Source organism: Alkanindiges illinoisensis DSM 15370, assembly GCF_000619845.1.
Taxonomy (GTDB): Bacteria; Pseudomonadota; Gammaproteobacteria; order Pseudomonadales; family Moraxellaceae; genus Alkanindiges; species Alkanindiges illinoisensis.
Genome location: NZ_JHUX01000003.1, coordinates 280,064 through 335,302, shown reverse-complemented (window position 1 = coordinate 335,302; position 55,239 = coordinate 280,064). Strand labels below are relative to the sequence as shown.

Annotated in this window: 70 protein-coding genes; 19 read left to right on the top strand and 51 right to left on the bottom strand. The window is 46.2% G+C overall.

Features of this window, described 5'->3' with window-relative positions:
• Positions 1-24 precede the first annotated feature (24 nt).
• The 3 genes from Q337_RS0101820 to Q337_RS0101810 form a co-directional block, all read right to left on the bottom strand.
• The gene (locus tag Q337_RS0101820; protein ID WP_026470128.1) at positions 25-1,056 is read right to left on the bottom strand and encodes a methionine synthase; all 1,032 of its coding nucleotides are present in this window, start codon (positions 1,054-1,056) and stop codon (positions 25-27) included.
• Between the two features lie 42 nt (positions 1,057-1,098).
• Positions 1,099-2,076, bottom strand: a complete 978-nt coding sequence (locus Q337_RS0101815) for a DUF1852 domain-containing protein (RefSeq protein ID WP_026470127.1) — start codon at positions 2,074-2,076, stop codon at positions 1,099-1,101.
• A gap of 890 nt (positions 2,077-2,966) precedes the next feature.
• A complete protein-coding gene (locus Q337_RS0101810) occupies positions 2,967-3,605 on the bottom strand; it encodes a TetR/AcrR family transcriptional regulator (RefSeq protein WP_026470126.1) in 639 nt (212 codons plus the stop codon).
• Positions 3,606-3,724: 119 nt separating this feature from the next.
• On the opposite strand from Q337_RS0101810, the gene Q337_RS0101805 reads away from it, so the two are divergent.
• Both Q337_RS0101805 and Q337_RS0101800 read left to right on the top strand, forming a co-directional pair.
• Entirely contained in the window at positions 3,725-4,564 is an 840-nt protein-coding gene (locus tag Q337_RS0101805) for an SDR family oxidoreductase (protein WP_026470125.1), read from the top strand.
• A gap of 12 nt (positions 4,565-4,576) precedes the next feature.
• Positions 4,577-6,031 (top strand): flavin-containing monooxygenase, encoded by a 1,455-nt coding sequence (locus tag Q337_RS0101800; protein WP_026470124.1) that lies wholly within the window; start codon positions 4,577-4,579, stop codon positions 6,029-6,031.
• Positions 6,032-6,670: 639 nt separating this feature from the next.
• On the opposite strand, the gene glnA is transcribed toward Q337_RS0101800, so the two are convergent.
• Positions 6,671-8,086: a type I glutamate--ammonia ligase gene (glnA, locus tag Q337_RS0101790; protein WP_456059075.1), complete on the bottom strand. Its 1,416-nt coding sequence runs from the start codon at positions 8,084-8,086 to the stop codon at positions 6,671-6,673.
• A 602-nt stretch (positions 8,087-8,688) separates the two neighbouring features.
• Here glnA and Q337_RS0101780 point away from each other — a divergent pair.
• Both Q337_RS0101780 and Q337_RS0101775 read left to right on the top strand, forming a co-directional pair.
• Complete coding sequence (locus tag Q337_RS0101780) at positions 8,689-8,955, top strand: DksA/TraR family C4-type zinc finger protein (protein ID WP_026470121.1); 267 nt, start codon at positions 8,689-8,691, stop codon at positions 8,953-8,955.
• Between the two features lie 364 nt (positions 8,956-9,319).
• Positions 9,320-10,552 carry a tyrosine-type recombinase/integrase gene (locus Q337_RS0101775; RefSeq protein WP_026470120.1) on the top strand — a complete coding sequence of 411 codons (1,233 nt, stop codon included), beginning with the start codon at positions 9,320-9,322 and terminating at the stop codon, positions 10,550-10,552.
• A 579-nt stretch (positions 10,553-11,131) separates the two neighbouring features.
• Here the strand turns inward: Q337_RS0101775 and Q337_RS0101760 are convergent.
• The 47 genes from Q337_RS0101760 to Q337_RS0101525 all read right to left on the bottom strand — a co-directional run bounded on the left by Q337_RS0101760 (position 11,132) and on the right by Q337_RS0101525 (position 47,738).
• The gene (locus Q337_RS0101760; protein WP_026470118.1) at positions 11,132-11,716 is read right to left on the bottom strand and encodes a lysozyme; all 585 of its coding nucleotides are present in this window, start codon (positions 11,714-11,716) and stop codon (positions 11,132-11,134) included.
• Positions 11,713-11,991 (bottom strand): hypothetical protein, encoded by a 279-nt coding sequence (locus Q337_RS16410; protein ID WP_084494672.1) that lies wholly within the window; start codon positions 11,989-11,991, stop codon positions 11,713-11,715. Before Q337_RS16410 ends, Q337_RS0101760 begins: the two co-directional genes overlap by 4 nt.
• Positions 11,981-12,496: a coiled-coil domain-containing protein gene (locus Q337_RS0101750; RefSeq protein ID WP_026470117.1), complete on the bottom strand. Its 516-nt coding sequence runs from the start codon at positions 12,494-12,496 to the stop codon at positions 11,981-11,983. The genes Q337_RS16410 and Q337_RS0101750 overlap by 11 nt, the downstream gene beginning before the upstream one ends.
• 96 nt (positions 12,497-12,592) lie before the next feature.
• The gene (locus Q337_RS0101745; protein WP_026470116.1) at positions 12,593-13,204 is read right to left on the bottom strand and encodes a hypothetical protein; all 612 of its coding nucleotides are present in this window, start codon (positions 13,202-13,204) and stop codon (positions 12,593-12,595) included.
• A 3-nt stretch (positions 13,205-13,207) separates the two neighbouring features.
• Positions 13,208-14,605 (bottom strand): hypothetical protein, encoded by a 1,398-nt coding sequence (locus tag Q337_RS18220; protein WP_026470115.1) that lies wholly within the window; start codon positions 14,603-14,605, stop codon positions 13,208-13,210.
• Positions 14,605-14,916 (bottom strand): hypothetical protein, encoded by a 312-nt coding sequence (locus tag Q337_RS0101735; protein ID WP_026470114.1) that lies wholly within the window; start codon positions 14,914-14,916, stop codon positions 14,605-14,607. The genes Q337_RS18220 and Q337_RS0101735 overlap by 1 nt, the downstream gene beginning before the upstream one ends.
• Positions 14,917-14,968: 52 nt before the next feature.
• Complete coding sequence (locus tag Q337_RS0101730; RefSeq protein ID WP_051526481.1) at positions 14,969-15,205, bottom strand: hypothetical protein; 237 nt, start codon at positions 15,203-15,205, stop codon at positions 14,969-14,971.
• On the bottom strand, positions 15,205-17,280 hold the full coding sequence (locus Q337_RS18215; RefSeq protein ID WP_051526480.1) for a hypothetical protein: 2,076 nt from the start codon (positions 17,278-17,280) through the stop codon (positions 15,205-15,207). Before Q337_RS18215 ends, Q337_RS0101730 begins: the two co-directional genes overlap by 1 nt.
• Before the next feature lie 4 nt (positions 17,281-17,284).
• Entirely contained in the window at positions 17,285-17,689 is a 405-nt protein-coding gene (locus tag Q337_RS0101720) for a hypothetical protein (RefSeq protein ID WP_156935676.1), read from the bottom strand.
• A complete protein-coding gene (locus Q337_RS0101715; protein WP_026470111.1) occupies positions 17,686-17,997 on the bottom strand; it encodes a hypothetical protein in 312 nt (103 codons plus the stop codon). The genes Q337_RS0101720 and Q337_RS0101715 overlap by 4 nt, the downstream gene beginning before the upstream one ends.
• Complete coding sequence (locus Q337_RS0101710; RefSeq protein WP_026470110.1) at positions 17,994-19,292, bottom strand: hypothetical protein; 1,299 nt, start codon at positions 19,290-19,292, stop codon at positions 17,994-17,996. Before Q337_RS0101710 ends, Q337_RS0101715 begins: the two co-directional genes overlap by 4 nt.
• A 53-nt stretch (positions 19,293-19,345) precedes the next feature.
• Complete coding sequence (locus Q337_RS0101705) at positions 19,346-20,959, bottom strand: hypothetical protein (RefSeq protein WP_026470109.1); 1,614 nt, start codon at positions 20,957-20,959, stop codon at positions 19,346-19,348.
• Between the two features lie 2 nt (positions 20,960-20,961).
• Complete coding sequence (locus Q337_RS0101700) at positions 20,962-22,935, bottom strand: hypothetical protein (protein WP_026470108.1); 1,974 nt, start codon at positions 22,933-22,935, stop codon at positions 20,962-20,964.
• Entirely contained in the window at positions 22,936-23,343 is a 408-nt protein-coding gene (locus Q337_RS0101695) for a hypothetical protein (protein ID WP_026470107.1), read from the bottom strand.
• 62 nt (positions 23,344-23,405) lie between these two features.
• On the bottom strand, positions 23,406-23,627 hold the full coding sequence (locus tag Q337_RS0101690; protein WP_026470106.1) for a hypothetical protein: 222 nt from the start codon (positions 23,625-23,627) through the stop codon (positions 23,406-23,408).
• Positions 23,628-23,695: 68 nt separating this feature from the next.
• Positions 23,696-26,890: a tape measure protein gene (locus Q337_RS16395; RefSeq protein ID WP_051526479.1), complete on the bottom strand. Its 3,195-nt coding sequence runs from the start codon at positions 26,888-26,890 to the stop codon at positions 23,696-23,698.
• 423 nt (positions 26,891-27,313) lie between these two features.
• Positions 27,314-28,144, bottom strand: a complete 831-nt coding sequence (locus Q337_RS0101680; protein WP_026470105.1) for a hypothetical protein — start codon at positions 28,142-28,144, stop codon at positions 27,314-27,316.
• A gap of 71 nt (positions 28,145-28,215) precedes the next feature.
• Positions 28,216-28,800: a hypothetical protein gene (locus Q337_RS0101675; RefSeq protein ID WP_026470104.1), complete on the bottom strand. Its 585-nt coding sequence runs from the start codon at positions 28,798-28,800 to the stop codon at positions 28,216-28,218.
• Positions 28,801-28,884: 84 nt separating this feature from the next.
• Complete coding sequence (locus Q337_RS0101670; RefSeq protein WP_026470103.1) at positions 28,885-29,637, bottom strand: phage tail tube protein; 753 nt, start codon at positions 29,635-29,637, stop codon at positions 28,885-28,887.
• A complete protein-coding gene (locus Q337_RS0101665; RefSeq protein ID WP_026470102.1) occupies positions 29,634-29,816 on the bottom strand; it encodes a hypothetical protein in 183 nt (60 codons plus the stop codon). Before Q337_RS0101665 ends, Q337_RS0101670 begins: the two co-directional genes overlap by 4 nt.
• An 11-nt stretch (positions 29,817-29,827) precedes the next feature.
• Positions 29,828-30,274, bottom strand: a complete 447-nt coding sequence (locus tag Q337_RS0101660; RefSeq protein WP_026470101.1) for a phage tail terminator protein — start codon at positions 30,272-30,274, stop codon at positions 29,828-29,830.
• A complete protein-coding gene (locus Q337_RS0101655) occupies positions 30,261-30,755 on the bottom strand; it encodes a phage virion morphogenesis protein (protein ID WP_026470100.1) in 495 nt (164 codons plus the stop codon). Before Q337_RS0101655 ends, Q337_RS0101660 begins: the two co-directional genes overlap by 14 nt.
• The gene (locus tag Q337_RS0101650) at positions 30,748-31,227 is read right to left on the bottom strand and encodes a gp436 family protein (protein ID WP_026470099.1); all 480 of its coding nucleotides are present in this window, start codon (positions 31,225-31,227) and stop codon (positions 30,748-30,750) included. Before Q337_RS0101650 ends, Q337_RS0101655 begins: the two co-directional genes overlap by 8 nt.
• Positions 31,228-31,230: 3 nt before the next feature.
• Positions 31,231-31,413 carry a hypothetical protein gene (locus Q337_RS0101645; RefSeq protein ID WP_026470098.1) on the bottom strand — a complete coding sequence of 61 codons (183 nt, stop codon included), beginning with the start codon at positions 31,411-31,413 and terminating at the stop codon, positions 31,231-31,233.
• An 11-nt stretch (positions 31,414-31,424) separates the two neighbouring features.
• Positions 31,425-32,504: a major capsid protein gene (locus Q337_RS0101640; RefSeq protein WP_026470097.1), complete on the bottom strand. Its 1,080-nt coding sequence runs from the start codon at positions 32,502-32,504 to the stop codon at positions 31,425-31,427.
• A 1-nt stretch (position 32,505) separates the two neighbouring features.
• Complete coding sequence (locus Q337_RS0101635; RefSeq protein WP_026470096.1) at positions 32,506-32,892, bottom strand: hypothetical protein; 387 nt, start codon at positions 32,890-32,892, stop codon at positions 32,506-32,508.
• A 2-nt stretch (positions 32,893-32,894) separates the two neighbouring features.
• Positions 32,895-33,902 carry a phage scaffolding protein gene (locus tag Q337_RS16390; protein WP_228133063.1) on the bottom strand — a complete coding sequence of 336 codons (1,008 nt, stop codon included), beginning with the start codon at positions 33,900-33,902 and terminating at the stop codon, positions 32,895-32,897.
• Positions 33,903-33,904: 2 nt separating this feature from the next.
• Positions 33,905-34,189, bottom strand: coding sequence for a hypothetical protein (locus Q337_RS0101625; protein ID WP_026470095.1), 285 nt, complete (start codon positions 34,187-34,189; stop codon positions 33,905-33,907).
• Between the two features lie 9 nt (positions 34,190-34,198).
• The gene (locus Q337_RS0101620; RefSeq protein ID WP_026470094.1) at positions 34,199-34,432 is read right to left on the bottom strand and encodes a hypothetical protein; all 234 of its coding nucleotides are present in this window, start codon (positions 34,430-34,432) and stop codon (positions 34,199-34,201) included.
• A 143-nt stretch (positions 34,433-34,575) separates the two neighbouring features.
• Positions 34,576-35,817, bottom strand: a complete 1,242-nt coding sequence (locus Q337_RS0101615; RefSeq protein ID WP_026470093.1) for a phage head morphogenesis protein — start codon at positions 35,815-35,817, stop codon at positions 34,576-34,578.
• On the bottom strand, positions 35,817-37,283 hold the full coding sequence (locus tag Q337_RS0101610) for a phage portal protein family protein (protein ID WP_026470092.1): 1,467 nt from the start codon (positions 37,281-37,283) through the stop codon (positions 35,817-35,819). The genes Q337_RS0101615 and Q337_RS0101610 overlap by 1 nt, the downstream gene beginning before the upstream one ends.
• Positions 37,284-37,291: 8 nt before the next feature.
• The gene (locus tag Q337_RS0101605; RefSeq protein ID WP_026470091.1) at positions 37,292-38,539 is read right to left on the bottom strand and encodes a PBSX family phage terminase large subunit; all 1,248 of its coding nucleotides are present in this window, start codon (positions 38,537-38,539) and stop codon (positions 37,292-37,294) included.
• Positions 38,529-39,005 carry a DNA-packaging protein gene (locus tag Q337_RS0101600; RefSeq protein WP_026470090.1) on the bottom strand — a complete coding sequence of 159 codons (477 nt, stop codon included), beginning with the start codon at positions 39,003-39,005 and terminating at the stop codon, positions 38,529-38,531. The genes Q337_RS0101605 and Q337_RS0101600 overlap by 11 nt, the downstream gene beginning before the upstream one ends.
• A 259-nt stretch (positions 39,006-39,264) precedes the next feature.
• On the bottom strand, positions 39,265-39,501 hold the full coding sequence (locus Q337_RS0101595) for a hypothetical protein (protein WP_026470089.1): 237 nt from the start codon (positions 39,499-39,501) through the stop codon (positions 39,265-39,267).
• 195 nt (positions 39,502-39,696) lie between these two features.
• On the bottom strand, positions 39,697-40,353 hold the full coding sequence (locus Q337_RS0101590) for a hypothetical protein (RefSeq protein ID WP_026470088.1): 657 nt from the start codon (positions 40,351-40,353) through the stop codon (positions 39,697-39,699).
• Between the two features lie 11 nt (positions 40,354-40,364).
• The gene (locus Q337_RS0101585) at positions 40,365-41,033 is read right to left on the bottom strand and encodes a metallophosphoesterase (protein WP_026470087.1); all 669 of its coding nucleotides are present in this window, start codon (positions 41,031-41,033) and stop codon (positions 40,365-40,367) included.
• Positions 41,034-41,128: 95 nt separating this feature from the next.
• On the bottom strand, positions 41,129-41,977 hold the full coding sequence (locus Q337_RS18735) for a hypothetical protein (protein ID WP_034279153.1): 849 nt from the start codon (positions 41,975-41,977) through the stop codon (positions 41,129-41,131).
• Positions 41,970-42,758 (bottom strand): metallophosphoesterase, encoded by a 789-nt coding sequence (locus tag Q337_RS16380; protein WP_084494670.1) that lies wholly within the window; start codon positions 42,756-42,758, stop codon positions 41,970-41,972. Before Q337_RS16380 ends, Q337_RS18735 begins: the two co-directional genes overlap by 8 nt.
• A complete protein-coding gene (locus Q337_RS19140; RefSeq protein ID WP_228133062.1) occupies positions 42,755-43,774 on the bottom strand; it encodes a DUF3310 domain-containing protein in 1,020 nt (339 codons plus the stop codon). The genes Q337_RS16380 and Q337_RS19140 overlap by 4 nt, the downstream gene beginning before the upstream one ends.
• Positions 43,771-44,022, bottom strand: coding sequence for a hypothetical protein (locus Q337_RS0101560; protein ID WP_026470085.1), 252 nt, complete (start codon positions 44,020-44,022; stop codon positions 43,771-43,773). The genes Q337_RS19140 and Q337_RS0101560 overlap by 4 nt, the downstream gene beginning before the upstream one ends.
• A gap of 4 nt (positions 44,023-44,026) precedes the next feature.
• Positions 44,027-44,290, bottom strand: a complete 264-nt coding sequence (locus Q337_RS0101555) for a hypothetical protein (RefSeq protein WP_026470084.1) — start codon at positions 44,288-44,290, stop codon at positions 44,027-44,029.
• On the bottom strand, positions 44,280-45,641 hold the full coding sequence (locus Q337_RS0101550) for a replicative DNA helicase (RefSeq protein ID WP_026470083.1): 1,362 nt from the start codon (positions 45,639-45,641) through the stop codon (positions 44,280-44,282). Before Q337_RS0101550 ends, Q337_RS0101555 begins: the two co-directional genes overlap by 11 nt.
• Positions 45,641-46,477 carry a hypothetical protein gene (locus Q337_RS18210; RefSeq protein ID WP_051526478.1) on the bottom strand — a complete coding sequence of 279 codons (837 nt, stop codon included), beginning with the start codon at positions 46,475-46,477 and terminating at the stop codon, positions 45,641-45,643. The genes Q337_RS0101550 and Q337_RS18210 overlap by 1 nt, the downstream gene beginning before the upstream one ends.
• Complete coding sequence (locus Q337_RS16370; protein ID WP_034279152.1) at positions 46,470-46,706, bottom strand: helix-turn-helix domain-containing protein; 237 nt, start codon at positions 46,704-46,706, stop codon at positions 46,470-46,472. Before Q337_RS16370 ends, Q337_RS18210 begins: the two co-directional genes overlap by 8 nt.
• Entirely contained in the window at positions 46,703-47,110 is a 408-nt protein-coding gene (locus Q337_RS0101535; RefSeq protein ID WP_026470082.1) for a response regulator transcription factor, read from the bottom strand. Before Q337_RS0101535 ends, Q337_RS16370 begins: the two co-directional genes overlap by 4 nt.
• A gap of 85 nt (positions 47,111-47,195) precedes the next feature.
• Positions 47,196-47,516, bottom strand: coding sequence for a hypothetical protein (locus Q337_RS0101530; protein ID WP_026470081.1), 321 nt, complete (start codon positions 47,514-47,516; stop codon positions 47,196-47,198).
• Positions 47,517-47,546: 30 nt separating this feature from the next.
• The gene (locus Q337_RS0101525) at positions 47,547-47,738 is read right to left on the bottom strand and encodes a Cro/CI family transcriptional regulator (RefSeq protein ID WP_026470080.1); all 192 of its coding nucleotides are present in this window, start codon (positions 47,736-47,738) and stop codon (positions 47,547-47,549) included.
• A 118-nt stretch (positions 47,739-47,856) separates the two neighbouring features.
• Between Q337_RS0101525 and Q337_RS0101520 the strand changes: the two genes are divergently transcribed.
• The 15 genes from Q337_RS0101520 (at position 47,857) to Q337_RS0101440 (ending at position 54,985) form a co-directional block, all read left to right on the top strand.
• Positions 47,857-48,570: a LexA family protein gene (locus tag Q337_RS0101520; RefSeq protein ID WP_026470079.1), complete on the top strand. Its 714-nt coding sequence runs from the start codon at positions 47,857-47,859 to the stop codon at positions 48,568-48,570.
• 166 nt (positions 48,571-48,736) lie between these two features.
• Entirely contained in the window at positions 48,737-48,919 is a 183-nt protein-coding gene (locus Q337_RS0101515; RefSeq protein ID WP_026470078.1) for a hypothetical protein, read from the top strand.
• A 2-nt stretch (positions 48,920-48,921) separates the two neighbouring features.
• On the top strand, positions 48,922-49,320 hold the full coding sequence (locus tag Q337_RS0101510; RefSeq protein WP_026470077.1) for a hypothetical protein: 399 nt from the start codon (positions 48,922-48,924) through the stop codon (positions 49,318-49,320).
• A 113-nt stretch (positions 49,321-49,433) separates the two neighbouring features.
• Positions 49,434-49,838: a hypothetical protein gene (locus Q337_RS0101500; protein ID WP_026470076.1), complete on the top strand. Its 405-nt coding sequence runs from the start codon at positions 49,434-49,436 to the stop codon at positions 49,836-49,838.
• 3 nt (positions 49,839-49,841) lie between these two features.
• Positions 49,842-50,039: a hypothetical protein gene (locus Q337_RS0101495; RefSeq protein ID WP_026470075.1), complete on the top strand. Its 198-nt coding sequence runs from the start codon at positions 49,842-49,844 to the stop codon at positions 50,037-50,039.
• A 28-nt stretch (positions 50,040-50,067) separates the two neighbouring features.
• The gene (locus tag Q337_RS0101490; RefSeq protein WP_026470074.1) at positions 50,068-50,991 is read left to right on the top strand and encodes an ATP-binding protein; all 924 of its coding nucleotides are present in this window, start codon (positions 50,068-50,070) and stop codon (positions 50,989-50,991) included.
• Positions 50,992-51,129: 138 nt separating this feature from the next.
• Complete coding sequence (locus tag Q337_RS18730) at positions 51,130-51,324, top strand: hypothetical protein (protein ID WP_156935675.1); 195 nt, start codon at positions 51,130-51,132, stop codon at positions 51,322-51,324.
• The gene (locus Q337_RS0101475; protein WP_026470072.1) at positions 51,321-51,944 is read left to right on the top strand and encodes a hypothetical protein; all 624 of its coding nucleotides are present in this window, start codon (positions 51,321-51,323) and stop codon (positions 51,942-51,944) included. The genes Q337_RS18730 and Q337_RS0101475 overlap by 4 nt, the downstream gene beginning before the upstream one ends.
• A gap of 9 nt (positions 51,945-51,953) precedes the next feature.
• Positions 51,954-52,196 carry a hypothetical protein gene (locus Q337_RS0101470; RefSeq protein ID WP_026470071.1) on the top strand — a complete coding sequence of 81 codons (243 nt, stop codon included), beginning with the start codon at positions 51,954-51,956 and terminating at the stop codon, positions 52,194-52,196.
• Positions 52,189-52,791 carry an HNH endonuclease signature motif containing protein gene (locus Q337_RS0101465; RefSeq protein ID WP_026470070.1) on the top strand — a complete coding sequence of 201 codons (603 nt, stop codon included), beginning with the start codon at positions 52,189-52,191 and terminating at the stop codon, positions 52,789-52,791. The genes Q337_RS0101470 and Q337_RS0101465 overlap by 8 nt, the downstream gene beginning before the upstream one ends.
• Positions 52,779-53,399 (top strand): DUF1367 family protein, encoded by a 621-nt coding sequence (locus Q337_RS0101460; protein ID WP_026470069.1) that lies wholly within the window; start codon positions 52,779-52,781, stop codon positions 53,397-53,399. The genes Q337_RS0101465 and Q337_RS0101460 overlap by 13 nt, the downstream gene beginning before the upstream one ends.
• Before the next feature lie 10 nt (positions 53,400-53,409).
• Positions 53,410-53,991, top strand: coding sequence for a DNA polymerase III subunit beta family protein (locus Q337_RS0101455; protein WP_026470068.1), 582 nt, complete (start codon positions 53,410-53,412; stop codon positions 53,989-53,991).
• 188 nt (positions 53,992-54,179) lie between these two features.
• Positions 54,180-54,437 carry a hypothetical protein gene (locus Q337_RS0101450; RefSeq protein WP_026470067.1) on the top strand — a complete coding sequence of 86 codons (258 nt, stop codon included), beginning with the start codon at positions 54,180-54,182 and terminating at the stop codon, positions 54,435-54,437.
• 76 nt (positions 54,438-54,513) lie between these two features.
• Positions 54,514-54,768 (top strand): hypothetical protein, encoded by a 255-nt coding sequence (locus Q337_RS0101445; protein WP_026470066.1) that lies wholly within the window; start codon positions 54,514-54,516, stop codon positions 54,766-54,768.
• A 7-nt stretch (positions 54,769-54,775) separates the two neighbouring features.
• Positions 54,776-54,985, top strand: coding sequence for a helix-turn-helix transcriptional regulator (locus Q337_RS0101440; RefSeq protein ID WP_228133061.1), 210 nt, complete (start codon positions 54,776-54,778; stop codon positions 54,983-54,985).
• The last annotated feature ends 254 nt before the right edge of the window (positions 54,986-55,239 follow it).

The following is a 55,239-nucleotide window of genomic DNA, read 5'->3' as shown; positions in this document are numbered from 1 at the left end:
TCTTTTGCCCTACTCTCTCAGTAATCACTTGCCCAAGAGTTCTTTGCGGACGATTTCTGCACCGGCACTTAATGCATTAAGCTTGCCTCTTGCAACTTGACGGGATAAAGGCGTCATACCACAGTTGGTCGACGGATAGAGCTTGTCGGCATCGACAAATTGAAGGGCTTTACGCAGGGTATCGGCAACTTCCTCTGGGGTTTCAATGCTGTTGGTAGCCACGTCAATAGCACCGACCATCACTTTTTTACCGCGGATGAGTTCAAGCAGGTCGATTGGAACACGTGAGTTATGACACTCCAGTGAAATGATATCGATTTTTGACTGTTGCAATTTCGGAAATGCTTCTTCATATTGCCGCCATTCTGAACCCAGCGTTTTTTTCCACTCTGTATTGGCCTTGATGCCATAGCCATAGCAAATATGCACGGCAGTTTCACATTTTAGTCCTTCAAGTGCCCGCTCTAAAGTAGCAACACCCCAGTCATTTACCTCATCAAAAAACACATTAAATGCAGGTTCATCAAACTGGATAATGTCCACACCAGCAGCCTCTAACTCTTTGGCTTCTTCATTGAGGATTTTGGCAAATTCCCAGGCGAGTTTTTCACGGCTTTTATAATGCGCATCATACAGCGTATCAATCATGGTCATCGGGCCAGGTAGTGCCCATTTAATCGGTTGATCGGTAAGCGAGCGTAAAAACCGCGCATCATCCACAAACACGGGCTGTTGACGCGATACCGCACCCACCACAGTGGGTACACTCGCATCATAGCGATTACGGATTCTCACGGTCTCACGTTTTTCAAAATCAACGCCGTTAAGGTGTTCAATAAATGTGGTGACAAAATGCTGGCGCGTCTGTTCGCCATCACTGACAATATCGATGCCAGCCTGTTGCTGTTCCTGCAATGCCAAACGTAACGCATCCTGTTTGCCATCAATCAATTCGCTATCCTGTAGTTTCCAGAGCGACCAAAGTTTCTCAGGCTCTGCAAGCCAGGAAGGTTTGGGTAAACTGCCAGCTGTTGACGTCGGTAATAATCGTTTCATAACTAATTATCTTATCTATTTGAAATTAAAATGTATCAGAGCTTAAACAGCATAATTGGCAGCCCATTGCTCAAGAATTTTCTGGTAAGGCTTGATGAAGTGCTGTTCAGTAAATTTGCCCTGCTTAACCGCCAACTGGCTACGTTCTTCCCGGTCATAAACAATCTGGGTTAATGAATAATCCTGATATTTCAAGCTGGGTTGATAATATTTCCCTGCTGCAGAATTGGCATTGTAAATCTCAGGCCGGTAAATCTTTTGAAAGGTTTCCATGGTGCTGATGGTGCCGATCAGCTCAAGATCCGTATAATCAATGAGCAAATCACCACGATGATAAAATGCCAAAGGAGCAACACTGTTTGGCGGCATAAAATAGCGAACCTGCAAGCCCATTTTTGCGAAATATTCATCGGTTAAAGAATAGGAATCTTGCTGATATTCCACACCGAGGACAGGATGCTGGTTTTCAGTACGATGATAAGTCTTGCTACTTGAAACACTCAGACAAATCACAGGTGATTTAGCAAAGTTATCTTGATAAACATTTGAGTTCACAAATGCTTTAAAGATTTTGCCATGCAGTTCGCCGTAGTTTTCTGGGGTGCTAAATTGAGCTTGATGCTTATTATGTTCTGGCAGTAATACACTGAAATCATAATCGCGCACATATGAGGAGAAATTGTTGCCAACAATACCTTCAATGCGCTGGTTGTTCTTGTGATCAATGATATTGGTTTTTAATATTTCAATGGTAGGGAAAGTCTTGCCATTACCTTCAATATCAATATCAACCGAAATAATTTCAAGTTCGACCGAATAACGATCTGCGTGAGGATTATCCCAGTGCGCCAAGGCATTGAAACGATTGTCAATCATCTTTAAAGCTTTGCGCAAGTTCTCCTGGCGATGTTCTCCTCTGGCCAAATTCGCAAAGTTAGTAGTGAGACGTGTATTGTCTGCCGGATGATAGTTTTCATCAAAATGAATGCGCTTAATCGCAAATGTAAACTCTTGACTCATGATGATCTGGTCCCCTCATTTCTATAAGAGGATTTATACCTGAATCACAACATGAATAAAAATGATCTTTTTTAGAAAAATCATGAGAAAAATTCACTTTCATAGGTTCTGTGGGGTTCAAACATAAAAAGTGAAATGACTTCATTGTATCCTTAGAAAATATCATTATAGGCACCCGCTTTGGTGTAGCCAGATCGCTAGACTATAGCGTTTGGATTTAAATCCTATTGGAGCTATAGGCTGAGCCAATCTTAAGTGGTTAAGCTGAAGGACAAATTGAGCTAATCGTTTATTGCCTAACTTTCGCCACTTAAAAATCTAGATCCAACCTGAAACGGCTTATCGTTGCCCATAACTGCAGAATATATACCTAAAGATAACTTTTTCTTTTTCCCATCTATTTTATATTTATATCGCCAGTGCATCATTCCTTTAGCCCGGACAATAATCACTAGATCGTGACATTAGCCACCTGATATTTATTGCCAGTTAGTTTTAATTTTCTAAACTGCACATCAGTTAAAGTCACTACTCTGCAATCCGATAACACAAGCGCTAAAGTATAATCTGTTCCCCTATTTCATAGCCTCCTGTCCTCTACTTATTGATAAATGAGTAAACCAGAGGACAAATAATGCTGGATTTGATTAAATTATATTGAAAAGCATAAGACAATAAAAAAGCCCGGAAGCAATAATACCAATGCTTCTGGGCTTAAATTAAGGCGCCCCTCCAGTTTAAAGGGGCGCCTTAATACTGCTATTTTAATTGCAGCTATAGTACACTATGTCTTAAAAAACAAACACTTAATTTAAAAAATATTCAAATAAGGGACAAAATAGGGGACTATTAATTTAGTCAATTTTTTTAAATTATAATCCTTGTCAAACTTATTGATCTATAGAAGCAATCCCAAACATCATCATTTGAATGGCAGCCTGACTATAACTTTTCATAGCTTCTGTATTGTCAGGTGCAGCCAGAAAGCGTAATGCGCCTGCGACAATAAAGCCGACAATCGCATGCCCAGTCATTTCAATATCCAGATCTGCCCTTAAAAACCCTCTTGTTACCCCGTCTTTCAAATACGATGCGGTAAATAAGCCGCCCATATGCAACAGATTATTCACTTGTGCCGTCATTTGCTGATCAATTGAGGTAGCTTCCAATAGAATCAAACGCATGATACGCGGGTTTTCTCTGGCAAATTCAAGAAACTTTCCTGCAATCCGTTCAGCCTGTATACGATATTCTTCTACCGATGCAACTGCACCGGGTGCATTTTCATTGGCCAGTAAATCCATGATCTTCACTGAGGTATCAGCAATCACCTTGTCCAGGATATCACGCTTGTTTTGAAAGTAACGGTAAAACGTGCCATGCCCAATGCCTAGACGCTGGGCAATATCAGAAATTGCGGTTTGGTGATAGCCACGCTCGGAAAACTCAATAAATGCAGCTTCAATAATTTCTGCCTGTAATTGAATTCGCTGGCGTTCCGCCCGGGAAATTGTGGTTTTGTCATTCATGTAAAAATCTTATCAGAAGTATCCATTAAAAACGACTTAAAATTAAAATTTGACATTTAATTCCAAAAATGACAATTTATTCCAAGATTAAATTTGACGCAAAATATGCAGGAAAAGCCATGAAACGCAGTTATAACTTTAAAGACCAGGTTGTTGTCATTACCGGCGCAGGTCGTGGCATTGGCTTGGCAACGGCAAAAGCCTTTGCACAGCTTGGTGCAAAAGTTGCGATTGGTGATATTGATACCGAGCTTGCCGAACAGGCCACTAAAAGCGTGAATGGCTTTGGTTACCATGTCGATGTCCGCTCGCAGCAGTCATTCAATGACTTTATTACAGCTACTGAAAGCAATCTGGGGCCAGTTGATATTCTGGTTAACAATGCCGGCATTATGCCGATGGGACATTTCCTTGAGGAAAGTGAAGCCATTACCAATGCCCAGATTGATATTAATTTGCGCGGTGTGATTCATGGCATGAAAGCGGTTTTGGGCGGTATGTTACAGCGTCAAAAAGGACATATTGTTAATGTGGCGTCTTTAGCAGGTAAATATCCAATTCCTGGTGCAAGTGTCTATTGTGCTACCAAATTTGCTGTGGTGGGTTTAACCGCTTCTATGCAACAGGAATTACGGGATACCCCAATCAATATATCTACGGTGATGCCATCTAAAGTACGCACCGAGCTTTCTTCTGGTACAGGTGAAGATCTTCCTATTCCAACGGTTGATCCTGAGGATGTTGCACAGGCAGTGATTCGTGCAATCCGTGACAACATGCCTGAAATTGCTGTACCGCACTATCTGACCCATAGCCCGCGTGCTTATGGTTTAGTACCCCAGTGGCTCAATACTGCTGCTCGCCGTATTGCAGGTGATGACCGCATCCTTAAAGGTCTGAACCGTAAGGATCGCCAGAGTTATGAAAACCGCCTGAACAAACTGGCACAAACCAAATAAGGATGACACCACATGTCTCAAGCCCAAATCTTTGAAGTAGTCATTATTGGTGCTGGTTTTGCCGGGATTGGCGCAGCAATCAAACTTAAAGAAGCTGGTATTACCGATTTTGTTGTTCTGGAAAAAGCCACGGAAATTGGTGGTGTCTGGCGTGCCAACACCTATCCCGGTTGCGCCTGTGATGTCCCTTCCGCGTTATATTCCTATTCCTTTGCACCCAATCCAAAGTGGAGCCGCGTATTTGCACCACAACTGGAAATCAAGCACTACCTGCAACGTACCGCTGAGCAGTTTGGCGTAATCCCTTATGTGCGCTTTCAATATGAAATGATTGAAGCGGCTTGGGATAATCAGGCCAGACGCTGGAACATCTCTACCAGTCAGGGTGAATTTTCTGCCCGCTTTGTAATTATGGCAGGCGGCCCCATGCATGAGCCGGTTTATCCTGAAATTCCTGGAATGGATAGTTTTAAGGGGGCAAGTTTCCATTCCACCCACTGGCGGCATGATATTGACCTGACCGGCAAACGGGTTGCCGTGATTGGTGCTGGTGCGTCTGCAATTCAGTTTGTCCCGGAAATTCAGCCTAAAGTGGCAAAACTGACTTTGATTCAACGCACCCCGCAATGGGTCTTGCCCAAAATGGATCAAAGCCTGCCCAAAGCAGCCCAGCTCCTGTTTAAATTCTTACCGATTACCCAACGTTTAACTCGTTATAGTGTGTATGGGGTATTTGAATCTTTAAATTCCAGTATGCACCATCCTAAGCTGATTCGTCAGATTGAAAGTCTGGCAAAGTGGAATATTAACCATGCGGTTAAAGACAAGGCTTTAAGGGAAAAATTAATCCCCAACTTTACCATTGGTTGTAAACGGGTTCTGCAATCGAATAACTGGTATCCCGCATTAACCAAATCGAATGTTGATGTACGCCGTTGTGGAGTTCAGGAAATTAAAGGCAATACATTAATTGCCGATGATGGCAGCGAACATGAAGTTGATGTGATTATCTTTGGTACAGGGTTTGAAATTAGTAATCCGCCTGTTGCCAAGCAAATTCGTAATAAACATGGCAAAACCATGGAAGAAGTCTGGAATGGTAGCCCGGTAGGATATTTGGGAACCGTTGTTCCCGGTTGTCCCAATGCGTTTATCACGTTTGGTCCCAATATTGCGGTCAGTTCTTCGGCATTAATTATCCTCGAAGCACAACTTGCGTATATCCTAGATGCACTGAAACAGTTAAAACAAAAGAATGTTCAGACTTTTGAAGTCAAACCTGAAATCGTTGCCAGCTACAATGATGAAGTACAAGATGCCTTAAAAGATACGGTCTGGAATAAAGGTGGTTGCAGCAGCTACTTTATTGACGCCAATGGCAGAAATAGCACCTTATGGCCTTGGACAACCTTTGAAATGCGCGCACGTCTATCCAGTTTTAATCCTAAAGACTACTCATTGACTTAAGATCAGTGAGTAATCAGTGTCCCACGGCCATGACCCTTAAATAATGATCTGGTCATGGTCTTACCGCAATCATTCCTGCTCTAAGCAACAATACTAAACTTATGTAAAAATTATCCTCATCTAAATTAACTTTAACTTTTGCTTGCCCCAGCCATAAACCGTAGCAAATGGCAGCGCAGTCCTTGCCAGATACCCGCTGACCCGGCTGAGTGCCAGCAGTGTATACCATTGTTGCAAGCGCTTGGCCAACGCCTAGTTAGGTTCCTGCTCAATCACTATACAGCCAGAAATGCCATACTGTTGACCATTGTCTGATGACAATAAAGTCTTATAAAACCGTGACCATCAGCTACCTGATACTCGTTGCCAGTCGGTTTTAATTTTCTAAGCTGCACATCGGTTAAAGCCATTGCTCTGTAATACCAGTACTCAAGTATTATCTGTCCCCTATTTCACAGCCTCATATCCTTTGTTTATTGATAAACAAGGAAAACAGGGGACAAATAGTGCTGAATTTTATTAAATCATATCCGAATGTATAAATAATAAAAAAGCCCGAAAGCAATGATACCAATGCTTCCGGGCTTACATTAAGACATCCCTCCAGTTTAAAGAGACGCCTTAATACTGCTATTTTAATTAGCAGCTATAGTACATTTCAAACTCAACTGGGTGAGTTGTGGTGTTCAGGCGACGTACGTCTTCCATTTTCAGCTCAACATAAGCGTCCAGCATTTCCTTGGTGAATACACCACCTTTGGTCAGATAGTCATGATCCGCTTTCAGTGCATCCAGCGCCATTTCCAGGCTATGGGCTACTGTAGGAATCTTGGCTTCTTCTTCAGGAGGCAAGTCATACAAGTTTTTGTCAGCAGCTTCGCCTGGATGAATCTTGTTCTGGATACCATCGATACCGGCCATCAGCAGTGCAGCAAAGCACAGGTATGGGTTGGCAGTAGAATCCGGAAAACGTGCTTCAATACGCTTGCCTTTCGGGCTGGAAACATAAGGAATACGGATAGACGCAGAACGGTTTTTCGCAGAATAAGCCAGCATGATCGGGGCTTCAAAATGCGGAACCAGACGCTTGTAAGAGTTGGTTGACGGGTTGGTAATCGCGTTCAGGGAACGGGCATGCTTGATCACACCACCAATAAAGAACAGTGCTAGCTCAGACAAGCCTGCATATTCATCACCAGCAAACAGGTTTTTGCCGTCTTTGCTGATTGACATGTGAACGTGCATACCTGAACCATTATCACCAACGATTGGTTTCGGCATGAAGGTTGCTGTTTTACCAAACTGGTGGGCAACGTTCAAAATGGCATATTTGGTTGCCTGAACTTCATCACCTTTACGTACCAGTGTGTTAAAGCTCACACCAATTTCAGACTGGCAGGAAGCAACTTCGTGGTGTTGAACTTCAACTTTGCCTTCGCCCAGAATGGCTTCAATGGCATCACACATGGCAACACGCAGGTCATGCGCGCTGTCCACTGGAGGAACCGGGAAATAACCGCCTTTAACACGAGGACGGTGGCCAGTATTACCAGCTTCGTAGTCCTTGTTGGTAGACCAGGCAGCTTCTTCAGCATAAATGGTATGACGGGCACCTGACATGTCAATGTCGAATTTCACTTCGTCAAATACAAAAAATTCTGGTTCTGGACCAAAGAATGCAGTGTCGCCAATACCGGTAGACTTTAAATATTCCTCAGCGCGGCGTGCAATGGAACGTGGATCACGGTCATAACCCTGGCCAGTGGTCGGCTCGATAACGTCACAGGTCACCACAACAGTTGTTGCTTCAAAGAACGGGTCGATAAAAGCAGTTTCAGGATCTGGACGCAAAATCATGTCAGATGCTTCAATGCCTTTCCAGCCAGCAATAGAAGAACCATCAAACATTTTGCCATCTTCGAAGGTATCTTCATCAACAGTGCCAGCAGGGAAAGTAACGTGTTGTTCTTTACCGCGCGTGTCTGTAAAACGAAAATCGACCCACTTGGCCTCGTGCTCTTTAATTAAGTTGAGGACTTTATTTGCCATGCTCACTTTGCTCCAGTATTTCCCAGTATTGGGTAACTGCACCCTGTAGGTGCGCCTTACAAATTTAATACCTGATATATTAGCAAAAGCCATACCAATTTTCTTTAAAAATCATAAGTTAATAAATTTAAAGAAAATATTTGTTAAGGGCCTAAAAATAATACGCCACAAATTATACGCACTCTTAAAAAAAATGCACCATCTGCCATCATTAATTCTGTTATTCATACAAAAGGCTTTTTAGAGCACCAAAATAGTGCAAATGTTTATTTTTTACTAGAGAAATCGCTCGTTTCAGTGCAAAGATAGCGCATCAATAGCTAAGATTTATGAAACCTTAAAGCTAACTCTATTTTTATGAGTAAAATTAGATAATTATATTTTCAATTTTTAAATACGTTTTGAGTTCAAAAATAGCTATGCACCAATTTGGAGCATATTCAAGGTAGCTCGTCTATTCGCCATCTATGTATTTGGTTGAAAATAAGCCATTTAACCCCATATCTTTCATAGCAAATGGGGTTTAGGCAATTGAATTTTAGATTGCTTAAGCTCAAGCAGGCAAATGCAGAATTTGATTAAACAGGCTTAAAAACTGGAGATCAGACATGGCAGGTGGCTGGGCACATGACGGCGCTGAGCAGGAACAAATCGAAGCAACAGTAAATGATGCATTGCAACGGGCAAGACAGGCAATTCCAACTGGGCCAAGTGCAGACACTTGTGAAGAATGTGATAAGCCCATTCCTAAAGCCCGTCAGCTTGCCCTACCCGGTGTACAACACTGTGTGGATTGTCAAAGCAAGCTTGAGGCACATGCCAAAAAATTTGAATTATTTAATCGCCGTGGCAGCAAAGATAGCCAATTGCGCTGATACGCTTAGAGCCTATAGCGCGACATTATTGGGTTTAAACATTTAAACATAATGACATAACTGTTAAGATAAGCTTCTCAAGGGCTGGGTTTAACTGCTCTTGACTTATGGATTCCTCCACAGGCATTCCGACCTCTTTAAATGAATTAACTTTCCCGTTTTCATAAGGTTGCAAATACGATGCTTCTGATGCTCGAAAAGAATAATTGTAATCCGCATAATTCCGTTTGATTCCGCTAAGTTATTATTTCAAAAATCATAATTCTATCTTTTATCCGCTTAATTCCGCATTAGTCCGCTTGATTCCTCGAAAAAAACGGGTACGATGACGGGTATCTTTTTTATTCATTAAAAATACCCGTCCATGCTGACAGATGCCAAAATTAGAAACTTAAAGCCTAAGGATAAAATGTACCGCCTGCTGGATGCGGATAGGCTTTATATTGAAGTAAAGCCTAATGGCTCAAAGCTGTGGCGCTACAAGTTTGTGCTTGATGAGAAAGAATCATCAATGAGCCTAGGGGAGTACCCTTTAATTGGTTTATCCAGGGCAAGGGAGCTACATGCAGAAATGCGTAAACTGGTGGCTGAAGGTATTAATCCAGTTAAACATCGGCGCGATGAAAAACTAAAAAAACAGAACGAGGGAAAGAATACGTTTAAGGTGATTGCTGAAGAATGGATTGCCACCAAGTTGCAACACAAATCAAAGCGATATAGGGACGGTATTATTGTCAGCCTTAATAAAGACATTTACCCGGCTATTGGGGATAAAATTGCAAGGGATGTAAGTAGTCACGATGTGCTGGTAATTATCAAGAATACTATTAAGCGGGTTACAAGTCAGAGGAATTATGGCACAGGAGAAACTACAGCTATTAACAATAGGCAGATCATTGGTGGCGTAATGCGCTATGCCATTGCCACCCTGCGCGCTGATAATGATCCGACTTATGCAGTCAGGGATATTGTTGAGAAACCGCCAATTAATCATGCCCGGCCACTTGATAAAACCGAAATCAGGGAACTAAAGAATAAACTCATTGCCTATGGTGGCACCCAAACCGTTAAGAATGCTGTTAATTTACTATTCTATACCATGCTGCGGACTATTGAGATCAGGCGCGCACGCTGGGAGCATGTAGACTTTGAGAATCAAACATTAACACTTCCCATGGCGAGCCGTGAGCAGCTAAAAGATGGTAAGCGGTTGATGAAAAAGAATAGGACGCATATCGTCCCATTATCCACGCAGGCATTAAAAATACTTGAAGCCCAGCGCAAGATTAGCGGAATGACAGAGTATATATTCCCTTCCCCCTATAATCCTGAAAAAATGCTATCACCCGCCACAATTAACCGGGTTTTTCAGAATATCGAGCTATCAGATGTAACGGCACATGACTTTAGAGCTACTGCATCAACGACACTAAATGAAATCGAATTTAATGAAGACTGGATTGAAATCCAACTAGCACACGTGAGTAGCAATCAGACCAGAGCATCTTATAATCACGCTAAGTATCTAAGCAAACGTGCCGGAATGATGCAGTGGTGGGCAGATTGGCTTGATGGATCGGTAACTGACAATGGCTGAATACTGCGCACAGTGTGCTAAAGACCATCGTATGCAAAATGGCATGGCTGGACTATGCAAGCCAGGCTATCTTGTCATGGAACTCTGCGAGGGATGCGGTGTGATACAGGTCAATCACAAGGGTGAGTGTGTGAGTGCGGATTGTGGCAAGCCGGGTCATGCAGTGGAGTTTGTTGTGAGGAAGGAAAAGAAATGGTGGAAGTTTTGGCAATAATGCAATTCAGCTAATGCTTTCCAGTGCTAATAGGCATAACTGATAGGCATTAAAAAAGGGCTTAGATTTATGTACTGGACATACATAAAAAGCCCTTTTGGTAGCGAATGGCTGGACACCATTTGCAAATTCTCGAACCGCCGTGACAGGCACATACTGGAGAACCAGAAATGTAAGCAGCTAAGAAGTACAGTATATCAGGTTTCATGTGATGGGCAATAAAAACCGCCCATAAGGACGGTCTTTATATGTTTAGAGTGCAGCAACACTTTAAACATAATCTCCAAGTGATACCTAGGCAGTCACAAGGCGGCTGGATCAAGAAATCCGAAAGCGAAGTGATTATAGCATATCTTTGCGGCCTGCTATGACAAAAACAATGCACGTTCTTTACTGCGTCGATTTACAAGTCCTTGCAGCACCCTACCGCCTGCCTTATTCCAAAGCAGAAACTGGTTAGCTGCGGCCAGCTTATCGCCAGTATTTACTTTCTTAACCAACGTACTGTTCTTAAATGCAGTCACACCTATGTTATAAGCAAGGCTTACCATGGCATCAAACTGGTTCTGATTAACAGTAGTGGTCAGTGCATCGTTAACTGCATCAACAAATTCAGCCAGATCATGCTGCAAATACTGCTCAGCTTGCTGCTGCGTGCATTTGTCGCCCCGCTTAACTTTAAGGCCATTGGGGTATTTGGTAGTGCCGTATCCAATTGTCCATACCCCGACACCATCATCATAAGCTGACAGGCGCAGTGATTCAAACTGCTTAATCAGGTTAGTGCCATACTGACTGATTTTCATTTTCTGCACGTTGTTTGCCCCCAAAAATTGCAGCACGACTGATTCATTGGCAAAGCCTAAGATACGGTTGCCGGCATCTACTTGCTCTTGTGATAACGCACCACCGCTTAATGTTCGGAGTTGGTCAAATACTGCCTTGCTCATGGCTTATCCTCATTTTCAATATGCACCGGATCACCGGGCTTGCCTGTGGCCACATCCTGATTGTTAAGCAACTCGGTTTTGTGCCGGCTGGCATCACTGTCGCCGAAGTAATAACCAACCACTGACGCTGCATAACCCGCAATAAAGCCCAGTGCAATGTTCACCAAGTCCTTGTTGTCGGCTGGAATCTGGATAAAAAAAAGCCCCGCAACCAGCAGGGCAATCAAGGCAATGACAACCAGTGCCAGCCATGCGCGTGTATGTTCACTTTTCATCACTCATGCCCCGTTTGTAGAAATCAAGTTGCAGGTCATTAATCCGCTTTAATAGATCATTTAAAATGCCCCGGCGTTCTTCCTGCGTTTTCTCAACTACTTCAATGCGCTGGGAGTTATTTGCAGCCTGTGCAGCCGTGGCGTCCATCTTGGTTGATAGATTGACCCATGCTGAAATGATCATGGCAATCAGTGCCAGCCCACCCCATTTAAACCAGTCGCTTAATGTATCGATCCGGGTTTTGCTGGTTTTCAGGTCGTCCACATCTTTATGGATTTTCTCAAGCTCAGTTTGAAATCCATTGCGGGTTTCGTGCAAATCCTGCCGGGTTTGCTGGTGGTCTTTAGTGAGTTGCTCCAACTGCATATTCATCTTCGACAACATGCCCGGTATTTCTGCAAGCTTTTTTTGCTCTTCACGGATGTCGCTAATCTTGTCGCTGATTGCGGCTAATGCCGCGGCAGACGCAGCGGGTGGCTCTGTTGAGTAGTTGCTATCTGGCATCGGTTTCCCCTTTCAGCCAATAAAAAAGCCCTGAGTGTTAGTCAGGGCTTGGTGTGAGCCGAATGTTTGGTTTATTCGGCTCATGTGGTGAGTTGATTAAAGCAGGCTGGAATGAATGGAGTACGGGCTAAGCTCGCCCTCCTCTAATTTCATTTCCTTGACTTCAATGGTATGGCCTTCAAAGTACGCAGTATCCGTAATATTATTGAAGTCGCTAGTATACCACCCTAGAAAAACCACGCCTCGATAAGCGGTATTAGTGGCTGATCCATTTGGCACTAGGCTCGCGAGCTGTACATCTGTAAATGTTGTGTTGTTTACACCCACTTTAAATGCCGTAACTGGATTTGTCTGCCCATAGATATAAACAAATAACCTTACAAATTGTAGGGATGATTTGACTTTGCACTGAAATGAATATGATTTGTTGAGGTCTACAAAATTAATTGGTGATAACCCTGTCCATTGCTTGAGTGACTGAATATTTTGAGTACCACGTTTTACATAGCGCTGGATTTGATGTTGATTATCAGCACTCAAATAGTCCGTTACCCATTCCCCATATACCGCACTAGAAGCGCTTCCACTATTTGGGAACTGCCACAGGTTTTTCCCATATATTTTATTACCCCTGATATAAACCGCATCAACGTCCTGCTGCTTATAACGCACAAACTTTCTCTCACCACTTGCCGCTAGTGCAACCATAAATCACCCCACTATCACGTATAGTTTAGTAGCCAGATTCTTGTCAGAGGTAGACAAGGCATCGTACTGTGCTTTTGTGAGCTGCACGACATCAACCTTGGCAGCGATAGCAGTGCTATTTGCTGTGACTTGTGCCTGAAGCTTGCCCAGCGCAGACAGCACGCTATCAGTCGCAACGATAGCTGTAGCGCTTGCCATTGATAAGCCTGTCAGCGCTGTTGCACGCACATCAGTTGCAAAATCACGCCATGACTTATCACCGCGCTGATACTGTGCAGTCGTGCCGGCCGTGACAGCAGGCTCTTTGCCGCTGATAGCTGTTGCATTAGCACTGATTTGACTTTGCAGTTTGCCCAGCATCTGCCCTAACGTGTCAGTAGCCAAAATCACTGTATTGCTGCCTAGCGCATAAGCTGAGTAGACCAAATTAAACAGACTTGATTTATTGACTAAATCAGAGAATGAGCCGGATAGCGCTACTGGTGCTAAATCAGCAGACTGAATCGCAGTGTTAGCTTTATCACCTTGTGCCGATGTAGCTGCGCCGATACTTGCGGGTGTGATAGCAGTAACCAGCGCTGCCGCAGTCCCTGCTTTTTCAGCATTAATATTACTTAATACCTGATTTTGCTGTGCTGTCGTCAATGACTGTGCAGCATCAAACCGTACACGGTTGCCAAGCTGATTGAGCAAATTATTAATCTGGGTTTCATCGTTGCCCAGTTGCTCGGCAATTTCGGCCAGTGTGTCCAGTGCTGCGGGGGCATTGCCAGTGATCCGGGCAATCTCGCTAATAACATAGGACTGATCTGCCTTGGTGTCCACCAGTTGGGCAAGTGCTGTTAGGGCCGCAATATCGGCCTTGGTCAGCAGGGTTTGCCCCTGTGCTGCCACTGTGGCTGATAAATTATCAACACTGGATTGCTCAGCTTTAGTACCCACCTTCAACTCGTTGATTTCGGCCAGCGCCTTGACTTCATTAAGCTGTACTGTGGTGGCTTTTGTGGCCAAGGCTTGTGATGTGGCCAGTGCGTCCGCTTTTGCAGCTACTGCATTGTCCACATAAGCTATACTGGCTTTGGGAGTAAGCGCAGTCAACACATAAGTTTGTGTGGCAAGGTTGGGTAGTTGTTGATTGATTGCATTAATTTGCTGATTAACAGTTGCAATGTCAGCCTTGTCATCAATCTGTGACTGTAGCTGGGTGCGTACTGCATCAGCAGAACCAAATGGGTCAGCAGCGACGTCAGCAGCAGTCAGGGTAATATCGCCAATCTGCCCATTTACTTTCTGCACTGCCCCGCCAACAATGATGGCACTGCCCACATACTCAAGCACACTGCCCGATTCATCTTCAATGAGCAGGATTTCGGTATCATAAATTTCGATAAAATCTGACATCAGCCTGCCTCCACCACAATGCTGCCAATAATGCTGGCTTTGGCACTTGCATATTCACGGGTGTGCTTCATGGTCAGTATACCCACTGGCCATGTGCTGGTATCGACTGGCTCAGTCACATAACGGCCTTTATTCTCAGCAATGCCTTGATCCAGGATTTGACAGCTCAAAACCACGTTTAAGTCAAAGTTGGCCGAATGCACGGTAACAGTTAACGTGCTGCCAGTGAGGTCAATCGGCGCACGAGTTTTCCCATTTAAACGGCGAAATGCAGGAGCAAAGGTATCACCCTTTATTACACGTAATGGCATAGTACCCCCAATAAAAAAGCTCCCGAATCGGAAGCCTTTTATTTGCTAAAAATTAGATTTCAATCACCACGTCAGGCAGGTCAGGTGCCTTGCCCTCAATGACTTTGCCTATGATATACACCTTGTCGCCAATAAGGCGGTCAGTGTTTGATGTGGCTTGCACACTACCACCACCCACCAGACTAACGCCATACATACTGTTACCGTAATTGGCTGTAATGGTGCCAACCAGCTTCGGCTCATCGGGCAACAAGTCCTTAAACTGTTGCCAAAAATTACCCATTGCCATTAGTAATGCCTCTCTAGTTCCACGGTTTGCCGGGTCGTGATTTTGCCATCTGTTGCAATGCTGGAGCTAATCGATACGCTGCGGCTTAAGCCATACCAGTCACTATCTCCAGTAATTTTGAGCAACATGGATGGTTCAATCACACCAATGGTTTCATGCATTGGCAAATCAAGTGATACACGGGCCTGCTTGCCGCCAGCCGCAAGGATAGTCATGCCACGCTGCCGGGCTGCTGCTTCATCCCCAATCATGGCATCAACCACCGTTGGGGCTTGGTAATCGCCTGCTGTACCAGTGAGCTTGACAAAGCCGCGCACACCAGTCGTTTCACCCTGCACATACACCGCGTTATATATGGGCTTTTCTTCCCATTTCAGACTTTCACGCAGCACAATGTCATAGGGTAAAATCAGGTCGGGATCAGTATTGGCCCATTGCCATGGTGCAACTGGATAAACTGGCTTAACCAGCAATTGCCTGTCATTCATGTGACTATTTAAAAACCCACCCCCACCCTCAACAATCTGCTTGATTGCAGCGACTGGCGTTAAATTGGTATAGCTCCATGCATTGGCAGGCATTGACCAGCCAAGACTGTCGATTAAATTCCAGTCCAGGCTAAAGCCCAAATCACTACTGACGCGCGCCAGCTCATTATCAGCTAACTGACGTGATGTGGTGGCGCTGGTTTGTACATAACTGCGGGTGCTGGCCAGTGGTGCATCCAGCATGGCGGTCACACTGCGGCCAGAAATTGAAATATCACTATTGGCAAACTCACGGTTTTGGTCATATTGTTCAACCAGCATTCGCCAGATGTTGCCATTAATATTAAGCTCAACCTCAATCAAGCCATCACTATTAGGCTTAACTTTGTCCAGTTCAGTAAAGGGCAGCTTGGCGCTAAATGACCAGCACCAGCTATTCTGGTCAATGCCGATTTGCACACTAGACAGCTCAATAGGCTGGCCGTCACTCACGCGGGTAAGGCTTGTATCATTCATAATAAAATAAACCTGTTGTACCGGTACTGTCGGTATGATCTGGTCGGGACACGGATGCGCACCAAAATTTAAAATGACGTTATGCGGGTCAACATTCTTTAACTTGCAAATAAAGTTAAGGTCAGTCGTACCTACATAGTCTGGCGGCTCTGGCTTGATGCCACCACCATCATCAATGCTACGGCCATTTTTTGGATGTTGGGACTTTTCCCAAACGATGCGGTCAAGCAGCCTGATCCATGTGGCTGCATCGTAGCCAAATCCAAATGCCAGTGATAACTGTTCGGCGGCCTGCCAGTTGTCATTAAGCCTAGGCTTATGCTGGATGTGGCTGGTGTATTTGTCGCTTGCAGTCTGTGTTAGCTCACTCGCTGATTGCCATGGCTGCTGGCTTGCTTTGCGCTCACGCTGATTAGTACTGTAGCTGTCACTTGTGGTTGCACTGATCTGGCCTGCTGCTTCCCAGCCTTGCGCCTGCTCATGGGTTTGGCGGGTTGTGTTTTGATAATCACTATTTGCAGTAACCGATAATGCCTGCGACTGTTGCCAGTGTTGAGCCTGCTGGCCACGATACAGGTCTGCATTCTGGTAGCCATCACTCGCCAATAATGTGTGCTGATTTGCGGCTTGAAATGCTATGCCTGATTCAGCAGTCAAATAGCGGGTGACATTAAAGTCATAGTCGGCAGTAATACTTAAAACCGGTGCAGCCACTTCAGCGTAAAATACAGCATCTACCGGCGGTACTGATACGGCAACAGCTTCAATGCTTAGCACTGGTGCTGGTATTTCTGCCAGTATCTGTGCTTTAGCGCTAATTGCAGCAGTGGCTTCAATGGTTAAAACCGGGCTGGCAATTTCAGCACTAAAACTGGCTGCTACATCATCAGACTGTTCAGCAATGGCGACTATTTCAAGCTGTGGCGCGGCAATTTCGGCAGTAAATGTAAGGCTTAAACCCTCACTGTCATCACCAAAATTTAAGACCACATTGTGGCTATCAACGGGCGTTAAAGGTTTATCAAAATTGAGTATTACATTATGGGCATCCGGTGGAGTGTAATTAGCCACATTGTTAAACCTCTTTGAGTTGTGCCAGGGTTACAGTGACTGAGCCACCAGCATAGACTTCACCATCAGCATTCTGAATGCGCACTACCGCAGTAGAGCCTTGCCCCCCTGCATCACAATCAGCAATCCAGACATTATCCCCGTCAACCAGCCGCGCCCATGTGACCGTACCATCAGCCAGTGCCATGGCAGCGGCTGGGTTATTAATGCTTAGTATCTTGTTGGCCACAGTGCCTGCACTGGGCTTGGGAAAAACCAGTTCACACAGCATAGTCTGGCTGGTGCTAGCTCCTGCTGCTGGCTGGGTGCCGCCATAAAGCAGCAGCTTGCCACCAGTGGCCTTGGCATCCAGCGCACGGGTCAGGGCTTTTAAACGGTCTGCAATTACCGTATCACTAAATGTCATCATTTTGGCACCACATTATCTTGAATGACTGCGTTGTCTTGTTCGTTCTGGTCAAATGCAATCACAAAGCACAGTACGTCGGCATTTAATCCATCTATGCTGTAATGGCCTGCTGCATCTGGCTTGCGAACCGCAATCGGCTGGAAATCACTTTTACGGGCAATCAATACCTGTGCATTGCTATAATCAACACCTTGCTTGTCTACGCTACCAGCAATGCTGCGCACTGTATTGTCGAAGCCAAAATTCGTGTTGTAATTGCCGACTAGAAAATTGGAACTATGCTGTGCATTTCGTAAACAAGGCTTCATTCCAGTTCTCCTAAATAAAAATACACGCCACCAGTATCGGTATTGGCATTTACATACAATGAGTCCAGGACATACATGCTCTGGTCGGCCAAAATTGGGGTCGTGGTGCTATAGGCATTAAGCGATTTCCCGGCATATTGCACATGCGGCAATGTCCCCATTAGCCAGCCATTGTCATCATAAAATGGCACTTCCAGCGCAGGAATATTGGATGCGCCAAATGCCCCGGAATATCCAGTTTTGTAATCTGGAACGATAGGGTTAGCATAAGTGTGATTCGACAGTCTTGCAGCCGGGTCATATTTTAGTGTGATGAATTTTGCGGCTATGGCGTTATAGCCGAGTGGGCTGAACGCCATAGCATTGTAATTAACAGTAGATGCGCCTGCCGGGTTATAATTAACCGTAGCCATTAAAAACCAGTTGGGGACAACATCACTTTGCAGTGCTGACCTATGCAGGCCGCAACTGTTTAATTTCTTGATATTTTGATTCGATTGGTTGGTCGCATTTAGTAGGTAAAAGGCGTCTTGATTGCCAACGAGGGTAAAGCCGCGATTGCCTGCACCGGGCGTATCAGTTTCTTTGGCATTGTAATAGTTTGATGCGTAATACCATTTACACCAGCCCCTTGTCACATCAGTCCCAGTACCGGTGATTTTCCAGTTTTTAGTAAAATCGGTGGTATCAAGTGGCAATTGCAACTTGCTTGTATCTGCATAATCATCAATATGGGTCATATTTTCAATTAAGCCCACCATCGCCGCCTTGGCGTAAGTTGAGCTATAGTTACCGCCACCCTCACCACTTAATGTTTCATCAATCCGGATAAATGGATGCTGGGCGCTAGGATTTTTAGCACGGTAGACCCGCTTGTACTGCGCTGTGAATACCTTGTCGTAGCCCAGTGATGCGAGTTTTGCAGCACCAAGAGTACTTAAATTGATTGTTGCAGGATCTGTCACGCTCCGTACAACATTGCCTTTTAAGATCAGTTGCGTCGTAGACGGTGTGCCTTTAATTCGGTATTTGCCATTAATTGTTCTGGTTGTGCCATCAACAATAGCATCCGCAAAACCGGACAACTCAATGACCTGGAACAACAAACAATTATGCGCTGCATAAAGTGATAAATGAATGTCGCCCTGCGCATCAATGCTGGCTGCAGTTACGCTAGTGAGTTGCACACCGTCGACAAGACAAGCATCCAGCAAATTGCACATATCGCCCCAGTTATTGCTAAGCGTTAAGCCATTTAAGTGGCTGAAAAACTGCACATCGGTATCTGTTGCCATAAAACCCCCAGACAAAATAAAAGCCGCATAATGCGGCTATTGGTTTAATTGGTTTAGCGGTCTACACCGCATCGAATCTGGATCTGGAAACTATCATCATCAAGCGTCCCTTCGCCCTGCAAAATAGTACGTGCCACATCTACTGGATAACTGGCTGCTGCGGTTTCAAGGCGCAACACAGCACCAACTGGCCAGCCACTACCCCAACCCTCTTTTTTAATCGTAAAGTAGGGTGCCAGCGTTACTGGGTTTTGAGGACTGTAATCATAGTTAATGTCACCTGTGCCAATCTGACCGCTATACTCACCAACAACACGGTAAGCTGTGGTGCTGGTAAAGATTAGCGCCCAGCGTTCTTCAATCACACCGCGGTTGATAGTAATAATCGGATATAGTGCATCGTTGTACTGGGCATTGATGGGGTTGCCGATGCGTGTGTCTGACCATTCATTTGTCCATGAGGCCTGAGAAAACACATTAAAGGCACGACCTTGAATATCGCCCATCATCAATGCACTACTGGCCATAGAACCCGCTGGAAAGTTATGGGTGAGTGGCTTGTTGAGCCGGATAGTCCCGTTAATCTGTACATCCAGCGCCATTGCTGCATCTTCAATGCGGTGCTCGGCAATTAAGGGCAGTGCAAGCCCAGCAGCACTGTAATTGCTGTTCAGCGTCACCTCGCCAAGATCAAGGTCAACGTCATACATATTGGGATCAACCACCTTGCCTGTGCTGTCATACAGCTTGATATAAGCCAGACGGCCACGTCCCATGCTTAAACTGCCATTGATTGCGGGATTGCTCCAGTTTTCACTGGCGGTATGATGAACCACTATCACGTCAGCCAAACGGAAAATCGGCACACGCCCGTCGGATGGCAAGCGCACTGGATCAAGCCCTAAAAGATCAGCAGACAGTGGCAAATAGCTATAGGCTACTGCACTGTATTTAATGGTTTCTGGCAGTACCCAGTTCGGCACATTGATGTAGGTGTCACTGCCTTCAGTATATTCCATGCTGGCGTCGTACCAGTCCTTGGCCTCAATGTTAGGCCGGTTGGCACTGGTAATCTTGGTCTTGGTGGCAAAGTACAGCTCGACAATACCCTGCTCCCAGTTCACAGTGCCTGTCACTTTGGGGTGGCTAATCACGCCAGCGCTATTGGCGGACACATTAATGCTGGTGCCATCTTGCAGCGCGGCGGTGATAGTCAGTGACTGCACACGCAATGGCGTTAATGCGGTACGAAACGCCACCACGCTCACAGGCGTGCCGCCAAACTGTGTAACCAGCGATTGCAGCACCGGATTGTTGGATTGCCCGGCATTCCAGTCCGTGATTTCCACATTGCCAGTGCCATAGAATATCTGGCCAGCGGCAGTGCCTGATCCGGTTTTTGGGTCAATGTCACGATACAGGGTGCCATTACGGTCAGTGTAGCTGCTGTTGCCCAGGTTAAAGCGCACCGAGCCTGCGGCTATTTGCTGCACAAAGCCGTCATTGAGCGCCAGTTTTAGCGTATCAGCAGTAAAGCCTGAACTGAGCGCATCGTAGGCATCAGCAGCGTTGCGGTACTCAACAGCAATATCAACCGGGCTGTTATTGTATAGCCCGGTTTCAATAACCTGAGTTGTGGTGCTGCTAGGTGTGGTGTAAAAGCCCATAATTACGCTGCCCCTTTTACGATATACATGGCTGATGAATACTGCTTTTGTGTGACCTTGTAAGACCCCACAGGGGTAATGGTGACTTCACGGGTGCTGTAGTTGATTGTGCCACGATTGACGCCCTGATCATCAACCATGGTGCCGATGCTGGCATTGGTTGGCTTATCACGCAGCACCACGTTACCACTTGCATCACCACTGGCATTGATGAGTGGCACATTGAGCTTGACACTGTTGGGTTGCAGGTTGCCACTGCCTGGAATAGTAAAGCTGGTTGTGCCGTTCGTGACCGGACTGTTGGTAATCGTGGCAGTCAGTGCATTGCCGGTTTGCCCGGTCACATTAAAGATGGTGCCGGGTGCTGGCAGGACACTGGGAATCAGGCGCACACCACGTCCGGTATAGCTTACTACCCCGGTGGCATCGCCGATCAGGTTGCCATTGCCATCATCGGTTGCGGTTTTATTCTCTCCACCCTGTACCCAGCTCACGAGCAAGGTTCCGGTTTTAATAAACTTGCCGTCGAGCGGGATGTCTACATACGCCTTACCAATTGGCATATCAGCGCGGGCAAACAAAGACAGCTTATTGCCCCAGGTGTATAAAATCGCTGTGCCAACATCGGGCAATGCGCCTGTAGTCAATAACACCGTACCAGTCTCATACGACAGCGTACCGCTACCCATGCTACTGTCAGCGCCTTTTAACTGGCCTGCACCATTGTCACGCAAGCTATAAACCTTGCCCTGACTGGTATAGGACACAATGAGCGTGCCGGGTGCTGGAATGGGAACCAGTGTATTTGTCCAGTTGTAGCCCCGGTTATCAGCAGTCACTGTGCGTAAAAAGGTGCTTTGCGGTTTAGATGCAGCAACAGCAGGCTGGTAATTGATGGTAAAGGTGGCATTGCCTGTGCCTGCATTGCTGTTCCAGCGAATCAGGCCTGATGCATAGTCAATCGTGCCAACTGCGACGCCACTGCTGTTTTTAAGCTCGCCACCGCTATCGGTAATCGCCACACCAAACAGGCTAAATGACACCGTTTTTGGCATCACGCTGGAACCTAAAAACAGGTTTTGTGCCGCACTGATGGTAGTAGTGATGCTTTGGCTAATGGCACTGGCGTTGGCTTCAACAAAAGTGGTGGATTGGCCAGCCGCATCAAGATCAATCAGTGGCGTTTCGGCCTGTGCGCTAGGCACAATCTGGCTAAAAATGCTTTCAACCTGAATCTGTGCGCTGTTTAGGCTTACCGGATTGGCAAGCGGTGAAATCCCATAGTATTTGGCACTGTCAGCAACGCGGGTATCACGCAAAATACCAATTGGCGTATCATTGCTTAAAAATGAGTTAACGGACTGGCCAATAAAGTCATAACGCAGTGGGTCAGAGATACCCAGCGTGACCACTTGCCGCATCCGGGGTGTGGCGCCCCACATAAAGTTGCGCTTAACGACGCTAACTTCAGTTACCCGCACATACTGATAGACCTCGGTGGGCAAGCCCTCGTTATTTACCAACACCAGCGTCTGTCCGATTGCCGGGATGGCGGTGCTGGTTTCATCAATACTGATCTGGATAGCACGCTGCCCGGCAATCTGGGTTTCCAGCAAATGTCCTTCCCAGCGCACACCCTTGGCCAGATAGTTTTCAATGTAGTTTTGCAGGGATGGCCTGCGGTCAAACCAGTCTTTGGTGGTAAACAGGTTGACCGATACACGCGGATCAGCAGGCATCTTGCTAATAATGGCGTGCACCTGAAAGGCACTATCTGTGTTGTTGGTGTCCACATGCACAAACACTTTGGCAAGATCTACCTTGCCGTAAACACGGTCAATCTCGTCAATGTCGCGGAACATATTATTGGACTGGCCATCAATCACCACATTGTTGGTCATGGCACCGCCACCGTCACTGGTTTGCAGCATAACCTGTGATTTCTTGATCTTGATGTCACCGGAAAGGATTGTCATTTATACAACCTCAATAAAATATAGGTTTACGTTGTACCAGTCGTCTGGTGAATTCAGTCCAACAAAGCCCTTGGATGGCTTGGCGGTCATGGGTTTGTCCGTGTCAAACATCACGGTATGCGTGCGATTGCCGCCACGCTCAAAGGTGAGTTCAAAGCGCTGGCCCTTGATTGCTGCCCAGTCTTTAAGGGTTAAAGCCGTGGCGCGTTTCAGCTTGCCCATCGTTTCGTCCGGCTGCTCCAGGCTGATTGGACGGCCTGCCTGCATCACGCCTTGCTCGACAATCAGTGCGCCCGTCATGCTGTAGCTGGCATTGGTCTTAACCGGTGACCAGTCGAACTCATCTGTCCATAGCAACTCATCAGACAGCGTTAAAACTGCCTGTGTGCTCAGGTTTTTTAGCTTCATAAAATTCTCGGGCAAAAGAAAACCCGCTACATGAGCGGGTTAGGTGTTTTGGCGACTGGCTATTAGGATTTAGATGCAGCTAATACTTTTTCAATAAAAGCATCAAGCTCTGCTTCAGTTTCAAACTTGGCATCGGCATACGGCACTGGCCCTTCTGCCTCATCATGAATCAAGGGCTGGGAGTGCCATATACGTGCCGCAGGTTGGTTGCCCTCTACTACTAGCCTTTGGATCAGAATTACATGATCAAGATTTATATAAAATTCACCTTTCTTGACAAACATTTGCTGCACTCGCTCAGGTTAATTGTGAATTAAATATGTAGGGCGCTTTTTAGTCAGTTCAAGGCTAATTAACTAACTTTCTTGGCCTGTTTCAGCATATCGAGAAAGTTTTGTTCCTGACTGGCTGGAACCCTTGCAGGAACAGTTTTCCCATCAAGTTGCAGGTTTACATTGACTGTTTTTTCAGGCTGGTTACTTGACGTGGTGGAGCTAATCACACTGTTCATCCGGTCAAACAGGCTGTTGATGTAATTGTAATTGGTGAGATCACCAGACTGGCTCATGCCCAACTGACCATTGGCAATACTTACGCCACCCCGCGCCCAGCTCTGGTCACTGAATATGCGTTTGGCTTCCCGTGAAGCACGATCTGCGTCATAGCCCTTCTCGCTGATCAGTTTCTGCTTGATCTGCTCCTCGGAATAAGACAACAAACCCGCATCATTGAGTGACTTGTTTAAGTTGCCATTGCCGTTCAGGAAGTCTGAACCGGTCATGCTGCCTTGTTTGCGGGTAATTTCATCCAGCTTGGCTGCTGCTTTGGATATTGACGTGACCGTGTTATCCCATGCCTCGGCAGTGGTCTGTGCTGCACGTACGCCTGCATTGCCTGCACCTGTGGCAGCATCACTTACCCGGTTATAGCTCTGGCTCACCCGGTTATTGTGATACTCAACACCATCCGCTGCTGCACGCGCTTTGGCAACCGTTTCCTCAGCCTGCTTTAGCTGCTGATCCGTAAGTTGCCCACTGATCTTGGCTGCCAGTAAATCCTGCTCAAGCTGCTGAGCGCGAATTTCAAGGTTTTTACGACTTTCAACCCCCAGCCGTTTTAATGCCTGCTCTAATGCGCTCGCATTGGGATCAGCCTTGTTTAGCTCCTCATTGGCCTGACGCAGCCCTTCAGCCACCTGTAGCGCTGACAGCTTGCCATCATTGCCAAACTGGATATACAGCTTGCGGACTTCCTCAATTTCAGCTTGGTTTTTGGCATCTTTGAGCAGTTCTTGCAGTGATGCAGCCAAGGCACCTGAAGCATCAATACCATCGGCTTTTAGCTGAGAAAATCCCTCTGCGACATTTAAAACACTGGTTTTGGCCTTATTGAATTCCTCAGTGGTTTTGCTGGAAAATTTACCAACATCAACACCCAAGGCCTCCAGTGCACCGCGCGCCGTATCAATATCTTCAGGTACTTTTTTTGCCGCCTTGCCCACATCACCGAGCGCCACCGCAACCTGATCAACAGAAAGTTTACCTTCAGCGCCTAATTGGTTGATGAGGTTTCGTAACGCATCCAGATCCGCCTGATTCTTAGCTTTCTTGATTAACTCATCAATGCCAGCAACCAGCAAAGCTGATGCATCAGTCCCTTTTTTCTTAAGGTCATCAAAACCAGCAGCTATGGTTTGAACCTGTGTAACACCTTCTTTCATGCCACGGGTGACATTATTCAAGGCAACATCAAGATCAACCCCCAAAGCCTTGGCAGCGCGTTCAGCAGCGGCACTAGCTGTTAAGCCGAAGCCCTCTGCTGACTTAGCACTATCATCCAGCGCCGTAACCGTGACTTCACCAGCTTTTTTCTGTGCGTCAGTCTGTGTAGATAAATAACCCATTTGCAGCAAATGCTGATGGGTAGCTGCGTCTAAAACATTGCCGTTAGCCTTCACTGCCTCATTAGCATAAGTCTGTGCGGCTTTTAGGCGCTCTGCCTGCCGGTCAATATTGGCCTTAGTAAATGCATCGTCTGATTTATCCAGTTCAGAAATCTGGGCAACTAATGTATTGATCGCAACCTGATTGGCGCTCTTACGAGCCTCTGCCAGTTGCACTTCCAACTGCTTGCGCTTTTCATTATTGACAGCTTGATCAGCAAGCGCTTTTTGCTCATCAATCTGCAATTGCTGCAATGTTTTTTCATTGTCAGCGATACGCTCCTGATTAATTTGCGCCTGTGTTTTTTGAGCCTGATAGCCTGCCGCTAGCGTGGCAGACTGAAATCCCATTAACTTTTCTTGGGCTTTGGCATAGTGCTGTTCAGCCTTTTCTGCCATTTCGGCAGCATCAGCAATAAACTGTTGCTTAGCATCGCCCCAGCTAAATTTAGAGCGTACAGTCAGCCACACCCCAGCCATGTCGTAAAACAGACCGGTCAAAGCTTGGATTGCAATGCCAATCGCAGCAAAGCCATCACGTAGCAGGCCAATTACAATATTGATAGCATCAAGCGCTTTCTTGAATCCACTAACGCCCTCAGCGGCCTGCTCGCTGGTGGTCATAAAACTAAAAACACCTTGAAGCAACTCGTCCAGCACATCAAGAGTAATTTCAAACCCCTCAACGGCCATTTGAGCCAGTTCTTTCATGGCTTCATAAGCTGAATTTAAGGCGGTCTTTAAGGCATCAATTGTGCCGGGGTCAATATCCTGCAGTTTACCAACAAAGAATCCAACGCCTTCCGATGCATCATCAACAAAGCGCTTTAGCTCGCCCAAATTATCAGCAATATAAACCAGAATTTTTGCAACGCTGGAACTGGCCCCGCTGGCTTGGTCCATTTCACCGATCAGCATTGTCCACGCTGTACTGATGCGTTGCAGGGCATTACTGATAGTGATAGGGAACTTGCTGTATTGCTCTTGAATAGCTCCAGATTGTTGCTGTAGCGCCTTAATTACGCGCTCTGCCGACAACTCGCCATTCTCAGCCATCTTGCGCAATTCGCCAGTGGTTACACCAAGGCTCTTAGCTAATGCATCTGCAATAGCAGGTGCCTGCTCCATGACACTGGCTAAATTTTCGCCATTTAGGATTCCAAGTTGAAGGCCCTGAACAAGCTGGGTAATTGCTGCATCAGTTGCTTGTGCTGATCCACCGCCGACCTTTATGGCTTCGTTGATAGTTTTAGTAACACTCAGCACTTGCTGTTGGCTTAGACCCATGTCCTTGCCAATTTTATTTAACTGCGAGAAAAGACTGGCGGTAGAATCTAAATTGGAATTGGTTTGAATGGCTACCCGATAAACACCCGCCATGGCTTCCTGAAAGTTGCCAGTTTCACCGACTGCAACTTTAATCCGGGCTTGCAACGTGGTGAACTGGTCAGCAGTATCAGCCAAGCCTTTTAGTGAGACACCAACGCCCAGCGCAGCCATTGCAGACACAAGAGCATTAACAGCAAACTTTGCCCCATCCACGCCTTTATTAAAGCCTGTGGTATTCGCGCGAAGATTTAATAAAAAATCCAGATTTCCAGCCATTTATTAATCTCACTAAAATTTAGGCAACAAAAAAGGCCACCGAAGTGACCTTTAAATTATGGGTTAATTTAGCTGCTGGTATTTGATTGCTCTATCATTGTGCCGCAATGCTTACACTTTCGAGCATCATAGCGAATATATTCGCGGCAATCAGGGCATTGAATCTGTTGAACATCTGACGAACTACCAACCTTCGTAGTTATTTGCTGATTTTTTGGCTTTGGCACATATAATCTAGTGTTATGACTGCCACATGCGCTACATACACCACCGCCGCCTCGCCGCCAGACCATATATATGATGCCAGGTATAATATAAAAAAGTAGCAGTATCAGCGTAATAAAAGTACTGCCTCTTAGCTTTGTTGCCCCAACATGCCCACAATTTAAGCATTCAACTGTTTGATTAGCCATTTCTTATTCCTTAAAAACTAAACCGCAAGCCAATTTTATACACTGGAGTTTGTGCATCGCCAAGGCTAATTGAGTTTCCGTATCTAGCCCTTAAGCTGGTTAGGCTACTTCTTTTTGACTCATAAACGCCGCCATTGCTGGAGCAAAAGCCGCTAAGGTCAGTACGGTTATCGGGGTTATTACTCCATGTCCCATTATTACACAAGACTTTATTTCCAGGATTGGAAACGACACCACCAAAATTAGCACAAAGACTAGGGTCTGAACCATCAACCCATTTACCCCTGCCATTATCGCCACCAGTATTACAAAGTACCTTACCGGAATTATTAGCAGTGCTGCTGCCTGTAGACACTTTGCCATTGCCGTAATAACCATCACGGCCCGTTGTATCAAATAGCCATTTGTAACCAACACTGGCATACAAATCTAGTTTCGGGGTGAGTGAATAGCCACCCTCTACGGCCAGCGGTACTGATATAAAGTTCAGGTTGCTGGACGTGATGCCAGATTCAATCCGGGTATATCCAATGCCGGCTAAACCGTTTAGATAAAAATTACCCTGATTGAACAGGTTGTAATTAATACCTAAGGTTCCTTCGTAGTAGTTGGAATCGGTCTTACTGCTGTTTGAATATTCAAACTTGCCCCAGTAACCGTATTGCTGTCGTGGCGATGTGCTAAACCCAATCGTCCCACCATCAAAATCAGCTTTTATGTCATCATCAAATTTTATGGTCTGGTGAGAATATTCAACCGTTCCAAATAAATTCTGATCCGCCGCGTGTACTGCCCCAGTTAAAAACATGCCCGCAAACAACGTGGAAAATAATCCTTTCATTAGTTTTACCGTTTTGTATATTTCTCCACAATTTAATCAAAATTGAATGGCAATACAATTGGGGAGTAAAACTAATCTTTATCCAAGTCTCGGCAAAATTTATCCATTTGCTGCTTATTTGCATGGTGGGCTGTGCGGATCATCCCCGCCTGCACCCGTAAATTATGACGGCATGACTTGTTGGCCGCTTCCATGTAACCCAAGTAGGCACCATAGGTATATTGCATGATCTCGCTATGCCGATGACCCTGGCTAATCAGGAACTGAAAACCGTCAAACCATGTATTTTTCTTGTTGTCTGACTTGCGTGTTGGCTTGACTGCTTCGTCAAAAAATGCGGTATTGAGTGCATACATGGCGTAAACCAGTTGGGCCAGATTCACTGGATCGGCTTCGGCTAGTTCACCTACCTGTTTTACGTCAAGGTTGGTAAGCAACACCAACAGTTGTATGGTTTCATGCTTATGATCGGTAAATGCCTTAATGATTGCCTGATGGTCTTTATCTTTTGGCAATACATCGAGTGCAGTTTTGATAGTGTGTGCTGAGCCAACAAACTGGTCAAACTCTGCCATGACCGCCTGTCGGATTTCGACCAGTTGCTCACCCAGTGGCAAGGTAATCGTGCGATTGCTACCCAGTGCAAATTCGTTCATGGGAATGTCCTAAGAAGCAGGCACAAAATGAGAAGTAATGCTTCGCAAGGCTGATGCGCCCTGCTTGTGCCTGCTTTGTGTGGGTTAGGCTGGTGCAGCGATCTTAACGATACGGCCAAACAGCCCTAATGCCGAATCATTGGATTTGCTGGCATCAGACAAGGCACGGCCATTAATCTCATACGATCCAAACTCCTCATGGATTAAAGGAAAGGTTGTGCCGGGATCTTTCTTGGTGCGCCACAATTTAACCTCTACCTTGTCATTGTTGACAGTATTAATTCCACGGAAAGTTAGCTCATACTCCTGACTTTCCTTGTCATTGATGGTCACTACCTCGGCAGTGCCAGCCGTAAAGTCAGCTTTTAGCGGCATGGTGTAGCCTGCCACATCATTAAATGTGATAGTGCCAAAGGCAGCATCAATCGTGTACTTGGACGGGTCAACCGTAGCAGCAGTACCGGATGCTGAGTCCTTAATTGTGACAGCACTAACATTGTAGCCACCCAATGCCACCTCAGTACCAGCAACCACTGTACCTAGGCCTTTCCCAGTCACAGCACCCCCAGCAATGGTCGATGTATTGCCATTCAGGATATAGGCCAGATTTTCCTTGCTCACCTCTTCAAGCGTGCCTTTAAAGGTGGCTGACTTGGTGCGGCTCATACTGAAATCAACAGTACGCTGGCCAGTGGTGGATTCTGTATGCTCCAGAATGTCGGCGTCTGTGGCAATTTCAAAGTCTGGAACATTGCCCAGATAACGCGGTGTGCCTGCTACACCAGCAACAATAGGTGCCAGATAGAACCGGCCTTGCAATGAAATTAATTGGCTCACTTTTTCACCCCTTCAGCTTTGACCGCTGGCTTACTTTCAGTATTGGTTTCTGCTGGCTGGTGCTCTTTAATCAGACCATCGGCCAGCAATTGATTAATCTGTGCTTCGGGCAAATCTTCGATAAAATCACCCGGGGCTGCGCGGCCTACAGGCTGCACTGCCTTGTATTGTTTGGTCATGGTATTGGCTCCTAGACGACCAGCATTTGAGATTCAAAAAGGAATGGGAAATAGCCATAGCTGGACGCATGACCGACACTGACGCCAGCATCAATGCGCTGTAATGGCTTATATGGAGATGTATTGGGATTAAACCCCTGCAAGCCTTTGAGCAACCTGACAATCAACGGTGCTGCAATAGCACGCAATGACGCGGTTTGCTCAAGCTGTGCGCCCGGATCATTAATGGACAGGACAACCAGCCACTGCTGATATACCGCATTGGCGCGGCCATTCCCGGCACTGTCACCCACCCGGTCACCCGCATAAATCACGCTCACAGCCATGTCATCATTGGCCAGTTGCAGCATTTCATCCACGCTAAATGGTGTATAAACTGCATCCGCCAACTCGGGCAGGCACTCTTTAATGCGCGCCACAATCACTGGCTCAAGCGCAAAGTAATCAAGGTCTGACATCGAGTAGCTCACTCTCAATCGCTAAAATAATCGCCTGCTCATCATCCTTAGATAATCCCAGGAACGGACGTGCAGGAATCTTGACGCTCTGGACTTTTGCCCAGCCGCCCATTGGGGTTTTAAAGGTTAGGTATTTGCCAGACTTGGCACGAATCACAGCACCAAACTGCATGACAGGTGCATATTTCACATTGGTGCCAACGCTGATTTTCTTGCCCTGAACATTCAGGGTAATCGAATCACGCAAGCGTCCAGTGCTTTGTAGTGTCTTGCCACCTTGAAGCAAAGCGCGCCATGACTTCTGCCACGGTGCGCCCTCTGGTGTACGCTCCCGGTCAAAGCGCTCCATTGTGCCGTCATACAGAATCTGGCCAATCTCACGCCATATCGGTGACGTATCACCAGCAACAGCACGCAAGCGATCAATAAACTCAACGACCCGACGCTCGCCTGTGGTAGTTACCGTGATCTTGTCAGCCATCAAAACCCCCAAAGCCACCCGGCGGGATCATGGGCATCAGGTCGGTGACCTCTTTGCCAAATACGCCACCGTAATGGCTCACACCCACAGCCACGCGAGAACGGTTTTTAGTCGCCTCGCTGGTGTCGGTGCCAGCATCAGGATTAGCAGGCAATTGCAGGATCACCTTGCCGCTTGATACCCGGTTGAGCCAACTCATGGCATCTTCGTAACGCTGCCGCACCTCATCCGGCGCCTTGTTCACATACAGCTTGTACCGGGCAATATCCAGTACATAGCCTTTTAGTGATTCAGGCGTACCAGACAGCGGCAGGCCATAACGGGCAGCAATGTAGCTGTCTGCCAGTTCGGTTGCATCTGATAAAGCCTTGTCAGATACCGCCGGATCAACTACTTTGGAAACAGTCTTTTCCAGCGATTCAATAGCTTGCACGCCGAAACGCGCAATCAGGTCGTCACGCGCTGCGTACATGGCTTATTCCCCGGCTGGCTTGTCGGCAGGCTTGGACTTTGCTGCGACTTTGGCTGGCTTGTCGTCCGTACCATCGTCAATCGCATGTCCAGCTTCAATCAGCTCTTTAATGCGAGCATCATCAATGCCGGATAGCGCATCACCGGGTGCAAACTGGCCAATACTCACTTTTGCGATAACTGCCATGATTGCTCTCCTTAAGACACAAAGCCAGTGCCACCAACGACACCGTTTTTGTTGTTGGGAACGGCCAGCGGACTGGATTCAGCGACCATCTGGATAGAGCTTGGATCATTCTCCATCCACTGATGCAGGAATACTTCCAGCGCCTGCCCAAAAGCTTTTAGGTTCTGGATCGCACAATGGGCCATGTAGCCATTGGCATCAGAAATCAGGCCAAAGTACGTGGTTGGAATGAAGCGACCAGTTACGCCCGCAAACTTATAAACACCGTCATAAGTCCAGAATTGCAGATTGCCAATAGAGCCGCGATATTGTGGCGCTGTTGGATCATTGAACTGTGGTGTAAATGGCACAGCCACCCCGGCATAAGGCGACACAAAGCGCTCTTTAAACTTAGGATTGGTCATCAAGGTGTTGAATACCTTGGAAGATGACAGTGCCAATGTAGGAGAAACACCAGATTCATCCACCGCAATAGCAATCATGGTGTCAATATCTGCTGTTGGGTCTGCGTTGGCCTGATCCCATTTAATCGCAGGCGTGAACGTACATGCAGCGCTACGCTCATAATCCACGGTATAGGTTGGGAAATCATCTGACTCAAAGGTCATTTTTGCGTAAAGCAGGCAATCGCGCGCCATTAGCAACTTACGGTTCTTGATGGAATCAACCAGCGTTTTTGACTTTTGAATCTGGTCAATTAACAGAAGCTCGCCATCAGTTAAGCGGTTGGAGCCAGTGGATAGAATCCCGGCCTGGCGCAGGCGCGTAATTAGCGCCGCATCATGCACATCAGTCGGCGTGATAGTTACCTTGGGCTTTAGATAGGCAGGTTTTACAAAACCAACTTTACCACTGCTGACGGTTTTAATTTGGCGTGCTGCTACACCTGGATTAACGAATGGCGCTAACGGGGTCACAGTGTCAATTTCGCCCACTGGTACTTCAGTGCGCCCATTGAATGACAGTGGTGTGCCAAAGAAGCGATCAATCAGCCACATATCAACAGGCTTCTGCTTATCATTCAGCACAACCAGTTGGCCAACATCCAGCAGCTCAACGGGTGCTCCATTAATATCAAAAGTTACGCTCATATCAGCCCCCTACGACTTTTCGTAATTCAATTTTGTTGGTTTCGGCCTGAGCGCGAACCGCGTCATACTGGCCAGTGGTTAATGCAGTGCCATTGACAGTGACAACAGCCACATCAAACGCGCCTTGCACATAAATCGGCATTTCTAGGCCGGCATTCACATGTGCGGTAGACTGGGCAGCAGTCATATCGACAGCACAAATGGCGTGCCATGCACCCACGACACCACTATTAATGGCTGGATGGGTGGCAACATTGGCGGCGCTAATCGCAATCAGGTCGCCGCGCTTGTAAGCCGTATTGGTGGTTGGTTTGACGTTTTCAGTGCGAACACCATCACCAACAACGAGTTGCTGGCTGGAAATAGTTGCAGTTACGGTCTGAACCATGATTATTTACCCCCTTCGTATGAAGCAGCGAAGTTATTAAACTTGCCATCCAGTGTGTTATTGCCCTGCTCCTGACCACCAGTGGCCTGATCCGTAAACAGATTGGCTGGCAAGCCGGGCTTGGTTGTCTGCTTGGCTGCAAACTGCTGATGCAATGCACGCGCTTGCTTGGCTGCAAATGCAAAACCAGCATCGTCCAGTTTCAGATAATCGGCTTTATCCTCAGCGCTAAATTCTTTTAGCCCCAAGTCTTTGGCCAGTGCTGCAATTTCAGCTTCACGCTTGGCAGCAGCAAACTGCTTGTTTTGTTCCTGCAAGCCAGTGACTTGCCCTTCTAGCTCTTTAATGCGAGCATTTGCCTGTTCTAACTCAGTCACGTTAGTGTCCTCTTGAGTAAAAGATTTAGGTTTGTGGCTTGCTGCCACAGCGTTGGTATTGTCATCTGCACCCAAAGCACAGAAAGACACTTCACGGATGCGCCCACCACGGAATACCGCAATAGGCCCCTGATAGGTTTTGCCATTAACCGTCACTGACTGATCGGCCTGTACGTTTTCAATGCTGCCCGGCTCAATGCGTACTGACATCTGCCATGGGAAACCATCGTCGGAATCCTGCGCAATCTGAGTACCAAATTCGTTACTCATCAGCACGCCCGATACAGACAGTCCAGTGGTGTTATCAATCTTGTATTCATTGATGGCACCTGCACGCTGACTAGAGCGGTGATCCAGCAAGGCAGGAATACGCCCTTTAATCTGCATGGTTGCCAAGTCAAAAATGACCCGATCCCAGTACCAGTGGTCTGTGATTGGCTCGCCTGAGTAAGCAATGCCCGAAAATGTGCGCTGCTTTTTGTCATCTGCGGCAGGCGCCACATCAAGCGGCTGAACACGAAAGCAGAATTTACTGCTATCACTTTCCAGCTCTGCCTGTAGCTCTGGCGCAAAACAAAAAACCGAGCGGTTTAGGCTCGGTTTCTGTGCATGTTTAGACTGTGGTTTTGGCATGGTTACTCCTGAAAGCTATCTAATAGCTCACTGATCTTTGCCTCAATGTGCGAATTAACATGGCTATTTTTAGTAGCTGCAAATGCACCAGCCAATGAGTCCAGAGTTCTTAGCTTGTCTTCAAGCTCAAAATGTTTAAAGCTATTTTCAGGCTTTACTGGAATTGGCTCTGATGGAATTATTGCCACATGGCAGCTAGGATTATTCGAAAGCAGATCAATGATCCTTTGAGTATGCTTAGGACTGCAATTCTCAATTTTAATTACAACTTCATTTGAATTTGGCATTTTTAGTTCCTATGGTTTCCTCGGTGGATTTGATGGATTTGATGGATTGCTATTACCAATCGGCTGATAACCACCGGATTGAGCGCATGTATATATTTTGCCTTGAGCTACTATTGGCTTGCCATTAACCACATCACTGCGTAGCAATCCATAACCAGCCATATAGCCAATCAAGAACATGATAAATCCGACAATGAAGATCATAATTTTCAAACCTGCGTAAATTGTCCAGTAATCAGCCATTTCTGATCTATGATTGGCTTACAGTCATGTGCGATTAGCACCTTTCGCTTACTACATCGTGTGCACTGCATATACAGCACTTCACCACCATCAAAGACCAGTACATAACAATGTGGAAACAGGAAGCGGCACATATGAGCACCTCACAGGGCAAACAACTGCCCACCAGTAGCTGTAAATAGCTGTGTAGCGGCCTTGGTTGTTGGCTGCATGACCACAACACCGTCTTTCACTTCAACGACCTCTAATCGCAAATCAGGCGGTAATAACACCCCATCACTGCCCAGCTTTGATAAGTCAATACCAAGGCCATGCGCGTTAATGATCTCAACCTGCTGGCCTTGTGTGGCTTGCCGAAACAAGGCTGGTGTATTAATGCCAATGACCTGACCTTTACCAAACACATAGTTTGGTGCATCCAGATTGCCGGATAACTTCTTTTTAAGTTGTTTGGCTGCCTTGGCAACGGAATCATAAGAGCGTTTTAGCCAGTCCATTACCCGATTGCCAACGCCTGTGTTTTTGTTGCCATTGATATAGTCATCAAGTGGCTGGCCAGTACCATTGGCATACTCATTAACCATAGTCACAGCGCTAGGATCTAAATTTACATCCAGTGCTACAGCCTGTTCGACCATTTGTGGCAAGGTCTGGCGTGTGGCAGCGGTCAAGCCCAGTCGCTTAATGGTTTCCTGTGCTGCATCGCCTTCCTGACGGATTAAGCGGCGGATTTCTTCAATACTCTGGCGTGCTGCCGGGTACTCTGCGGCCACTTCACTTAGCTGAGATTCGGCATAATCAATGATCTGCTGCTCTGGGGGCTGGCTTGGTTTAAATGACCAGCCTGCATCTGGTTGCACCTGTGGCAAGCGGTCATCTGGGGTAATACCTGCTTCCATGGCATCTTTTAGGCTTAATGAGCGTGTATAGCACCTACAACGGAAAGCTGTTGGTGGTGTGTTGGTCTGCCAAAACTCGTCATCAATATGCCGAATGACCTTATCCAGCTTTAAGTGTGTTGGCCTAACCCGGCTGTCATTGATTGCCCGGTATTGCAAATAAGGACGCTCTGCTTTGTTCGCCTGCTGCTCTAGCCAGCGACCACGACTGTAGGCATTTTGCACATTAGTCCTAAACACATTATCCAGATAGGATTCAGGCAGCTTAATACCGTCTTTGGCAATCTGCTTTTTAAAGTCGCTAAACGTGCCGCCATCCTTTACTGATTTAGCCAGTGCATTTAACACAAAACGCATCTGCTCAACGGATGCCAGCTTAGATACGGTAAACGCATACTGACGCTGCAATATATCCAGACTGTAAAACTCGTCCGGCATGACAATATTGCGCTGCTGCATGAGTGCAACCAGTTCGAGCGGGGTCATTAGTTGCCCTCGCTTGAGTGCTTATATCCCAATACATCAGCCGTATATAAAGCCTGTGCCAGCACGTCGTTAAACTGCTCAAGCGGTGCATCAGGAATAGCTGCAAACAGTTTCTCGGCCAGCTGCTCCGGTGTTTCGCTATCCGCAACAATAGACTTGATCTGGTCAACATCAAGTAATGAATAACTATCTGGTGCCAGATTATCCACTTCCTGCTGTTGTGGCGTAATCTTCTGACTACTGGCCTTAAAGCTGAATTTCTGTTGCAGCAGTGCGCTAAAGGTCTTGGCTGGTGCTGGCTTGTCGCTCTCAAGCTCAAAGTATTCAGCTTCCAGATTGTACTGATCTTCAAAATACTTGCGGGTAAATTTCACTCCGACTTCTGACAGCACCTTGTCACGATTCGCGCGTTCAGCTTCCAACCCTTTGCCATCAGCCAAAGTGATTTCGTGATGCTCAAAGCCATTTAGCTTGCACAGTGCATCAATGACACGCTGGATTGTCGGCAACACAAGCTGAATATCGCTATCACGCTTATCCATGCGCACTTCATTGTGCACTTCACCCAATGCCCGGCTGCCATTACCATCAGTGCCAGATGTTAAGGTTTGCCCTAATACCAGCTTATTAATGCGACGGGTGAGCGCGTCATCAAAGGCAACAAAAGACTGGCCAGCATTGCCTGTACCAACACCAATAGCCGTTACATCTTCATCATCATTAATGCCCAGTACTGCACTACCGTGAGCAGCAAGCAAGGCATCACGCATTTCTGTGGTTTCGCCAGCAGTCTTACCCACCAGAATGGGGCTACCGAAACGCTCAAGGAATTTAGCCCAGAACTTCCAGCCATTGGTGCGGAAATACCACGGCCAGTACAAACGGCTTAAGAGTGCCTGCCCTTGTGGTTGCTTATAGTTTGGCTCATTAACGGTCAGGAAAAACTTGTATTCCTGATCTACCAACTGGCCTTCCACACCATGCAAGCCACTGTCCGGGAAATATCGCAGCTCACCATTGTTCCGTGGCTCAAACCACTCCATCGGCTTTTCAATGATGCGATTAAACCCACGATAGCCATTTTCATTGGTTATTTCGTCATCTTTCTCATAGACAGCTTCCAGTACACTATAACCATAGAAACGGGAATTTACTGCACCACGAGTCATGCCCTTGATGAATTTATTGAGCTGGTCAATCAGAAAATCTGCGGCTGGACCTTCACTGGGGTTTAAGCGAAATGGTACGGCCAGCAAGGCATCAACACGGGTAGATACAGCCTGACTAATCTCATCATCAAATAGCAATGCACTGAGCTGGTGACGTTTTACCCCTGCTTTTTTAAGCACGTCATCGAGATCAGGCACGCGAGTAAGCCATTTCACCAACTGGCTTGTTGCTAATTCCTGGGTAAGCGAACCCGAAACCGCCTTTTGCCGAGCAGCCTTTTGTTTATCTTTAGCCATGAATTTACCTAAAATGTTCGAGTGCCGCCAGTTGCTGGGGCTTGCCGTTTTCTATTACGGATCAGCGGTTGAAGGCCATAGCGAATGCCATCCATGTGATGGTTGTGCAAGTCCAGAATCTCTGGCAACACATCACCTGCCTTATTCACCTTGTATGAATAAACCTTGAACTCTTTAGCGGTTTCTGGGCAGTCCGGATGAATGACAATCTGCTTGTACTTCTTCATAAAAGTAATGCCGTCCTCAACACTACCCGGCCATTTATCTGCTGCCTTGATCTTAAAGCCCTGTCGCTTCATGTAGCTGATGGTTTCAGGCCTTGAATTATCAGCCCTGATTTCATGAGTACGTGCGCCTGGCACCTTATCAAACAAGTCTGGCAAGTGATCAATTTCGCAGCCTACCTGATGGGCCTCATCCCGAATGTACAGAATGTTGTCATGCTCAAACATGCGGTTTAGCGTGGTTGGGTCTTGAGCAAAGCCCCAGTCAGAGCCGTAATAAACTTCCGTCCAGTCTGGTTGTGGCTCAAACTCATCGACCACATAGCGACCAGAGAAAATAATTGCTTCGCTAAACTCAAGATAAGCACCGTGCCATACCCACTCAAACAAGTTCCACGCATTCGCATCACCAGCCTGCTGCATCTTGATTGCACGGCGACGGTCATCGGCATACTCATCAAGTAATGTCTGGGTAGCAAATGGGTTATCAGCAACATTGACTTCAACCACAATGCTGTTTGATGGTGCTAGCTCACCACGCAAAAACACATCAATGGCATCGTCTTTGCTTTTTGGGTTCCATGACGCCCAAATTTCTGAATCATCACCACGGATTGTTGGCCTTAGCAGCCTTAATGATGTTGCACTAATGTTTTGTGCTTCTTCAATCCATGCCCGGTCAAAGCCCTCTAGCGACTTAATAGAATCGGCTGTGTGATCTTGCATCCCCTGAAAAAGAATGACCCCTTCACCACCAACCCGCTTAATCAAGTCACGCTGAATGTCAAATAAGTGACTAACACCCAGTGCATTGATCTTGTCTGCAATAAGCTGCTTACTGGAGAATCGAATAGACTTCTGCACTTCACGAATACAGACTGCCCGCAAGTTCTTATTTACAACGCAATCTTCTACCAGTCTTTCAGCAAAGAAATGGGATTTACCACTACCACGTCCACCATGTGCTCCCTTGTACCGGGAAGGCTGCAATAACGGTACAGCCCAGCGTGGTGTCGCAATATCAAGTTCCATCCTCTTTGCCTTTAGGATCAACAATGCGCCTGGTAATTGAAGTGACTTCGACTGAGCCTGTGTGTTTCTGCTCTGACTTATCAGTAAGCCCTAACTCACGGGCAATGATATTAGCGTTCAACAAATCAGCAGCAGCACCGGCAAACTTCTGCTCATAAATGACTGATTCAACCTGACTTACGATAGCCGAAAAATCTTCGCGCCTTTTGTAGTCACTCCAGGTTGATGTACCAATATCCAGAAATAAGCATAAGCCCTGAATAGTCATTGGGCGCATCTTATAAATCGTTCCACGACTAATTTCACCCTGATAAGCAAATAGCTTTTCTTCACTTAACGGGTTTTCTTCCACCCATGCAAAATATTCACAAGCAGCGCTCCAGAGTTGTTCTGGATTCTCAAAAGCCGGATTGCGGCCATGAGAGCTACGCTGCTCCCAAAACCGATTACCGACTGGAGCTGCCATAATCAAACCTCACATATAAAAAGACCCACCGAAGTGGGCGAAACTATTAAACAATCTCTAGGCATCTACCGCACTTTTTGCAGTGTCTTGCCTTATTCATGCCTGTATTGAAATGAATCCAACGGCCTTCGTCATGCTTGCATTTCGTTGAAGTCCAGTAGTACCACTTGAACCAATCACAAAATTGTCTGAGCCAAGCCATAACCTTTCCTCAGGCAACAAAAAAGCCCACCGTAGTGAGCCTTAATGCTGTTTAAATTTAACCTAATAGTGTTTTTCTGGCCCGAATATCATAGCCTTGACCAGATTCATCAAAGAAAGTATCAAACTCTCTCTTTATCAGCCGCTTGCCACTGCACAAATCAATGCGGTCAATGCTTGTTATATGAACATTAGCGCATGACTTTACTGAATAAATGGCCCTTGCAGGAAATAAAACACCTACACTATCTACAGCCCAAACATTAATAGATTTTTCGTTTAATGGAGTGCACATTGCACTTACTCCTGAAAAGGCAACATTGCCCAAATCAAGTGTAAGTGTCTTATTGTTCTACTTTGCCTATCTGTGTTGACACGCTGATAAGTGACAACAAAAAAGGCCGCACAGGCGACCTTTGAATTTGATGTGAGCAATACATTCATAAAACGCCCACTATAGAAATACTTATACTATTTCGTTACCCAACTGTCAAGCAGTCGAACAATCAAACAATTGCTTTAGCTTTAGGCGTATCTGATCTTCCCAAAGCATCAGTTCAGATGTGGCTAGAACGCGATAAACCTGCCATGTTTTAGCGTAATTGTTTTTAGCCATACTAAACCCAGCCATGACTATCTCGTTCTCTAGCGTGTAATGGTTGCGATACAAGCGCATCTTCAATGCACACTGCGCCAGACCCTTAGCCATAATGTCCAGTTCCCCTACCTTTGGCCGTTTCTTGTCTGTTTTCAGCACTTCATTGATAAAGACACGCACCACATTACGCACACGAAAGAAGTCAGCATCTTTAATCAGCACACGGGTATTGAGTACCACTGGTTTTTCACGTTCCTTGCGTTTACGCTTCGGTGCTTCCCGTCCTGATTCATCATCAAACTCATCATCAGCAACCGGATAGATGATTTCCTGCACACGCTCAATATGCAGATTACCAGCCAGCAGGTACGCATAACGCACAATATGATCCGGCAAGCCCACCATAGCTTCCAATACGTCCGCCTTGGTGTACTTCGGCCTACCGCCTCGCCCTTTGCCCATTTCCGGCGGCTGGTCATTGAGTAGAGCCAGCATATCAATGACATCAAACTTTTCTTCCTGCACTACGCCTTTAATTGCTACGCTCATATCCCTTCCCCTTACCCTAGCCTCATTACAGTCAATGTTCCCCAATGGACTGCGCCTGTATCAATGAAATAGCAGTTGTCACGCTTAAACGGCTTTGGTGTGACGGTATGCCCCATAATTACCGCATCAACACCAGTAACCGTCTTATGTTTGGGATTCATGTCAAACCGCTCACGACCCCAAATTGCCAAATCCTTTGCGCCGCGCTGTCTGTCTTTATCCTGGAATGTCTGCTTGAATTGCTCCCAATCGTTCTGCTCAATATGACCATGGACAAATCCAAATTTCTCGCCCTTATGATCTATCTCTAGCACATAGGGCAACTTCTTAAACTTCTTGACGATCTGGTCTTGCTGCTGGTCATCCAACTCATAAAACCATTCACCGCCATTGCCAACATGGCAACGCTTGGAGGCTGGATGCACCAGCGCATCAATACAAAGTTGCTCATGATTGCCACGCACTGCGGTAAACCATGGCTGATCCAGCAAGCCGATACACTCAAGGTTTTGAATGCCACGGTCTACCAAGTCACCCACAGACACCAGCAAGTCATTTTCAAAGTCAAAGCCAATCTGCTGAAGCTTGAGCATTAACAGGTTGTAGCAGCCGTGCAAATCACCCACAGCAAACAGATGGCCTTTAATTTCTTTATTCCAGATTTTAACTGCTTGGTTCATCACTCAGCCCTCACCCAAATTCACAATCACTTGAATAGCCGCATCTACTGAATTAACCACCGCCTTTTGACCCTGCCAGCGTCTAATGCTTATTCTCATATCCGGTTTTCCTCTGGAAATTTCTTAAGCTGATCAAACTTGCCTGTTGCAAATAAAATCGCTTCATCAACATCGTGGATCAGATAAACAGCCCCGCCACGCCAATCATTCGACCATTGTTTTTGTCGGGGGTTTAAACCACGGCGGCCATAGGCGGTTTTAAGATTTTTTACGTCAAATAAATGCCAACCATCCTTAATCCATGCAATTCCATCTGGCACACCACAGCCAGCATCACTCAAATCACGCACTGGAATAATCTTTCTTAAGGCATCAAATATTTCATTGTGATTTGCATCTTTCTTGTTTCCATAAGCTCTTTTGGCCATAGCTGCTGCTTCTCCTGCTCTTTGTGCACCACCGCTATCTAAAAAACATTCATAACTACAAAATTTGCGAGCCTGACTCTTTGACGATTGGAACTCTTGATTGCAATGACCACAATTTGTCATATGCTTAATTCTGGGTCTTGGTATGTAATTGCTCTTTTTGGGCTTTACTGAATTTTTAACTTTTGGCGATAAATTCTTTTGTGTAGCCTTAGCAGTTTTTGATTTTTGTTTTGTTTTGAGTGGCTTGGATGCCTGCAATAAGGCTCTTTCTGACTGATAACACTTATGTGAACAATATTTGCGTGTCTTATTGTATGATTTAAACTCTTTATTGCAGCCCACACAGGTCTTGAGCGCGGCACTCTTAAAGTTTGGATTAGAGTCACCCTGCATTCTTTTGGAATAACCAAGAGCCATACAGCTCATTGAACAATATGTTTTACGCATTTGATGGGCGGTAGCTGGAGCCTCCTTGCCACACTCTGCGCATTTCCATACATCAAATTTACGCATTGGTTTTCTCTCCCTGATTGCCCATTCCATTGCTTCCCGGACAAGTGTCGGATTGATCCTCTCGTGGTACTGAAACTGGTGCGCCATGTTGCTCTCCTTTCAACTCAATGACAGTCAGCAGCGTTGTATGGAAAGCCCCTGTGTCAATAAAGATGCAATTGTGCTTACGCATAGGCCGCGGCAAGACGGTATGCCCCAAGTAAACTTCATCAATATTTTTTATGGCCTGATATTGGTTTTCGCTGGAATGTGCATAAACACGGTCACGGCTCCAAAGTGCCATGTCTACTGGCGAGCGATATGATTCACTGCCACCAGCATTTAATTCAGCCTTAAATTCTTCCCAGTCGTTTTGCTCAACATGGGCATGCACAAAGCCGTACTTCTTACCCTTAAAACTAATCTCAAGGGCAATGGGCAAGGATTGAAATTTGCTAACAATTTGCTGCTGGATGTGATTATTTAACTGATAGAACCATGCGCCACCGTTATTGCTCATGACATGTTGGCGAGCTATGTTGTAATCAAGAAAGCCCTCGATGCAAAACTGCTCGTGATTACCGCGAACCGCTTTGAACCAAGACTTTCCAATCAATCCGACACACTCTTGGTTTTGCAGGCCACGATCAATCAAATCACCAACAGATATTAGTAAGTCGTTATTGAAATCAAAGCCGCGCTTGGCAAGTTCGGCCATGAGCAAGCTATAGCAGCCATGAATATCACCAACCACGAAAAGACGGCCAGTAATGGGTTCATTGTAAATTTCTACTGTACTCATTCCCCCTGCTCCCCTTTCAAACGCTCAATCTCGTCGTTGATGTACCAGATGGCCTTTTGCAGATCCTGGACTGTGGCAGACTGGTCTTTTAGGCCAGCATGCCATAGATATTTAATAGCATTGCCGATATTGAAATTACGGTGACGGGTAATCTGGATGCACTCAATGCCACTTGGGTCTGATGTGTAGTGCGATGGATGATTGACGGGATCAGCGATAAGCTCACACTCGGTCAGAGGCTCATTAAACAGTGCAGCTTCGTTGTCGAGCTGAGTTTGTGGTCCATCAATAACAGGCTCATTAGTTATTATCTCTGAGCTAATAGGCTCGCCATGAACAGGCAAATCTTCTATGCCCAACTGACCTATAGCTGTTGCTAAGCACAAGTTCCGGCTTAGGTGCGGGGATGATGCAGTGGTATCTAGCCACACCCTCTGGTCGGTTGATGTCGGCAAATTATCAGCCACATCAACCACTTCATAGACTTTTTCCTTTGCGCCCCATTGGAAAGGCTCTATATTGCGGATAAAGGTAACCTTGTCGCCTATTTTAAATTTTCGCTGTTCTAGTGATTCCTGCCAGTCGCCTTTGTAGGCCGCTACAGTCCCATTGCTTCCATTGATATAAATTTCAGTATAGGGAGCAACTGGACGCCACTCTCCATCTTCCAGCTCAATTACAGGCTCTTCCAAAAATCCCCATGCGCAGTCACCATCCTTATCAGTCGCCAGCCAATTAACAACATCAGGCACGTTTGACCAGTCATATTTTTGTTTAGGCTCAAGCTCTGCAATACGGGTGCGAATGTTTGATAGTTTGATAATTGTTTTATCGCTTAAATCAATCAGTAATCCGGGCTTATTCCAATGCGAGCCATACCATGCTACCCATGTATCAGGGTCTTTTAAGTAGTCATATTTCTCTATGCCATCATAATCAACAACGTGAGTTGCCCCCTCTGGCGCACCATCCACAATCTCTTTCAACTGCTGCAAGGTCAGGTTTTGTAGTTTCATGCTGTTTGCTCCAATGCTTTTATCTCATCGGCTTTGACCCCAAAAGAGTTGTCGAGAACGCGCTCATGGGAAACGTAATACTGAAAAAATCTACCTTCAGGAGAGACTTCCCGGATAATCAGCACAGTTCCTTTTTTTGCATAAATACCACCGGGCGAATACTCATCTGCGCCCTGTACAATGTCCTTAGTTGCTGTAACTGCTTGACCAACTTTTAGAATTTCACGTTCGGTTTTTAGAGTGTTCATTGGCTTAGTCCTTTAAACTAGGATATTGGTTTAGTAGTGGGCGAATAGCGCGGCCTGATTCGTGGATGGCAAGCTGGGCTTTCCCCAAGAGATGGTTAATGGCATCAAGTGCCATGCCTTTTGGCCATGTGAGCCTATGGGCAATCAGGTCTATAGCTTCCTGCACACTCAGCCACGGCATTGGTGTTTTCTGGCGTTTGCGCTCAAGCTCAACCTGTTCAAGCTCATGGATGAGATATAGGGCATGAATGAGTTGCTCAGAAGTCATTGTGACCTCCTGCGCCATACGCTTCTTTTTCAACGTAGCGGCTGCAACTTGCTTCAAATATGAGCTTAATAGTGCCTTTGGGGCCATTGCGGTGCTTGGCAATAATCAGCTCTGTTTCACCGGGCAGGTGCTCAGGTGGCGCATCATCATTTTTCTCAATCTCATCACGATGCAATAAAAGGATTACATCCGCGTCGCGCTCAATCTGTCCAGACTCACCCATGTGGTCAATTCGTGGCTTAACCCCCGGCTTTGCAGCTTCACGGTTAAGTTGTGCCAGTGCCAGCACGGGGCAGCCCAGGTCTTTTGCCATGGCTTTTAAGTCACGGCTGATTGCACTGATTTCCTGAAAGCGGTTTTCTCGATATTCCGGATGGGTCATTAATTGCAGATAGTCCACCACAATCAGGCCAACAGGAGCTTTGCGCATTGCGCGGCGGGCAGTAAGCATGATCTGGTGGGGTGCGCGCTTGGATTGATCGTCAATTGTCAGTTTGCGTTCCTGTAAAATGACCGCACTCTTTCTGAAGATTTCACTCCGTTGTTCATCGCTGAGTTGCCCAGAACGTATATTGTGTAGTGGCACACCAGTTACACTGGACATATAGCGTTCCATAAGCTCAGGCTTTTCCATTTCCATTGAGAAAAATAAAACCTGCTTGCCCGTATCAGCCATAACACCATCAGCAATGTTCATGGCCAGTGTTGTTTTGCCCAGACCGGGACGCGCACCCACAACAATCAGTTGCCCGGCACGCAGGCCATTTAAAGTATTGGTAAGTTTCTCAAATCCAGTGTGATAGCCACGCTTTAATGGGTTAGGATTTTCAATGTTATGAATAAATCCGCGCATTAGCTCTTTGACATCAGCTTCGCTATCTGCATTGTCAGCACATGATTCAAGTGCGCCAGCAACCGCGCCAGCAATCACCTCTTGCGCTGGAGTATCCGGATTGCTGAGTAAATGGGAACGCGCTGTATCAAGTGCATTGAGTGCCTGTCTGCGTGCTGCCAAATCAATCAGTTTGTCAGCATAAGCACCTATGTTGTACAGGCTGGACGGGCTTTCAGCCAGAAGCTTTAGCAAGTACGGTTCACCGCCTGCAAGCTCTAACGTGCCATTGTCTTTGATTTCTTCAAAAACCATGGTGGCGTCATAGGGCTGGTTTTTACGGTCAAGTGCGCAGATGGCCGCATAGATCAATTGATGGCGCTCGGCAAAAAATACATGCCCATCAAATCCGGCTGGTAGCGATTCAATACTGCCGTTAATCGTCATCAGCGCGGCTAGCACTGCTTGCTCAAAACTGATTTTGTAGAGGCTCTCAAGCCCTAGTGCCAGGTTTCCCATTACGCTCTCCCCATCACTTGCATAAGCTGCTGGTAGGCTTCACGGGCTGCTGCGGCCTGCTCTGGTGTAGATTCAAGTCTGATTTCAGGCAACTGGACTGGTTTGTAATAATCCGGCTCATAGGTCTGGATGGTTTTTGCGGTCTGGGCTGGTTGTGTATTGGCCTGCCCCGCAACTTCATCGTTCCATTGCTTGCCGTTCAGCCATGTGGATGCATGTGGGATTTTGTCCATTGCCCGGTTTGCGTACACTGCCCTGATCTGGTTTTGAAGGGCTGCAATGATTGCTTCAGGATTAAACTCAGACTTAGCGATCTTGTTCCATGCCTTGAGTGCAGCGTCTTTTTTGACCTTGCGTGGATAGATTGCCCAAAACGAATTGAACGAATCGCCACGGTCATCGGCAGATGGCCTTTTATTATTTTCATTTATTATTTTATATTCTTTATTATTAGTGGGGGATTTTCCGGATACGGCATTTCCGTTTACGGGTTTGCCGGAAACAGCAGGTGAAATAGACTGATTTTCAGCAGTACGCGGGGTCTCAAAAACTACATATTCATAGCCTGCCAGCTTGCCATTTTCGCGCAATTGACGCTTTTCGATATAGCCATGGTCTGCCAGTTCCTTTAATCCGGCATAGCACGAATCACGGCCATCTGTGCTGCGTCCTTGCAGGTCTGCCACGTTCACCTGCCAGTTGTCCGGACGTGATAGCAGGTAGCCAATAATACCCTTGGCTTTCCAGGATAAACGCTCATCTTCAAACACAAGGCGGGCAATCATCACATAAGGATTGTCACGGTTTTTTTCGGCACGGATAATAGACTTACTCATGGCTATCTTCCTTCTTAAACATATAACGCGCGTGATAGCTGCCCTGTGCGTTCTTTTCGGGATAGGCAAATATCTGGTGGCCTGCTGACCTTAAATCGCAAATACGCGCAGCCAGGCGGGTTATGTTGTATTGTTTGATGGCATCCATGGATGTGATAGAGCCATGCTCTTTGATGTGCTTAAGCACGGTCATGTTCTGACTGGTGGTTTGTGAGATGGATGCATTCATGCTGCTTTCTCTCCAGGTACTTTCCAGACCTTTGCTGTGGAATTGCCAACAAATGCACCTTTCACCAGTCCTTTTTTCTCAATCTGGCGCAGGGTGCTATTGGCCTCTTTCACGTCAATCTTGAGTGCGTTGGCAATATCGCCTGAGTTGGATAAACCCTTTTTCACCAGCTCAAGCACTTTCATCTGGCGGGTCTTTTCATCTTTCTTGGTAATACTCTGCTGCACGTTCTTGGACATGTAGCTGACTGGGCGAGGCTTAGGCGCATAGCCGGGAACCACAGTCACTGTGCCGCCATGGGCTAGATGTTCAGCGACCTGAGCTGCCAGTGCATCACTCTCAAGGCGTTTTAGTGCGCAGTCATGACCAGTTACTGTTGCCACTTGTTTGCATAATTGATTCATGGTTTAATTTCCCTGCTTCGACTTATTCGCTTGTGTGTCACCACAAGCACGAAAGCCCCGTCAGTTGCCTGATGGGGCTTTTTGTTTATTTGAATAAAATCCGCATGTAGTCAGGTGAGTTAAAGGCATTGCGTAAATACACGCGAGTTGCCTCTGCCACTTCCTGAGAACAATAAACATCGTTACCGTCTACGATCTTCAATCCAAGCAATTCCAGCATCACCAAAAAGCTTTCAAGGTCGCTCAATCCATTGCTGCGCTTGGTGTTGATTAACTTTGACAGCGTGCCAGCGTCCAGATTGAGCTGGCTGGCAATGTTGGCCTGCTTCGCATTTTCAAGACCAGTCAAAACCATGCTTAACGCGTTTGCTGACATTGGACTGAGTACGAGAGAAGATGTGCTCATGTTCTTTTCCGGGTAAATAAAATGGTTGGGTTAAGCGGTGGCTTGTTTTGTTTCAGTGTGGGGAATGCTTGGATTAACTCGCAAAAGCTTCAAAGCAGATGCTTCTGGCACTGTGTCGCCCCACTGGCTAACAGCCTGCTTTGTCACACCAATAGCCTTTGCAATTCCTGATGGGCTTTTGAATGTTTTAAGCGCATCTTCTTTTTTCATGAGAATTTGCATAGTTAAAAACCTTTTACTGCTTAATACCTTTAGTAAAGCATACTTGACCCATAAAAGACAAGTACAATTTACTAATTAACGGTTAAGCTAGCTTTACTATTTTCGGATTATTCTTAAGATGAGTACGCTTCAGGAGCGAATGGCGCAGGCCGCGACACACGCTAAACAACTAGGCAAGATTGTTACTAAAGCCGAAATTGCTAGGCAGTGCGATACATCGAAGCAAACTGTTGGTTATTGGTTTAATGGCCCCACGCAAACAATTGATGGCCCATTACTCCTGAAGGCTGCCGAGTACCTAGATGTAAACCCAATGTGGTTGGCTGGCGAAAAAGCACCCATGGCTTTAAACCAGGATGTTAAAGCTGCAAATCAGAGCAACGCTCAGCGAATTAATAATGTAAGAATGTTGCCTGTTTTATCTTGGGTTCAGGCTGGAAACTTGACAAGTGCTGGCCCGGTTGAAGTGACTGATATTAAGGAGTGGTATCCAGCTTTGAGTGATGATGATTGCGATAAATGTTTTTACTTGGAAGTGAAAGGGATTAGTAACTTTCCAAAGTATCAAGAAGGGGACTTTATTCAGGTTGATCCCACTATTTATCCAGATGAATTAGTTTCTGGTGACATTATTGTTATTCATAACTATGAGGGTGAAACCTTTAAAAAGTTAATCATTGAGAACAATGGGCGTAAATATTTGCAGGCACTCAATCCAGACTGGAAGCCTAATATTATTGAGTTTGACGAAGATACAAGGCTTATAGGTATTGTGGTTGATGGTTTTAGGCCAATTGGTGGCTCAAAGCGCAAGCGCACAAGAAAACACTAACATGATGCGAACCAAGTTTAGCCCGCCCTGTGCGGGTTTTTGTTTGTCCTCCAAAATTTAAAAGTAAAGAAAAGTAAAATAAATGCAAAATAATAGTAAAGCTGTCTTTACTTTATATAAAAGGTAAAGTATTCTTAACTCATGCCCAACAACATGAGCAAACAAGATGAAAACTCAAACAATGCCTCTCCCCCGCAAGTCCGGTGCATCCGGCAAGCTGGTTCATGCAACACCTAAGCTGATTCGTCAGCCGGGCATGATTGAACGTGTCTATAACCGTGTGAGCCTTAGCAGCATGGTTGTGGGGTTTGGTGTAGCTGCTGTGGCTAGCTGGTTTGTTGGGGGTTGATCATGGGCAAGCCAGTATTGCATGCCGAGTATTTAAAGGCTTGGGCAGATGGTCAGGAAGTTGAAGTGAAGCGTGATGAACATGGCTCTTGCTGGCGAGATGTCCCTAAAACTGCCTCTCTCAGTGCTTTTGAAAGCGATATGAATGAATTCCGCATCAAGCCAAAGACTATCAACATCAATGGTTTTGAAGTCCCTGAGCCTGTTCGTAAGCCATTGGACAGTGGCTGCGAGTATTGGTATGTCAACCATGCATGCGAGCATGGATATGGGGCAGACAATTGGGATTCCAATAAATTTCACAGAATTCGCCTAAGGAACGGTGCTGTGCATTTAACCCAGGAAGCAGCAGAGCTACACGCACGCGCCCTACTCTCATTCACGGCTAAGCAAGGTGAATGACATGGACATTGCAAGGGAGTGTGAGAAACGGGCTGAGTCAGCAGGCGACATCAAGGGTTTTGCAGTGCTGATGACAGTAATCATTTTAATCGTTTGGGTAATGGGTGGCTGATATGAACATGCAATTTAATCCAAGTGCTTTAAATAGCCAACTGGTTGAAGTCCTGTGCTGCACCATGGATAAGGCGGAACTGGCCATTGGTCAAGCCACATTCATTATTGAACACGCTACCACAACCGAGTGGTACGACATTGAAAACCCCGAAGGCATCAGCACTGGTAAGCGTGATGTTGAGGCCTGCACCAAGATTAGCAAAATTTGCGTGTGGTGCATGGATGGTCTGGAGATTGATGTAACTAGCGCATTTGCCAATGAAAACGCATGGGAAATGCAGCAATTCATTCAGGCCATTGAACATCAGGTTGAGTATCAGGAGCGCACAGCAGCAAAGAATGCCGAGCCTGATGAACTGGACGATATGTTTGCATTTTTAGACAAGCATTCGTTTAAGGGGTGAGTGATGAGCAGATTATTGAGTTTACATAGTGCCGCAATTGCAATTGCCATGCTGCAAAGTATTGACCGCATGGAAGGCAAGTCATCCGGCTATGTGCGCAATGTAGAAGTTGAGCCAGCCAAGCCCGGCAAACCCCGTGAAGATTTCCCCAGCCGCCAAACCTACCGCGCTTATTTGCGTGAATTGGCAAAGCACAAATAATCCGCCTAAGTCTGAGGAGTACCAGAGAATGGCCTTAAGAATCGTTACTGCTGCTGAGCCCATGCGCGTTGAGAACCTAATTGTCTTTATTTATGGCGATCCGGGCATCGGCAAAACCTCACTGGCCTTTAGTGCCAAGAATCCCATCCTGTTTGACTTTGATGCAGGTGCTCACCGGGCTGGCAAGTTTCGTAAGGATACCGTCCCAGTTAAGACATGGGCTGATGTTGCCACTATTGAAGCCAGTGACCTTGCAGGTTACGACACCATCATCATTGATACTGCTGGCCGAATGCTGGATGTAATTATTGCGGACTTGGTGAAAGACCAGAAGAACTGCCGCAAGAACAGTAAGGAGCTATCCATTCAAGGCTATGGCACGCTCAATAAGCGTTTCACAGGCTGGCTGAACATCCTGCGTTCATTTGGTAAGGACGTGGTGCTACTGGCTCACTCTGCCGAAGATAAGAAAGGCGATGACCTGATTATTCGCCCCGATATGGTCGGCGGCAGTAAAAAAGAAGCCTACAAAGTGGCCGATATGATGGGGTATATGACCACGATTCAAGGCCGCGATGGCGCTGAGAAACTGATTAGCTTTGCTCCATCTGCCAGTCACCATGCCAAGGATTCCGGTGCTATCGGCAATATTTCCCTACCCAATCTGGACAATGTGCCGGACACTCTGGCAGGCATTATCGAGCAAGCCAAAACCCATATTAATTCATTGAGCGAATCACAGGCACAAGCCATGGGTGAATTGAATGACTGGCGCGCTGAATGTATGGCTGCTGAGTCCATTGAAACGCTACAGGGTATGCAGGCCAAGCTGAACAAGTCACACCCCTATGTGCGCGAAATGTGGGAATCCGTAGTCAGTATGGCAAACGGACTGGGCTTTAACTGGGATAAGGCTGGCAAGGTGTTTGTGGCTAAGGAGGCTGACTTATGAGCTTCTGGATGGAATTGCGCTGTGATAGGCGTGGCGCTGGCCGAACTAGCAATAGGTGCTTATCAGATGATAACTATGGGCCGATGGAAATGTATGGCAATACAAAATCTGCTGTATCGGCTGGTGTAGCTGAATTACTTGAATCAGCGGCTTGGGCAGGCTGGCAGAAAAGAAAAGATGGTTGGGTTTGCCCTGCATGTATTTGTCATGAGGAGCAAAGCAATGGGAGCTTATGAATTTGTATTTTTTTGCTTTTTGATTGTTCTTTTTGGGCTAGTTATGTTGGTTGGTGGCCTTGAACTTTTAGATAAAAAGCAAGGCGGTGACCTATGACCCCTATCCGCCTATCCGTCACCATGCTGGACACTTATGTGTCTGGCATGCAGAACGATGAAGTCACTAGCGAGGAACTGGCACAACAGCTATTTGGCGAGTTTAAACAATCCCCTGCTATGGCTGCCGGAACTGCGTTTCATAACATCCTTGAAAATGGCCTTATTCAGCTCATACAGGATAATTACAAGTTTACCCTGCCCAATGACCTAAACGGCACACTGGAACTCGGCTCAGTCCGTGAGCGCAAGTATGAATGGGAAATTCTGCCCGGTGTCGTATTGGTCGGCAAGATTGATGCTGAAACCGCATTTAAAGTGATTGACCATAAGTTGACAGCCCAGTTTGACCAAGACCGTTACATGGATTCCCTGCAATGGCGTGCTTATCTGGCAATGCGCAAGAAGTGTCATTTTGCCTATCAGGTGTTTGAACATGCCGGATTGCCAGCAGTACCCAATGAACACGGTTTATATGAAATCCTGATCAAGAAATACCATGTTTTAGAGCAGTTTGCCTATAAGGGCATGGCAGAAGAAGTCAGGGAAGTGGCTTATGACTTGGCAGAGTTTGCACGGGTCTGGAAGCCAATTGTCCGTAATGAAATGGCTCAGGCTTAGGAGATTGGGATGAGAAACAAATTAATCGACTTAAATGATCACCTATTCGCACAACTTGAGCGTCTTGGTGATGAAACATTATCAGGTGAAGCATTGCAGAATGAGTTAGGCCGCTCAAAGGCTATGACAGGCGTAGCAGCTCAGATCATAGAAAATGCCAGACTTGCTATGGATGCAGAAAAGTTCAGGGTTGACTATCAAAAAGGAGTGGTGAGCCTGCCAGCCATGATAGGAGCTAAACAAGATGCCTAAAGGTTTTTATATTCAGTATACAGCAGCACAGCTTGAGTTTATTGAACAGCATAAGGAAATGGAGCGGCATGCTTTAACAGCACTGGTTAATCAGCAATTTGGGACTGCATTTACTTATGACCAGATCAAGGGTCTTTGTACCCGCAAAGGCTGGAAAACTGGCCGTACTGGTTGCTTCGCAAAAGGTATGAAAACTTGGAATAAAGGCATGAAAGGCCTTCAAGTCAGTCCAAAGTCTACCTTCAAGAAAGGGAATATCCCAGCCACCGCAAAGCCAGTTGGACATGAACGAATAGATAGGGATGGCTATGTTTATGCCAAAGTTGAAGGTCATCGACGTATGGTCTTAAAACACCATTATGTTTGGGAAAAGGTAAACGGCGCTATACCTAAAGGTCACATTATTGCATTTAAGGATGGGGATAAGCTCAATTGCAGCCTTGAAAACCTTGTGCTAGTAAAGCGCGGCGTAATGGCAATCATGAATCATAAATATAGCCATGAGCCGAACCCTGACTATACGCCACTCTACCTAAACATGGCGCGTATTGATCATCGTGTTTCGGAGTTGAGGACTAAGCCATGCAAGAGCTAATGATGATCTGCAATGGCCATGCGCTGGTTCCAGCTACTGAGCATGATCATGCCCTGATGCGTGCGACTTACAAGATTGGTCAGGCCGTTAAGACTGAGTGCGTTAAGCCCAAGAACAATGACCGCAGCTTACAGCATCACAAGCTGTATTTTGGCGGCTTGATTGGATTGGTTAAGGACTATTGGGAACCGCAAACCGGGCTTGTTAATCGTGTTGAGGTCAATACGGCTGCTTCGTTCTGCACCTACTTGCAGCGTAAAGGCATCAAGCTGACAGATGAGCAATCGCAGGCATTGCAGCAGGATTATTTGCAGGACTTGAGCAATCGTCGTGCTGCCAAGCTGATTAACCCTATTCCGGCCAGCACATTAGAGATTCACAAGTGGCTTAAAAATGAGTGCGGTTACTTTGATGTAGTCCGCCTGCCCAATGGTGATTTAGAGAAACGTCCTAAGTCAATCAACTTCGCAACAATGGGTCAAACCGAATTCAACGAGTTTTATAAGAACGCATTTGGAGTAGCTTGGCGTTTTGTGCTGTCACGTCATTTTGACAACGAAGCCGATGCACAGAATGTAATTAACCGCATGCTGGATATGGCAGCGTAACGAGGGAAATATGATGAATGATAAAAAAATACACATTCCAGTTTCGGTAGCAAAAGCATTGCTGATTACTGCTGCCACTCTGGATGTTCGGTACTACTTAACAGGTATCAATGTAGTTATTCAAAATGGTGAATGCAACTTAGCATCAACCGATGGTCACCGCCTTGCCTATTGCAAGATTGAGCATGAAGGCTTTGCTGATGATGAAGTAGTAAATGACATCATCCCGCGCCAAGTTTTTGAAATGCTTCTCAGCAACAAAGACTACTTGCGTTCGAGAGGTCGGGATAAACAGATCACGCTTATAAAATCTGGCAAGCATTGGTTCTCTGATTGCAACTGGTTTGAAATGGGTATCAATCCAATTGATGGCGCCTATCCGGACTGGCGGCGAGTAATACCAAAACCTGATGACCTTACTGATAGCGAATCAATCATTAACGTCAAATATCTTATAGACCTGCACAAGATTGCAAAAATACTGGGCAAACAGCTTACCGGAATAAGAACCAATGGCAACCATGCTGCATCAGCTATCTTTGCTGCTGGTGGCTCTGAATTTAATGTTGTTGTTATGCCAATGCGAATTTAACCGCCCCGCACAGCAAGGAAGCCAGCTTTTAAAGTTGGCAAGCTGGCTCAGTCACAGCATACGGTAAGTGACTTGTACCCCGGGTAACGTATCGGGAAATGATGAAAGTGGGATTCTAACCACACGCCCCTGTTGGCGCAGGCAAGCAAAGAGTAGTCAGGAAGGTGTAATGCGTAGCCGAATTGTTCATGAGTGCAGCCACCCGTCTGCGGCGATACGGGAATTTAGAGGATTGGATGATGAGCGAAATTCTTTTCTATAAAGCTTGTGGCGCTTTGCAAAAGTTGGCAATCCACGGCGCAAGTGAATGTGCCAAAGAGAAAATTCCAGCACCAGCAGAGCTACAGGATGCGATTAATTTCTTGCTGGAGCACTACACGGTAGAAAATTCTTTTGCTGGAAGCTTATTTATTGAAGTGCTTAAAGCAGCACAGGAGCCGACATGAAACGGCGCATTACGATTAAGCGCCAGCGTTATACACGTCGGCGGAGTCTGGTCAACTGGATGGATTGGAGGAAGTGATGGAAAAGCGCATTGAAATTAGCACTGATTTAAAGCAGGCACCGCAAGAACTGGCAGCAATGATGCAAAACATGATTTTACAGTTTGCTGAATCTATTAAGGCTGACCAGCAACAGACCGCGCAACTATACATGGGCACAGTTGCTTTTATGAACTCACAACTTGCAGGACATTTTGGTGCAGAAGCGGCATTGGTTTTACTTGAGCAGCAAGTGACTGCCTACAGGCAAGTTATTGCTCAGTCTAGGCATTGAGAGGTGAATGATGAGTGCAGCACAGAATTTAGAAATTGATTACCGAATTACTCCAAAAGAGTTTATGGAATTGCTTAAGTGCAAAAAGACCAAATTCTATAAACGCATCCAGTTAGGGGAAATTGAAAAGCCGCATACTGATGGCAAGCGAACCACATTCTGGTATGCGTCATATGTCAAGCGTGTGGTTGAGAGCCTAAAAACACCGGATGAGTAATTGTTTATTTAATCCGACTGCTATAACTGTTAAAATGCCCCTATCCCAAGGGGCTTTATTTATTCTACTGCCCACCAAACGGGTACGCTAACGGGTATCTTCAACACCATCAATGAAATAATCTTTTAATTTCATAAGGTTGCAATTAATATGCTTCTCATGCTCGAAAAGAATAATTGTAATCCGCATAATTCCGTTTGATTCCGCTAAGTTATTATTTCAAAAATCATAATTCTATCTTTTATCCGCTTAAT

Bases quoted from the DNA above. Each gene is read 5' to 3' on its own strand.
- Q337_RS0101820 (WP_026470128.1), bottom strand. From the start codon at position 1,056: ATGAAACGATTATTACCGACGTCAACAGCTGGCAGTTTACCCAAACCT.
- Q337_RS0101815 (WP_026470127.1), bottom strand. From the start codon at position 2,076: ATGAGTCAAGAGTTTACATTTGCGATTAAGCGCATTCATTTTGATGAA.
- Q337_RS0101810 (WP_026470126.1), bottom strand. From the start codon at position 3,605: ATGAATGACAAAACCACAATTTCCCGGGCGGAACGCCAGCGAATTCAA.
- Q337_RS0101805 (WP_026470125.1), top strand. From the start codon at position 3,725: ATGAAACGCAGTTATAACTTTAAAGACCAGGTTGTTGTCATTACCGGC.
- Q337_RS0101800 (WP_026470124.1), top strand. From the start codon at position 4,577: ATGTCTCAAGCCCAAATCTTTGAAGTAGTCATTATTGGTGCTGGTTTT.
- Q337_RS0101780 (WP_026470121.1), top strand. From the start codon at position 8,689: ATGGCAGGTGGCTGGGCACATGACGGCGCTGAGCAGGAACAAATCGAA.
- Q337_RS0101775 (WP_026470120.1), top strand. From the start codon at position 9,320: ATGCTGACAGATGCCAAAATTAGAAACTTAAAGCCTAAGGATAAAATG.
- Q337_RS0101760 (WP_026470118.1), bottom strand. From the start codon at position 11,716: ATGAGCAAGGCAGTATTTGACCAACTCCGAACATTAAGCGGTGGTGCG.
- Q337_RS16410 (WP_084494672.1), bottom strand. From the start codon at position 11,991: ATGAAAAGTGAACATACACGCGCATGGCTGGCACTGGTTGTCATTGCC.
- Q337_RS0101750 (WP_026470117.1), bottom strand. From the start codon at position 12,496: ATGCCAGATAGCAACTACTCAACAGAGCCACCCGCTGCGTCTGCCGCG.
- Q337_RS0101745 (WP_026470116.1), bottom strand. From the start codon at position 13,204: ATGGTTGCACTAGCGGCAAGTGGTGAGAGAAAGTTTGTGCGTTATAAG.
- Q337_RS18220 (WP_026470115.1), bottom strand. From the start codon at position 14,605: ATGTCAGATTTTATCGAAATTTATGATACCGAAATCCTGCTCATTGAA.
- Q337_RS0101735 (WP_026470114.1), bottom strand. From the start codon at position 14,916: ATGCCATTACGTGTAATAAAGGGTGATACCTTTGCTCCTGCATTTCGC.
- Q337_RS0101730 (WP_051526481.1), bottom strand. From the start codon at position 15,205: ATGGCAATGGGTAATTTTTGGCAACAGTTTAAGGACTTGTTGCCCGAT.
- Q337_RS0101720 (WP_156935676.1), bottom strand. From the start codon at position 17,689: ATGATGACATTTAGTGATACGGTAATTGCAGACCGTTTAAAAGCCCTG.
- Q337_RS0101715 (WP_026470111.1), bottom strand. From the start codon at position 17,997: ATGAAGCCTTGTTTACGAAATGCACAGCATAGTTCCAATTTTCTAGTC.
- Q337_RS0101710 (WP_026470110.1), bottom strand. From the start codon at position 19,292: ATGGCAACAGATACCGATGTGCAGTTTTTCAGCCACTTAAATGGCTTA.
- Q337_RS0101705 (WP_026470109.1), bottom strand. From the start codon at position 20,959: ATGGGCTTTTACACCACACCTAGCAGCACCACAACTCAGGTTATTGAA.
- Q337_RS0101700 (WP_026470108.1), bottom strand. From the start codon at position 22,935: ATGACAATCCTTTCCGGTGACATCAAGATCAAGAAATCACAGGTTATG.
- Q337_RS0101695 (WP_026470107.1), bottom strand. From the start codon at position 23,343: ATGAAGCTAAAAAACCTGAGCACACAGGCAGTTTTAACGCTGTCTGAT.
- Q337_RS0101690 (WP_026470106.1), bottom strand. From the start codon at position 23,627: ATGTTTGTCAAGAAAGGTGAATTTTATATAAATCTTGATCATGTAATT.
- Q337_RS16395 (WP_051526479.1), bottom strand. From the start codon at position 26,890: ATGGCTGGAAATCTGGATTTTTTATTAAATCTTCGCGCGAATACCACA.
- Q337_RS0101680 (WP_026470105.1), bottom strand. From the start codon at position 28,144: ATGAAAGGATTATTTTCCACGTTGTTTGCGGGCATGTTTTTAACTGGG.
- Q337_RS0101675 (WP_026470104.1), bottom strand. From the start codon at position 28,800: ATGAACGAATTTGCACTGGGTAGCAATCGCACGATTACCTTGCCACTG.
- Q337_RS0101665 (WP_026470102.1), bottom strand. From the start codon at position 29,816: ATGACCAAACAATACAAGGCAGTGCAGCCTGTAGGCCGCGCAGCCCCG.
- Q337_RS0101660 (WP_026470101.1), bottom strand. From the start codon at position 30,274: ATGTCAGACCTTGATTACTTTGCGCTTGAGCCAGTGATTGTGGCGCGC.
- Q337_RS0101655 (WP_026470100.1), bottom strand. From the start codon at position 30,755: ATGGCTGACAAGATCACGGTAACTACCACAGGCGAGCGTCGGGTCGTT.
- Q337_RS0101650 (WP_026470099.1), bottom strand. From the start codon at position 31,227: ATGTACGCAGCGCGTGACGACCTGATTGCGCGTTTCGGCGTGCAAGCT.
- Q337_RS0101645 (WP_026470098.1), bottom strand. From the start codon at position 31,413: ATGGCAGTTATCGCAAAAGTGAGTATTGGCCAGTTTGCACCCGGTGAT.
- Q337_RS0101640 (WP_026470097.1), bottom strand. From the start codon at position 32,504: ATGAGCGTAACTTTTGATATTAATGGAGCACCCGTTGAGCTGCTGGAT.
- Q337_RS0101635 (WP_026470096.1), bottom strand. From the start codon at position 32,892: ATGGTTCAGACCGTAACTGCAACTATTTCCAGCCAGCAACTCGTTGTT.
- Q337_RS16390 (WP_228133063.1), bottom strand. From the start codon at position 33,902: ATGCCAAAACCACAGTCTAAACATGCACAGAAACCGAGCCTAAACCGC.
- Q337_RS0101625 (WP_026470095.1), bottom strand. From the start codon at position 34,189: ATGCCAAATTCAAATGAAGTTGTAATTAAAATTGAGAATTGCAGTCCT.
- Q337_RS0101620 (WP_026470094.1), bottom strand. From the start codon at position 34,432: ATGGCTGATTACTGGACAATTTACGCAGGTTTGAAAATTATGATCTTC.
- Q337_RS0101615 (WP_026470093.1), bottom strand. From the start codon at position 35,817: ATGACCCCGCTCGAACTGGTTGCACTCATGCAGCAGCGCAATATTGTC.
- Q337_RS0101610 (WP_026470092.1), bottom strand. From the start codon at position 37,283: ATGGCTAAAGATAAACAAAAGGCTGCTCGGCAAAAGGCGGTTTCGGGT.
- Q337_RS0101605 (WP_026470091.1), bottom strand. From the start codon at position 38,539: ATGGAACTTGATATTGCGACACCACGCTGGGCTGTACCGTTATTGCAG.
- Q337_RS0101600 (WP_026470090.1), bottom strand. From the start codon at position 39,005: ATGGCAGCTCCAGTCGGTAATCGGTTTTGGGAGCAGCGTAGCTCTCAT.
- Q337_RS0101595 (WP_026470089.1), bottom strand. From the start codon at position 39,501: ATGTGCACTCCATTAAACGAAAAATCTATTAATGTTTGGGCTGTAGAT.
- Q337_RS0101590 (WP_026470088.1), bottom strand. From the start codon at position 40,353: ATGAGCGTAGCAATTAAAGGCGTAGTGCAGGAAGAAAAGTTTGATGTC.
- Q337_RS0101585 (WP_026470087.1), bottom strand. From the start codon at position 41,033: ATGAACCAAGCAGTTAAAATCTGGAATAAAGAAATTAAAGGCCATCTG.
- Q337_RS18735 (WP_034279153.1), bottom strand. From the start codon at position 41,977: ATGCGTAAATTTGATGTATGGAAATGCGCAGAGTGTGGCAAGGAGGCT.
- Q337_RS16380 (WP_084494670.1), bottom strand. From the start codon at position 42,758: ATGAGTACAGTAGAAATTTACAATGAACCCATTACTGGCCGTCTTTTC.
- Q337_RS19140 (WP_228133062.1), bottom strand. From the start codon at position 43,774: ATGAAACTACAAAACCTGACCTTGCAGCAGTTGAAAGAGATTGTGGAT.
- Q337_RS0101560 (WP_026470085.1), bottom strand. From the start codon at position 44,022: ATGAACACTCTAAAAACCGAACGTGAAATTCTAAAAGTTGGTCAAGCA.
- Q337_RS0101555 (WP_026470084.1), bottom strand. From the start codon at position 44,290: ATGACTTCTGAGCAACTCATTCATGCCCTATATCTCATCCATGAGCTT.
- Q337_RS0101550 (WP_026470083.1), bottom strand. From the start codon at position 45,641: ATGGGAAACCTGGCACTAGGGCTTGAGAGCCTCTACAAAATCAGTTTT.
- Q337_RS18210 (WP_051526478.1), bottom strand. From the start codon at position 46,477: ATGAGTAAGTCTATTATCCGTGCCGAAAAAAACCGTGACAATCCTTAT.
- Q337_RS16370 (WP_034279152.1), bottom strand. From the start codon at position 46,706: ATGAATGCATCCATCTCACAAACCACCAGTCAGAACATGACCGTGCTT.
- Q337_RS0101535 (WP_026470082.1), bottom strand. From the start codon at position 47,110: ATGAATCAATTATGCAAACAAGTGGCAACAGTAACTGGTCATGACTGC.
- Q337_RS0101530 (WP_026470081.1), bottom strand. From the start codon at position 47,516: ATGAGCACATCTTCTCTCGTACTCAGTCCAATGTCAGCAAACGCGTTA.
- Q337_RS0101525 (WP_026470080.1), bottom strand. From the start codon at position 47,738: ATGCAAATTCTCATGAAAAAAGAAGATGCGCTTAAAACATTCAAAAGC.
- Q337_RS0101520 (WP_026470079.1), top strand. From the start codon at position 47,857: ATGAGTACGCTTCAGGAGCGAATGGCGCAGGCCGCGACACACGCTAAA.
- Q337_RS0101515 (WP_026470078.1), top strand. From the start codon at position 48,737: ATGAAAACTCAAACAATGCCTCTCCCCCGCAAGTCCGGTGCATCCGGC.
- Q337_RS0101510 (WP_026470077.1), top strand. From the start codon at position 48,922: ATGGGCAAGCCAGTATTGCATGCCGAGTATTTAAAGGCTTGGGCAGAT.
- Q337_RS0101500 (WP_026470076.1), top strand. From the start codon at position 49,434: ATGAACATGCAATTTAATCCAAGTGCTTTAAATAGCCAACTGGTTGAA.
- Q337_RS0101495 (WP_026470075.1), top strand. From the start codon at position 49,842: ATGAGCAGATTATTGAGTTTACATAGTGCCGCAATTGCAATTGCCATG.
- Q337_RS0101490 (WP_026470074.1), top strand. From the start codon at position 50,068: ATGGCCTTAAGAATCGTTACTGCTGCTGAGCCCATGCGCGTTGAGAAC.
- Q337_RS0101475 (WP_026470072.1), top strand. From the start codon at position 51,321: ATGACCCCTATCCGCCTATCCGTCACCATGCTGGACACTTATGTGTCT.
- Q337_RS0101470 (WP_026470071.1), top strand. From the start codon at position 51,954: ATGAGAAACAAATTAATCGACTTAAATGATCACCTATTCGCACAACTT.
- Q337_RS0101465 (WP_026470070.1), top strand. From the start codon at position 52,189: ATGCCTAAAGGTTTTTATATTCAGTATACAGCAGCACAGCTTGAGTTT.
- Q337_RS0101460 (WP_026470069.1), top strand. From the start codon at position 52,779: ATGCAAGAGCTAATGATGATCTGCAATGGCCATGCGCTGGTTCCAGCT.
- Q337_RS0101455 (WP_026470068.1), top strand. From the start codon at position 53,410: ATGATGAATGATAAAAAAATACACATTCCAGTTTCGGTAGCAAAAGCA.
- Q337_RS0101450 (WP_026470067.1), top strand. From the start codon at position 54,180: ATGAGTGCAGCCACCCGTCTGCGGCGATACGGGAATTTAGAGGATTGG.
- Q337_RS0101445 (WP_026470066.1), top strand. From the start codon at position 54,514: ATGGAAAAGCGCATTGAAATTAGCACTGATTTAAAGCAGGCACCGCAA.
- Q337_RS0101440 (WP_228133061.1), top strand. From the start codon at position 54,776: ATGATGAGTGCAGCACAGAATTTAGAAATTGATTACCGAATTACTCCA.